This is a genomic window from Actinomyces timonensis DSM 23838, from assembly GCF_000295095.1.
Taxonomy (GTDB): domain Bacteria; phylum Actinomycetota; class Actinomycetes; order Actinomycetales; family Actinomycetaceae; genus Actinomyces; species Actinomyces timonensis.
Genome location: NZ_JH806632.1, coordinates 1 through 55,867 on the forward strand (window position 1 = coordinate 1; position 55,867 = coordinate 55,867).

General features: G+C 72.2%; 51 protein-coding genes (1 of these 51 cut by a window edge). 11 read left to right on the forward strand and 40 right to left on the reverse strand.

What is annotated here, in order from left to right:
* Positions 1–496 precede the first annotated feature (496 nt).
* From tyrS to A1QA_RS0100030, 7 genes are all read right to left on the reverse strand, one after another.
* Complete coding sequence (gene tyrS, locus A1QA_RS0100005; RefSeq protein WP_017176881.1) at positions 497–1,759, reverse strand: tyrosine--tRNA ligase; 1,263 nt, start codon at positions 1,757–1,759, stop codon at positions 497–499.
* 160 nt (positions 1,760–1,919) lie between these two features.
* Positions 1,920–2,348: a type II toxin-antitoxin system VapC family toxin gene (locus A1QA_RS0100010; RefSeq protein WP_017176882.1), complete on the reverse strand. Its 429-nt coding sequence runs from the start codon at positions 2,346–2,348 to the stop codon at positions 1,920–1,922.
* Entirely contained in the window at positions 2,345–2,599 is a 255-nt protein-coding gene (locus tag A1QA_RS16785) for a type II toxin-antitoxin system Phd/YefM family antitoxin (RefSeq protein WP_082181087.1), read from the reverse strand. Before A1QA_RS16785 ends, A1QA_RS0100010 begins: the two co-directional genes overlap by 4 nt.
* Before the next feature lie 64 nt (positions 2,600–2,663).
* Positions 2,664–3,263, reverse strand: a complete 600-nt coding sequence (locus A1QA_RS0100015) for a class I SAM-dependent methyltransferase (protein WP_017176883.1) — start codon at positions 3,261–3,263, stop codon at positions 2,664–2,666.
* Positions 3,263–3,988: a DNA-3-methyladenine glycosylase gene (locus A1QA_RS0100020; protein WP_017176884.1), complete on the reverse strand. Its 726-nt coding sequence runs from the start codon at positions 3,986–3,988 to the stop codon at positions 3,263–3,265. Before A1QA_RS0100020 ends, A1QA_RS0100015 begins: the two co-directional genes overlap by 1 nt.
* A 1-nt stretch (position 3,989) precedes the next feature.
* Entirely contained in the window at positions 3,990–5,519 is a 1,530-nt protein-coding gene (gene argH / locus A1QA_RS0100025) for an argininosuccinate lyase (protein WP_017176885.1), read from the reverse strand.
* A gap of 18 nt (positions 5,520–5,537) precedes the next feature.
* Positions 5,538–6,884, reverse strand: a complete 1,347-nt coding sequence (locus A1QA_RS0100030; protein WP_017176886.1) for an O-antigen ligase family protein — start codon at positions 6,882–6,884, stop codon at positions 5,538–5,540.
* 489 nt (positions 6,885–7,373) lie between these two features.
* On the opposite strand from A1QA_RS0100030, the gene A1QA_RS15640 reads away from it, so the two are divergent.
* Entirely contained in the window at positions 7,374–7,835 is a 462-nt protein-coding gene (locus A1QA_RS15640; protein WP_154652173.1) for a hypothetical protein, read from the forward strand.
* A gap of 110 nt (positions 7,836–7,945) precedes the next feature.
* Here A1QA_RS15640 and A1QA_RS0100040 read toward each other — a convergent pair whose 3' ends face one another.
* The 9 genes from A1QA_RS0100040 to pheS all read right to left on the reverse strand — a co-directional run bounded on the left by A1QA_RS0100040 (position 7,946) and on the right by pheS (position 18,763).
* Positions 7,946–9,169, reverse strand: coding sequence for an argininosuccinate synthase (locus A1QA_RS0100040; protein WP_017176888.1), 1,224 nt, complete (start codon positions 9,167–9,169; stop codon positions 7,946–7,948).
* Positions 9,170–9,267: 98 nt separating this feature from the next.
* Entirely contained in the window at positions 9,268–9,858 is a 591-nt protein-coding gene (locus A1QA_RS0100045; protein ID WP_017176889.1) for an arginine repressor, read from the reverse strand.
* A gap of 4 nt (positions 9,859–9,862) precedes the next feature.
* Complete coding sequence (locus tag A1QA_RS0100050) at positions 9,863–11,131, reverse strand: acetylornithine transaminase (protein WP_017176890.1); 1,269 nt, start codon at positions 11,129–11,131, stop codon at positions 9,863–9,865.
* The gene (argB, locus tag A1QA_RS0100055) at positions 11,128–12,060 is read right to left on the reverse strand and encodes an acetylglutamate kinase (protein WP_017176891.1); all 933 of its coding nucleotides are present in this window, start codon (positions 12,058–12,060) and stop codon (positions 11,128–11,130) included. Before argB ends, A1QA_RS0100050 begins: the two co-directional genes overlap by 4 nt.
* Before the next feature lie 8 nt (positions 12,061–12,068).
* Positions 12,069–13,238 carry a bifunctional glutamate N-acetyltransferase/amino-acid acetyltransferase ArgJ gene (argJ, locus tag A1QA_RS0100060; protein WP_017176892.1) on the reverse strand — a complete coding sequence of 390 codons (1,170 nt, stop codon included), beginning with the start codon at positions 13,236–13,238 and terminating at the stop codon, positions 12,069–12,071.
* Complete coding sequence (gene argC / locus A1QA_RS0100065; RefSeq protein WP_017176893.1) at positions 13,235–14,344, reverse strand: N-acetyl-gamma-glutamyl-phosphate reductase; 1,110 nt, start codon at positions 14,342–14,344, stop codon at positions 13,235–13,237. Before argC ends, argJ begins: the two co-directional genes overlap by 4 nt.
* 96 nt (positions 14,345–14,440) lie before the next feature.
* Positions 14,441–14,935 carry a flavodoxin domain-containing protein gene (locus A1QA_RS0100070; RefSeq protein WP_017176894.1) on the reverse strand — a complete coding sequence of 165 codons (495 nt, stop codon included), beginning with the start codon at positions 14,933–14,935 and terminating at the stop codon, positions 14,441–14,443.
* A gap of 65 nt (positions 14,936–15,000) precedes the next feature.
* Positions 15,001–17,667 (reverse strand): phenylalanine--tRNA ligase subunit beta, encoded by a 2,667-nt coding sequence (gene pheT / locus A1QA_RS0100075; RefSeq protein ID WP_017176895.1) that lies wholly within the window; start codon positions 17,665–17,667, stop codon positions 15,001–15,003.
* 1 nt (position 17,668) lies between these two features.
* On the reverse strand, positions 17,669–18,763 hold the full coding sequence (gene pheS / locus A1QA_RS0100080) for a phenylalanine--tRNA ligase subunit alpha (RefSeq protein WP_017176896.1): 1,095 nt from the start codon (positions 18,761–18,763) through the stop codon (positions 17,669–17,671).
* Positions 18,764–18,986: 223 nt separating this feature from the next.
* Between pheS and A1QA_RS0100085 the strand changes: the two genes are divergently transcribed.
* The 4 genes from A1QA_RS0100085 (at position 18,987) to A1QA_RS0100100 (ending at position 23,368) form a co-directional block, all read left to right on the forward strand.
* Positions 18,987–19,910, forward strand: a complete 924-nt coding sequence (locus tag A1QA_RS0100085; protein ID WP_017176897.1) for an alpha/beta fold hydrolase — start codon at positions 18,987–18,989, stop codon at positions 19,908–19,910.
* Positions 19,911–19,983: 73 nt separating this feature from the next.
* Positions 19,984–20,838, forward strand: a complete 855-nt coding sequence (locus A1QA_RS0100090) for a MerR family transcriptional regulator (protein ID WP_017176898.1) — start codon at positions 19,984–19,986, stop codon at positions 20,836–20,838.
* Entirely contained in the window at positions 20,835–21,752 is a 918-nt protein-coding gene (locus tag A1QA_RS0100095) for an ABC transporter ATP-binding protein (protein WP_017176899.1), read from the forward strand. Before A1QA_RS0100090 ends, A1QA_RS0100095 begins: the two co-directional genes overlap by 4 nt.
* The gene (locus A1QA_RS0100100) at positions 21,752–23,368 is read left to right on the forward strand and encodes a hypothetical protein (protein ID WP_017176900.1); all 1,617 of its coding nucleotides are present in this window, start codon (positions 21,752–21,754) and stop codon (positions 23,366–23,368) included. Before A1QA_RS0100095 ends, A1QA_RS0100100 begins: the two co-directional genes overlap by 1 nt.
* A gap of 15 nt (positions 23,369–23,383) precedes the next feature.
* Here A1QA_RS0100100 and A1QA_RS0100105 read toward each other — a convergent pair whose 3' ends face one another.
* From A1QA_RS0100105 to A1QA_RS0100155, 11 genes are all read right to left on the reverse strand, one after another.
* Entirely contained in the window at positions 23,384–24,253 is an 870-nt protein-coding gene (locus tag A1QA_RS0100105; RefSeq protein ID WP_017176901.1) for an amino acid ABC transporter permease, read from the reverse strand.
* Positions 24,250–24,906, reverse strand: a complete 657-nt coding sequence (locus A1QA_RS0100110; RefSeq protein WP_017176902.1) for an amino acid ABC transporter permease — start codon at positions 24,904–24,906, stop codon at positions 24,250–24,252. Before A1QA_RS0100110 ends, A1QA_RS0100105 begins: the two co-directional genes overlap by 4 nt.
* A 96-nt stretch (positions 24,907–25,002) precedes the next feature.
* Positions 25,003–25,998: a glutamate ABC transporter substrate-binding protein gene (locus A1QA_RS0100115; RefSeq protein ID WP_017176903.1), complete on the reverse strand. Its 996-nt coding sequence runs from the start codon at positions 25,996–25,998 to the stop codon at positions 25,003–25,005.
* A 65-nt stretch (positions 25,999–26,063) separates the two neighbouring features.
* Entirely contained in the window at positions 26,064–26,789 is a 726-nt protein-coding gene (locus tag A1QA_RS0100120; protein WP_026048547.1) for an amino acid ABC transporter ATP-binding protein, read from the reverse strand.
* A 248-nt stretch (positions 26,790–27,037) separates the two neighbouring features.
* Positions 27,038–27,889 (reverse strand): TrmH family RNA methyltransferase, encoded by an 852-nt coding sequence (locus tag A1QA_RS0100125; protein WP_017176905.1) that lies wholly within the window; start codon positions 27,887–27,889, stop codon positions 27,038–27,040.
* A 102-nt stretch (positions 27,890–27,991) separates the two neighbouring features.
* Positions 27,992–28,372 carry a 50S ribosomal protein L20 gene (gene rplT, locus A1QA_RS0100130; RefSeq protein ID WP_017176906.1) on the reverse strand — a complete coding sequence of 127 codons (381 nt, stop codon included), beginning with the start codon at positions 28,370–28,372 and terminating at the stop codon, positions 27,992–27,994.
* Positions 28,373–28,400: 28 nt separating this feature from the next.
* On the reverse strand, positions 28,401–28,595 hold the full coding sequence (gene rpmI / locus A1QA_RS0100135; protein WP_017176907.1) for a 50S ribosomal protein L35: 195 nt from the start codon (positions 28,593–28,595) through the stop codon (positions 28,401–28,403).
* Between the two features lie 90 nt (positions 28,596–28,685).
* A complete protein-coding gene (gene infC / locus A1QA_RS12820) occupies positions 28,686–29,522 on the reverse strand; it encodes a translation initiation factor IF-3 (RefSeq protein WP_154652174.1) in 837 nt (278 codons plus the stop codon).
* A gap of 298 nt (positions 29,523–29,820) precedes the next feature.
* Complete coding sequence (locus A1QA_RS0100145) at positions 29,821–31,482, reverse strand: DUF6297 family protein (RefSeq protein WP_017176909.1); 1,662 nt, start codon at positions 31,480–31,482, stop codon at positions 29,821–29,823.
* Positions 31,479–32,240: an ABC transporter ATP-binding protein gene (locus A1QA_RS0100150; protein WP_017176910.1), complete on the reverse strand. Its 762-nt coding sequence runs from the start codon at positions 32,238–32,240 to the stop codon at positions 31,479–31,481. The genes A1QA_RS0100145 and A1QA_RS0100150 overlap by 4 nt, the downstream gene beginning before the upstream one ends.
* Before the next feature lie 78 nt (positions 32,241–32,318).
* The gene (locus A1QA_RS0100155) at positions 32,319–33,143 is read right to left on the reverse strand and encodes an SseB family protein (protein ID WP_017176911.1); all 825 of its coding nucleotides are present in this window, start codon (positions 33,141–33,143) and stop codon (positions 32,319–32,321) included.
* A 468-nt stretch (positions 33,144–33,611) separates the two neighbouring features.
* Here A1QA_RS0100155 and A1QA_RS15645 point away from each other — a divergent pair, with 468 nt between their 5' ends.
* Together A1QA_RS15645 and A1QA_RS0100165 are read left to right on the forward strand one after the other, a co-directional pair.
* Positions 33,612–34,211, forward strand: coding sequence for a DUF6318 family protein (locus A1QA_RS15645; protein WP_154652175.1), 600 nt, complete (start codon positions 33,612–33,614; stop codon positions 34,209–34,211).
* Between the two features lie 287 nt (positions 34,212–34,498).
* Positions 34,499–35,056 (forward strand): hypothetical protein, encoded by a 558-nt coding sequence (locus A1QA_RS0100165; RefSeq protein WP_017176913.1) that lies wholly within the window; start codon positions 34,499–34,501, stop codon positions 35,054–35,056.
* Positions 35,057–35,223: 167 nt separating this feature from the next.
* Here the strand turns inward: A1QA_RS0100165 and priA are convergent, their stop codons facing one another.
* Both priA and hisH read right to left on the reverse strand, forming a co-directional pair.
* The gene (gene priA / locus A1QA_RS0100170) at positions 35,224–35,946 is read right to left on the reverse strand and encodes a bifunctional 1-(5-phosphoribosyl)-5-((5-phosphoribosylamino)methylideneamino)imidazole-4-carboxamide isomerase/phosphoribosylanthranilate isomerase PriA (protein ID WP_017176914.1); all 723 of its coding nucleotides are present in this window, start codon (positions 35,944–35,946) and stop codon (positions 35,224–35,226) included.
* A gap of 74 nt (positions 35,947–36,020) precedes the next feature.
* Positions 36,021–36,659 (reverse strand): imidazole glycerol phosphate synthase subunit HisH, encoded by a 639-nt coding sequence (hisH, locus tag A1QA_RS0100175; RefSeq protein WP_017176915.1) that lies wholly within the window; start codon positions 36,657–36,659, stop codon positions 36,021–36,023.
* A 201-nt stretch (positions 36,660–36,860) separates the two neighbouring features.
* Here hisH and A1QA_RS14795 point away from each other — a divergent pair, with 201 nt between their 5' ends.
* The 3 genes from A1QA_RS14795 to A1QA_RS0100185 are packed head-to-tail and all read left to right on the forward strand — an operon-like array spanning position 36,861 to position 39,562.
* A complete protein-coding gene (locus tag A1QA_RS14795; RefSeq protein ID WP_244266038.1) occupies positions 36,861–38,354 on the forward strand; it encodes a serine/threonine-protein kinase in 1,494 nt (497 codons plus the stop codon).
* Positions 38,246–38,545 carry a septum formation family protein gene (locus A1QA_RS16370; RefSeq protein ID WP_244266039.1) on the forward strand — a complete coding sequence of 100 codons (300 nt, stop codon included), beginning with the start codon at positions 38,246–38,248 and terminating at the stop codon, positions 38,543–38,545. Before A1QA_RS14795 ends, A1QA_RS16370 begins: the two co-directional genes overlap by 109 nt.
* Positions 38,546–38,605: 60 nt before the next feature.
* Positions 38,606–39,562 (forward strand): polysaccharide deacetylase family protein, encoded by a 957-nt coding sequence (locus tag A1QA_RS0100185; protein ID WP_017176916.1) that lies wholly within the window; start codon positions 38,606–38,608, stop codon positions 39,560–39,562.
* Between the two features lie 85 nt (positions 39,563–39,647).
* Here the strand turns inward: A1QA_RS0100185 and A1QA_RS0100190 are convergent, their stop codons facing one another.
* From A1QA_RS0100190 to A1QA_RS16650, 6 genes are all read right to left on the reverse strand, one after another.
* The gene (locus tag A1QA_RS0100190) at positions 39,648–40,370 is read right to left on the reverse strand and encodes a hypothetical protein (RefSeq protein ID WP_017176917.1); all 723 of its coding nucleotides are present in this window, start codon (positions 40,368–40,370) and stop codon (positions 39,648–39,650) included.
* Positions 40,370–40,999: an imidazoleglycerol-phosphate dehydratase HisB gene (hisB, locus tag A1QA_RS0100195; RefSeq protein ID WP_017176918.1), complete on the reverse strand. Its 630-nt coding sequence runs from the start codon at positions 40,997–40,999 to the stop codon at positions 40,370–40,372. The genes A1QA_RS0100190 and hisB overlap by 1 nt, the downstream gene beginning before the upstream one ends.
* Positions 40,996–42,150, reverse strand: a complete 1,155-nt coding sequence (locus tag A1QA_RS0100200; protein ID WP_017176919.1) for a histidinol-phosphate transaminase — start codon at positions 42,148–42,150, stop codon at positions 40,996–40,998. The genes hisB and A1QA_RS0100200 overlap by 4 nt, the downstream gene beginning before the upstream one ends.
* Before the next feature lie 52 nt (positions 42,151–42,202).
* Positions 42,203–44,080, reverse strand: a complete 1,878-nt coding sequence (locus A1QA_RS0100205) for a cation:proton antiporter (protein ID WP_017176920.1) — start codon at positions 44,078–44,080, stop codon at positions 42,203–42,205.
* A 165-nt stretch (positions 44,081–44,245) separates the two neighbouring features.
* Positions 44,246–45,448, reverse strand: a complete 1,203-nt coding sequence (locus A1QA_RS0100210) for a cobalamin-independent methionine synthase II family protein (protein ID WP_017176921.1) — start codon at positions 45,446–45,448, stop codon at positions 44,246–44,248.
* Between the two features lie 439 nt (positions 45,449–45,887).
* The gene (locus tag A1QA_RS16650; RefSeq protein ID WP_017176922.1) at positions 45,888–46,775 is read right to left on the reverse strand and encodes a MarR family winged helix-turn-helix transcriptional regulator; all 888 of its coding nucleotides are present in this window, start codon (positions 46,773–46,775) and stop codon (positions 45,888–45,890) included.
* 241 nt (positions 46,776–47,016) lie between these two features.
* On the opposite strand from A1QA_RS16650, the gene A1QA_RS0100220 reads away from it, so the two are divergent.
* Positions 47,017–49,365, forward strand: coding sequence for a RecQ family ATP-dependent DNA helicase (locus tag A1QA_RS0100220; RefSeq protein WP_026048551.1), 2,349 nt, complete (start codon positions 47,017–47,019; stop codon positions 49,363–49,365).
* A gap of 58 nt (positions 49,366–49,423) precedes the next feature.
* Here the strand turns inward: A1QA_RS0100220 and A1QA_RS12835 are convergent, their stop codons facing one another.
* From A1QA_RS12835 to A1QA_RS0100245, 5 genes are all read right to left on the reverse strand, one after another.
* Positions 49,424–51,028 (reverse strand): hypothetical protein, encoded by a 1,605-nt coding sequence (locus A1QA_RS12835; RefSeq protein WP_017176924.1) that lies wholly within the window; start codon positions 51,026–51,028, stop codon positions 49,424–49,426.
* The gene (locus tag A1QA_RS0100230; RefSeq protein WP_017176925.1) at positions 51,025–52,968 is read right to left on the reverse strand and encodes a DUF2334 domain-containing protein; all 1,944 of its coding nucleotides are present in this window, start codon (positions 52,966–52,968) and stop codon (positions 51,025–51,027) included. The genes A1QA_RS12835 and A1QA_RS0100230 overlap by 4 nt, the downstream gene beginning before the upstream one ends.
* Before the next feature lie 67 nt (positions 52,969–53,035).
* Entirely contained in the window at positions 53,036–54,238 is a 1,203-nt protein-coding gene (wecB, locus tag A1QA_RS0100235; protein WP_017176926.1) for a non-hydrolyzing UDP-N-acetylglucosamine 2-epimerase, read from the reverse strand.
* A gap of 20 nt (positions 54,239–54,258) precedes the next feature.
* A complete protein-coding gene (locus A1QA_RS0100240) occupies positions 54,259–54,993 on the reverse strand; it encodes a hypothetical protein (protein WP_017176927.1) in 735 nt (244 codons plus the stop codon).
* Positions 54,990–55,867, reverse strand: partial view of a glycosyltransferase family 2 protein gene (locus A1QA_RS0100245; RefSeq protein WP_017176928.1) — the 3' portion only. 685 nt of this gene lie beyond the right edge of the window; the window shows 878 of its 1,563 coding nt (coding positions 686–1,563); its start codon lies off the right edge, out of view; the stop codon is at positions 54,990–54,992. Before A1QA_RS0100245 ends, A1QA_RS0100240 begins: the two co-directional genes overlap by 4 nt.

Genomic DNA, 55,867 nt, shown 5'->3' on the forward strand with positions numbered 1-55,867 from the left:
CACCAAACAAGCAGCAGCCCAGGCCAAACAAAAACACCACACAACCAACACCAACCCAACCCCACCAGCCAAAACCAGCAGAACCAGACCAGCACCAATCATGCGGCAACCCACAACACCCAACCAGGACAAAACCCAATCAAGCATCATGAGCCAAAACAATGACATAAACAAGCATGACACACTATCGAGTTCTCAAACAACACACCCACCCCAGGAAACAACCCACAAAAGCGAATCACAACCACCGAGAGGCGCAGAGGAAACAGTACAGAATGGAGCGCCTCGGATCAAACCAGAAACCGGTGATCCCGATCTCGCGCCCCCTGTTCAGTTCCAGCCGGTCGGCCCCAGGATGACCCCAGTGCCGCGCTTGGCCGAGGAGTAGATTACGTAGCAGTCGTCGTGCCGTCAAATATCAAGTCGGTGACGGTGCCCACATGGACACCGCCACCGACTTCTCGCAGGTCAGAGAGCTACGCGCTAGCGTGCCACCTCACTTGCTGCGCGCCACGGAGAGCGTCCTGCGGCCCTTGCGCACGAGGACCACTCCCCCGGCGAGCAGGTCCGACTCAGTCACCACGGCCTCCTCATCGGTCACCTTGGCGTTGTTGAGGTAGGCCCCGCCCGCGGCGATGGTGCGGCGAGCGGCTCCACGCCCCTTCTCCAGTCCCGCGCCGACGAGCAGGTCGACGATCGTCGACTCCCCCACGACGAGCTCCGCACTCGGCAGGTCCGCCGTGGCGGCCGCCATGGTGGCCTCGTCGATCCCGGTCAGGTCGCCGCGGCCCCAGAGCGCCGCCGTCGCCACCTCGGCCTGCGCGAGGGCCGCCTCGCCATGGACCCAGCGCGTGACCTCGCGGGCGAGGGCCCGCTGGGCCTCGCGCGCCTTGGGATTCTCCGCGACGGCGGTCGCGAGGCGCTCGATCTCGGCGCGGTCGAGGAAGGTGAACACCTTGAGGAAGCGCACGACGTCGTCGTCATCGACCTGGAGCCAGAACTGGTAGAAGGCGTAGGGGCTGAGCATCTCGGGGTTGAGCCAGATGGCGCCCCCCTCGGTCTTGCCGAACTTCGTGCCGTCGGACTTGGTGATGAGCGGGTTCGTCATGATGTGGACGGAGGCGCCCTCGACCTTGTGGATGAGGTCCATGCCTCCCACGAGGTTGCCCCACTGGTCGTTCCCACCGACCTCGAGGGTGCAGCCGTAGCGGCGGAAGAGCTCGAGGTAGTCGTTGGCCTGGAGGATCTGGTAACTGAACTCTGTGTAGGAGATGCCCTCCTCGCTGGCCAGGCGGCGGGCGACGATGTCCTTGGAGAGCATGGTGCCCATTCGGAAGTACTTGCCGAGGTCGCGCAGCAGGCCGATGGCGGTCAGCTCACCGGTCCAGTCGAGGTTGTTGACGATGCGCGCGGAGTTGTCCCCCTCGAAGTCGAGGAGGTTCTCGAGCTGGGCCTGCAGGGAGCGCGCCCATCCGGCGACGACCTCGGGAGTGTTGAGCGTCCGCTCCCCCTTGTCACGTGGGTCGCCCACGAGTCCGGTGGCTCCGCCGACGAGCGCGAGCGGGTGGTGCCCGGCCATCTGGAGGTGGCGCATGACCTTGACGGCGACGAGGTGGCCGTGGTGGAGGGACGGGGCGGTGGGGTCGAAGCCGCAATAGAAGGTGAGCTGGCCGTCGGTGAGCGCCGCGCGGAGCGCGTCGATGTCGGTGTGCTGGGCGATGAGCCCACGCCACTGCAGCTCGTCCAGGATGTCGGTCACGGTCCTGTTGCCTTCCATGGGTTTGAGCCGGCCTCGAGTGGGGCGACGGCGCCGGGCGCGCGCCTCGGCGGCGCTAGTCTGCCACGACGTCGGCGCGGCCCCGCTCCGCCGTCCGTCCGAGACCGCCTCAGAGCATCTCAGGCGCGCGGATCGCGCGCGCTCAGGGCGCTGGAGCAGGAGGGAGGCCGTCCGGCGTCGAGTGCGCACCCGGCGACAGCACGCGGACACCCATATGGTGTGCCGAGTCGATCAGGCGTTTGTCGTAGGTGACGAGATGGGTGGCGCCGCAGCGGATCGCGGACGCCAGGTGCAGGGCATCCAATGAGCGCAGGTTGGCCCCTCCCACGAGCCCGGCCTCCGTGTAAAGAGAGCGGGGCATGTCATTGAGCGAGACCCCCTCCAGGAACTCGGTGACAGCTCCTTGAGAGAGGTAGGGGCTTCGCGAGGCGGCCCGGCGCAGCTCAGTCTCGAGCAGAAGGGCGCTGACGAGATCAGCGCTCTCGGCATCGATCAGTCCCGCGAGTGTTGCTGACTCAGATTCCTCGACGAGGAGCTTGAGGGCTGCCGAGGTATCGAGGTACCACGTCATCGGTCGTCCCGGATCGCTGCGAGGAGTTCCTCCGTGCTCTCCTCAAGGCGAACTCGCCCGAGATCGGAGAACCTGAGGCGACGCGTCGCGGGCTTGACGCATCTGAGGTCGCCATCGGTGGGCACCGGGGACAGTCGCGCGACTGGGACTCCTCGCCGAGTCACCGTCATCTCCTCACCGGCCTCCACGCGGCGTAGGACAGCGGAACTGTCATTCCGAAGCTCCCGCTGGCTGATCTGCGCAGTTCTCACGAGTTAATCGTAGCATCATGTAGCATCTTGCCGACGAGGTCAGGCAGGCGAGACGCCCGACGCCTCAGCAGTCCCAGATAAGGGTGTACCGGTAGTAGAAGCGGCGCCGGATGCGGGCGCCCGGGAGGAGCCGCCCAGCCGCCTCCCGGATCTCGTCGAGGGAGTCGCGGGGCCGGGTGGTGGGCACGCCGATGTCGGGGGTCTCGCGGTGCCAGGCGCTCGCGAAGCGGATCGGCACGGCGCTCAGCCCTGAGAGGATCCAGTCCTTGGCGCTCTTGTTGGCGGCCAGCCCGACGACGATGAGCCGGCCGCCCGGCGCCACGAGCCCCGCGAGGCGCTTCAGCCCTGCCTCCAGCGGGAGATGGTGGAGGGCGGCCACGCAGGTGACCGTCTGGAAGGTCCCCAGGCACCGGGTGGAGGTCACGTCCATGATGCTGGCGCTGAACACCATCGCGTTCGCGGTCCTGGACAACCGGGCACGCGCGCGCTCCACCGTGGCGGCATGGGACTCAACGCCCACGACCTCATCGCAGACTCCCGCGAGGCGCTCGAGGAGCAGTCCATCCCCACAGCCGACGTCGAGCACCCGGCCGCCCCTGGTGGCGGCGTCGGCGACGATCTCGTCGTGGAAGGCGGTGTTGTGGTTCCAGTACTGCTCGGGCATCAGGTTCCTCCTGAGGCGGCTCGCCGGCTCTTGGAGCGCCGGGGAGCGGCCGCTTTGTAGGGCGAGACCGTGGGCTCGCCGTCGATCCAGAAACGCCAGGGATAGTCCTCGCCGCCACCGGGGCCCGCGACTCCCGTGCGCGGGCCCGTGCGGACGCTCTCAGGGGCGGGGACGGCTTCGGGGGTGGCCAGGGCGAGGCTGACGCGCGAGCCGGGAGCGCCCAGCGCGGTGCCGTCGTCGAGGCGGGTGAGCCCCAGGGCGGCGCACAGGCGCGCGGGTCCCCGCGCGAGGTCGCGGTCGTGGCGCGCCTTGGGCCGGCGGGCGCGCGCGAGGTCCAGGCCCTCGAGCACCTCGCCGGCGCGCAGCAGGACGGCCCGTGAGTTCCCCTCGGGCCCGGTGACCACGTTGAGGCAGTGGTGCATGCCGTAGGTGAAGTAGACGTAGATGATGCCGCCCGCGCGGAACATCGAGGCGTTGCGGGCGGTGGGGCCCCGGTAGGCGTGGGAGCCGGGGTCCTTCTCGCCCCGGTAGGCCTCCACCTCCGTGATCCGCACGGCGACGGTGCCCTCGGCGTCGGTGGCGGAGAAGACCGCGCCGAGCAGGCGCGGCGCCGCGTCCAAGGAGTCGAGTGCCAGCACCCTGGCGGTCTGCGCGGGCAGGGCGCTGTCCCGCCCGCGGTCCTCGGGCGCGACGGGCTCGACGGCCCGGGTTGGCGCGGCGGGCATGTCAGTCCCCCTGCTCCCCCGGCGCCGCGCCTTCAGGGCCGTCGAGGAGCGAGCCCTCCCAGGAGAAGACCCGCAGCTCGGCCGAGCGCTCGATGGCCCGGGCGAGCTGCTCGACGACGCGCACGGGCGCGGTGCCCCCGTGGCCGGAGCGCGCCGCGACGCTGCCCCGGGCGGACAGGACCTCCCGCACGCCGGGGGCCAGGCGGGGGTCGATGGCCGCGAAGTCCTCGTCGGACAGGTCCCACAGCTCGATGCCGCGCTTCTCGCACTCGCGCACGCAGGCCCCTGAGATCTCGTGGGCGTCGCGGAACGGGACCCCGTTCTTGACCAGCCACTCGGCCACGTCGGTGGCCAGGGAGAAGCCCTGGGGGGCGAGCTCGGCCATCCGCGCGGTGTCCAGGCGCATGGTGGCGACCATCCCGGACACGGCCGGCAGGAGCACCGCGAGGGTGTCGACGGCGTCGAAGACGGGCTCCTTGTCCTCCTGCAGATCGCGGTCGTAGGCGAGCGGGAGCGCCTTGAGGGTGGCGAGCAGGCCGGCCAGGTCGCCGATGAGGCGGCCGGCCTTGCCACGGGCGAGCTCGGCGACGTCCGGGTTCTTCTTCTGCGGCATGATCGACGATCCCGTGGAGTAGGAGTCGTCGAGGGTGACGAAGCCGAACTCCTTGGTGTTCCAGATGATGATCTCCTCGCTCAGGCGGGAGATGTCCACGGCGGTCATCGCCAGGATGAAGCTCAGCTCGGCGACGACGTCGCGGGCGGACGTGCCGTCGATGGAGTTCTCCACGGCGGCGTCGAAGCCGAGGTCCGCGGCGACGGCGTCGGGATCGAGGCCGAGGGTGTTGCCCGCCAGGGCACCGGAGCCGTAGGGGCTCACAGCGGCGCGGGAGTCCCAGTCCTCCAGGCGCTCGGCGTCGCGCATGAGGGGCCAGGCGTGAGCGAGGAGGTGGTGGGCCACGAGCACCGGCTGGGCGTGCTGCATATGGGTGCGCCCCGGCATGATCGCCTCGCCCGCGCCCGCCGCCTGGTCGATGAGCGCGTCGACGACGTCGAGGACGAGGCCCGCGATGTGGCGCGCCTGGTCGCGCAGGTACATGCGGATGAGGGTGGCGATCTGGTCGTTGCGGGAGCGGCCCGCGCGCAGGCGCCCCCCGAGCTCGGCGCCGGCGCGCTCCATGAGGCCGCGCTCCAGGGCGGTGTGGACGTCCTCGTCGGCGGGCGTGGGGCCGAAGGCCCCGGAGACGACGTCATCCTCTAGGCGGTCCAGGGCGGCGATCATGCCGGTCAGCTGCGCGTCGTCGAGAAGGCCGGCTCCTGCCAGCGCGCGGGCGTGGGCTCGCGAGCCCGCGATGTCGTAGCGGGCCAGGCGCCAGTCGAAGTGGGTGGACACGCTCAGGGCGGCCAGGGCCTGGGCGGGGCCGCCGGTGAAGCGCCCGCCCCACAGGCTGATGCCGCCCTGGCTCTCCGGTGAGGTCCCGGAGGGGGCGGCATCTGCGGCGGCGTCGGAAGTGCGGTCGGGCTGAGGCGTCATGGGCCCATCATGACGCATTCACTCCCGGGGGTCCTCTTTGATATCGGTCTGGGTGGGCCTCTCAGCCGTTTTGACCATGAGCCGGTGCAGCCCCAGCCAGGTGCCGATGGCGCAGGCGACCATCCAGTTCCCCTCGGACAGGAGCCGCGACTCCGTGAGCGCCTGGATCGCCAGCGCCGTGGACACCAGGAGCGGCAGCAGCACCGACGGCGCTGAGTCGAGGTAGAGCAGGGCGAGCCGCCCGGTGCGCACGAGAAGAAGGAGCACGACGGTCACAATGAGGACGAATCCGACGATGCCCGTCTGGAAGAGCGCCTCGAGGTAGGCGTTGTGCGCGCTCATGGTGGGGGTGCCGTCGGGGCGGACCACGAGATTCTGGAAGACCGGGAGCCAGGGCTGCCAGTACATGACCCACCCCCACCCCAGGATGGAGTGCTGCTGCCACAGGTCGATGACGCGCTCCCAGATGATCGCCCGCCCCGACATGTCCGGGCTGCGGTTGAGGAGCATAGCGAGGTCGTGGCGGAAGAGGAGCGCCACCAGCCCGAGCAGCAGGCAGGCGCCAGCCGTGCGCAGGATCGCCTGGTAGCGCTGGTCTCGGGGCACGTGCCGCAGCCACCACAGGACCACGGCGAGCACCGCGCAGATGACCGCCGCCACGGTCACTGTGGCGGACCGGGTCAGGATGAGCGTGAGGACTGAGAGAGAGGACCACACGACGAGGTGGGACCGGCTGATCTGCCGGTCCCGCCATCGCACGACCACGCAGATGAGGGCGAGCAGGGCGATGAAGGCGAGCGGATTGCGGTTGCCGACGATCCCCTGGATCGGCCCGCCCCGGAGGAGGCGGTCCTCGCTCCAGAAGTAGGAGATGGGCACACTCTCCCAGCCGCGCATGTAGAGGGGGACGAGGGGATGCTTGAGAACGAGGGCCACATAGGCCTCGAGGGCCAGGCTCAGCGCGATGGTGGCCTCGAGGGAGCGGCCCAGGGCGACGGTGAGCTGGCGCAGGGACAGGGCGCAGGCCAGGAGAATGCCCGCCGCGGTGGTGGCCACCATGAGGGCTGAGGCGAGAAGGGTCTCATCGGGGAACTGGGTCCAGGCGATACTGGCCACGCACCACAGGCAGTAGGCGCATGTCGCGGGGGGCAGCGCCCTCCACACGATCCGATGGCCCTCGAGGCGGAAGGCCACGTACAGGGCGATCCCGCTGATCGCGGCGATGATGCCGAAGGGCATCCAGCCGACGACGTTGCGGATCCCCTGCCCGGAGAAAGTCAGGAAGAAGGCCCACACGGCGAGGCCGGGGATGACCGAGCGCCCATGGGCGCGCCCCGCGGGGGCATCGATCTCCTCACGCTGCATTGTTCTTCCGTGTCTGTTGGTCCTGCTCCGAGCGCTCCAGCGGGCGATGCCAGACGACGGAGCACCTCAGATGTTAGCCCCACAGCGCCCCTCGGCGCCGCCCGCCCAGCGACGTGGTGATGACGATGCCGGGCCCTGCCGTCTCCTGGCTTGGTTGTTCGTTATGCCACCCTCCTTGAGAGGCTGGACGAATAGCCGACAATGGAGGAGACTATGATTATGAGCAACGACGCCATGACCAGCAGGAATCATTGTCCGCGCACCGCCTCATCAAAGCTTCGCACTGGCACCCGTGTGATCGGCGCGCTTGTCCTTCTCCTCACGCCCGGCGTCGCCGTCACGGCCTGTGGGGACTCCTCCTCAGGCGGGGCGGCGGAGTCGCCCAGCGCGTCCGCTCCCGCGCCGTCGGACGCGGGGGGCGCGTCCGCCGCGGAGCCGAGCGGAGGCGCCTCGATGGCCGCGCCGACAGGCCCCGGTCCGGGAAGCGCTATGCCGACAAGTTCCGACGCGGCGTTCCCCGCGCCGGACGGGGCGACGAGCCCGCATTATTTCATTTCAGCGGACGGGAACGTCGCCTGCACCTTCTCCCAGATCCATTCCCCGCAGGGAAGCTATCTCTGCCAGGTCGCCCCGGGAGTGACAGCCTCGTGGTCGCCTGAGACACCGCTTCCAGCCCCCACGGGCGACGGCGCATGCGACCCCAAATGGCAACCGATCTTCTACGCCGAGTCCGACGGCGCTGGCATGCAGTGCCACGGCGGCGATCAGGCGATCAACGCCACCACCATCGGATCCGGCGAGTCCGTGGTGAACGGCAACAGCGCCTGCACGGTCCACGACGGCGCGGTCACCTGCTGGGACACAGTGACCGGCAATTCCTTCGCGCTGTCCCCCATGGGCTACCAGTTCGGCAACCAGGGAGCGATCTCACCCGACGCCTTCACCTGGTGATCGCCGGCGCCTTGCCCGCATGTGGTGGTGGGGCCGCCCAGAGATCCCCCTGAGCGGCCCCACCACCATGACTGCCCGCCGTGCTGGCGGAGAGCGTCCGCGCTCGGGTCTTAGAAGCCGGTGCCCTCGCCGAGGCGCTCGGCCCTGGCGGCGGCGAGCTTGGGCTGCATGCCATAGATCTCGATGAACCCGCGTGAGGACGACTGGTCGAAGGTGTCGCCCGTGTCGTAGGTCGCCAGGTTGAAGTCGTAGAGGCCGGTCTCGCTGCGGCGGCCGTTGACAGTGGCGCGCCCGCCGTGGAGGACCATGCGGATATCGCCGCTGACATAGTGCTGGGTCTCCTCGATGAAGGCGTCGAGGGAGCGCTTGAGCGGCGAGTACCACTGCGCCTCGTAGACGAGCTCGCCCCAGGTCTGCTCGATCTGGCGCTTGTAGCGGCGCTGGAGGCGCTCGAGGGTCACCGCCTCCAGGGCCCGGTGGGCCTCGATGAGGATGACGGCGCCGGGCGCCTCGTAGATCTCCCGCGACTTGATGCCCACGAGCCGGTCCTCGACCATGTCGATGCGGCCGATCCCCTGGGCCCCTCCCCTGCGGTTGAGCTCCTGGACGGCCTGGAGCGGGGTGACGGCGGCGCCGTCGATCGCCACGGGCAGGCCCTCATTGAAGGTGATGATGACCTCGTCGGGCAGGGGCGGGTAGGTGGGGTCATCGGTGTAGGTGTAGATGTCCTTCGTCGGAGCGTTCCACAGGTCCTCCAGGAAGCCGGTCTCGATGGCGCGCCCCCACACGTTCTGGTCGATGGAGAAGGGGTTGTGCTTCGTGGTCTCGATGGGGAGGCTGTGCTTCTCCGCGTAGTCGATGGCGACGTCGCGCGTCAGGGCGAGGTCGCGCACCGGGGACAGGCAGTCCATGTCCGGGGCCATGGAGGTGATGGCGACCTCGAAGCGGACCTGGTCGTTGCCCTTGCCCGTGCAGCCGTGGGCCACCGTCGAGGCGCCGAACTCGCGGGCGGCGCGAACGAGGTGCTTGGCGATGACCGGCCGGGAGAGCGCCGAGACGAGCGGGTAGGTTCCCTCGTAGAGCGCGTTGGCCTTGAGCGCGGGCATGCAGTACTCGGTGGCGAACTCGTCGCGGGCGTCGGCGACGTAGGCCTCGACGGCGCCGCAGTCGAGCGCGCGCTGGCGGATGACATCGAGATCCTCGCCTCCCTGCCCGACGTCGACCGAGACGGTGACCACCTCTCGGCCGGTCTGCTCTCCGATCCAGCCGATGGCGACGGAGGTATCCAGCCCGCCGGAGTAGGCCAGGACGACGCGATCAGTGTTCTTCTTCATGAGGGATCTCCATGGGAGGGGTTGTGCCGGTGGACCGGCCTGTCGGTTGATGGGGCGCGCGGGGCGGGGCGCCGTGGGCGGTCGGGTTGGGGCGGCTCTCAGCGCCGTCCCGCTGGATCGGCCAGGGCCAGGAGGTGGGTGGCCACTCGGGCGGCGGTCTCCTCTGAGCGGGAGATGACCAGGACGGTGTCGTCGCCGGCGATGCAGCCGAGGACCCCGGGGAGCATCGCGTCGTCGACGGCGCTGGCCAGCAGCTGGGCCGATGCCGCGGGGGTGCGCAGGACGAGCTGCCCGCCGGACCACTCGGCCGTGACGAGGAGGTCGGCGCACCAGCGGGTCAGGCGGGGCGTCGTGTACGGGGCCAGGTCGTTCTCGTCCGCGCCCTCGGCCACCGCCTGCGCCGCCCGGAGCTGGCCGGGGGCGCCGGCCTCGGGGACGGAGTAGACGAGGGCGCCGTCGCATGCGCGGATCTTCGTGGCGCGCAGCTCGACGAGGTCACGGGACAGGGTGGCCTGGGTGGTGCTCACGCCGCGCTCGGCCAGGGCCTCGCGCAGCTCGGCCTGGGAGCGGATCTGGGAGTGGCCCAGGACCTGGCGAATGAGGGCGTGCCTGGCGGCCTTCGTCGCTGGCGCCGCGGGGGCGGCTTGGGGCGACTCAGCGCTGGCCGCGGCCGGGCCCGGGGCGGTCATGCGCTCAGTCATGGTGGCCCGTGATCGCCGCGCCCTCGGGGGCGCCCGCCAGGCGCGCGGCGAGGAGGGCCGCGAGCGCGGCGGTGAAGGCATCGGCGTCCTCATCGGACAGGATGAGGGGCGGCGCGAGGCGCAGGGTGTCCGGGCGGGGGGCGTTGACGATGAACCCGGCCTGGGCGAGGTCCTCGGCGACGGCGGAGGCGGGCCCGACCGCGGGGTCGAGGGCGACACCGATGAGCAGCCCCAGTCCGCGCGTGGCGGTGACGCCGGGAACCTGGGCGAGCTCGGATGCCCAGCGCTCGCCGAGACTGCCCGTGCGCTCCAGGAGGCCCTCGGAGCGCAGGGTGGCGATGACGGCCAGGGCGGCGCTGGCAGCCACCGGGTTGCCGCCGAAGGTCGTTCCGTGCTGGCCCGGGCCGAGGAGCTCGGCGGCCTGACCGGTGGCGACCACGGCGCCGATGGGCATCCCGCCGCCCAGTCCCTTGGCCAGGGTGACGACGTCGGGGACGATGCCCGGCGCCAGGAGGTGGTGGGCCATCCAGGCGCCCGCGCGGCCCATGCCGGTCTGGACCTCGTCGATGATGAGCAGGGCGCCGGCGTCGCGGGTCATGGCGCGGGCGGCCTCGAGGTAGCCGTCGGGCAGGGGGCGCACGCCGGCCTCGCCCTGGATGGGCTCGACGATGAGGGCGGCGACGTCCGGCCCCATGGCGTCCCGCAGGGCGGTCACGTCCCCGGCGGGCACGAACTCGATGCCCCCGGGCAGGGGCTCGAAGGGCTCGCGGTAGGCGGCCTTGTGGGTCATGGCGAGCGCGCCCATGGTGCGCCCGTGGAAGGCCTGCTCCAGGGCGAGGACCCGGGGGCGGGAGGCGCCGCCGTGGCGGCGGGCGATCTTGAGGGCTCCCTCGTTGGCCTCGGTTCCGGAGTTGGCCAGGAAGACGCGGGAGGCGCCGGGCTCGGCGCCCGGGAGGGTCAGCGCGATGAGCTCCTCGGCCAGGCGGACCTGGGCGGGGGTGGTGAAGAAGTTGGAGACGTGGCCCAGCGTGGCCAGCTGGGTGCTCACGGCCTCGACGATCGCGGGGTGGGCGTGGCCGAGGCAGTTGACGGCGATGCCCGCGAGCAGGTCGAGGTACTCGGTGCCGTCGGCGTCCCAGACCCGCGCGCCACTGCCCCGCACGAGCACGCGCGAGGGCGTGCCGAAGGTGTTCATGATGGCGCCGGCGTAGCGGTCGCGCCACTGCGCGTTGCCGCCGGGGGTGGTGGTCGCGTCGGTCATAGCCGCTTCCCTCCGTCGAGTGGTGGCACGGGGCTGTCCCCCGGGTGGATGACGGTGCCCACGCCCTCGTCGGTGACGATCTCCAGGAGCATCGAGTGGGCCTGGCGCCCGTCGATGACGTGGGCCTGGCCCACTCCCCCGCGCACGGCCCTCAGGCAGGCCTCCATCTTGGGGATCATGCCGCTGGCGAGGGTGGGGAGCATCTCCTCCAGGGCGTGGGCGGAGATGAAGGGGACGAGGGAGGAGCGGTCCGGCCAGGCGGAGTAGAGCCCCTCGACGTCGGTGAGCATGACCAGGGAGCGGGCCTGCAGCGCGATGGCGATGGCGGCGGCGGCGGTGTCCGCGTTGACGTTGAGGACGGTCGCCGAGTCGGTCACCAGCGGCGCGACGGAGGAGATGACGGGGATACGGCCCTGGTCGAGCAGGTCGATGATGGGCTGGGGGCTGACCTCGACGACGTCGCCGACGAGGCCCACGTCCACACTCGTGCCGTCGACGGTGGCCGCGCGCTGACTGGCGCGCAGGAGGCCGCCGTCCTCCCCGGAGATGCCCACGGCGGCCGTGCCGTCAAGGTTGAGCAGGGAGACGAGCTCTCGCTGGACGGAGCCGGTGAGGACCATGCGGACCACGTCCATGACCTCCGGCGTGGTCACGCGCAGGCCGCCGCGGAACTCGGACTCGATGCCGAGGCGCCCGAGCATCTCGTTGATCTGGGGGCCGCCTCCGTGGACGACGACGGGGCGCACCCCGACCTGGTGGAGGAAGAGGATGTCCTGGGCGAAGGCCCGCTTGAGGCCGTCGTCGATCATGGCGTTGCCGCCGTACTTGATGACCATGGTGGCGCCCTTGTAGCTGCGCAGCCATGGCACGGCCTCGAGGAGGACCTCTGCTTTGATCTGGGGGCTGATCTGGGATATCTCGATGCTCATCGTGGTGCTCAGGTGGTGTAGTCGGCGTTGATGGTGACGTAGCCGTGGGTGAGGTCGTTGGTCCAGACGGTCGCCTGGGCCCGGCCCGCCCCCAGGTCGATGTCGATCCTCGTCTCCCTGGGGCTCATGTCGACGGTGTCGCGGGGCTCGCCCAGGCCGCCGTGGCGGAAGACGGTGACGCCGTTGATGGTCACGTCCACCTCGTCGGGGTCGAAGGGGCAGGTGGCCTCGGGGACGGTCCCGAGCTGGGACAGGACGCGCCCCCAGTTGGGGTCCTCGCCGGCGACCGCGCATTTGAGCAGGTTGGAGGCGGAGACTGTGCGGGCGGCGGCCTCGGCTGCCTCCTCGCTGACGGCGCCGGTGACGGTGATGGCGATGTCGTGGGTGGCGCCCTCGGCGTCGGCGACGAGCCTGCGGCCGAGCCCGCCCAGAACCTCCTCGACCGCGTCGGCGAGCTCGGCGTCCGTGGGGGTGATGCCAGAGGCGCCCGAGGCGAGGAGGACGACGGTGTCGTTCGTGGACATGCAGCCGTCGGAGTTGATGCGGTTGACGGTGCGCGCGGTGGCCGCGGCGAGCGCGGCCTGGGCGGCGCCGGGCTCCACGACGGCGTCCGTGGTCAGCACGCAGAGCATGGTGGCCAGGCCCGGGGCGAGCATGCCCACGCCCTTGATCATGCCGCCGACGGTCCATCCCTCGCGGACGGCCGCGTCCTCCTTGGGGGCGGTGTCCGTGGTCATGATGGCGACGGCGGCCTCGTGGCCGGCCTCGGGGGTGGCGGCCAGGGCCTGAGAGGCGGCGGTGGCGCCGGGGAGCAGGACGCCCATGTCGATGGGCTCGCCGATGACGCCGGTGGAGCACACGAGGACGTCCGCGCTCTCGCAGTCGAGGAGCCCGGCCACATGCGCGGCGGTGGTGGCGGCGTCGGCGGCGCCGCGCTCCCCGGTGCAGGCGTTGGCGGAGCCGGAGTTGAGGATGACGGCGCGCGCCGTGGGGGCGGCGGCCAGGGCCTGGCGGGACCAGGTGACGGGAGCGGCGACCACCCGGTTGGTGGTGAACACGCCAGCGGCGACTGCCAGCGGGCCGTCGTTGACGACGAGGGCGAGGTCGGGATTGCCCGAGGCCTTGAGCCCGGCCTTGACGCCGGCGGCGCGGAATCCCTGTGCGGCGGTGACGCTCACGGCGCTACTCCTTGCATGATGACACCCGTGGTCTCGGTCAGGCCCAGGGCGAGGTTGAGGGACTGGATGGCGGCGGAGGCGGTGCCCTTTCCGAGGTTGTCGATGGCGCACATCATCGTCGCCACACCGGCGGTGGTGTCGACGGCGACCTGGACGTGGGCCAGGCCCGAGCCGGCGACGGAGCCGGTGGTGGGCCACACGTCCTCGGGCAGCAAGCGGATGACGGCCTCGCCGTCGCCATTGCGGCCATAGGCCGCCTCCCAGGTCCCGCGCAGAAGGGCCTGGGGGTCGTCGGCGCCTTGCGCGGCGGAGGTCAGGGGCGCGATGACGGTGGCGAGGATCCCCCGGCTCATGGGCACGAGCACCGGGGTGAAGGACAGGCGGGTGGCCCCCGCGGGCACGCCAGCCACCTGGAGGTTCTGGATGATCTCCGGGACGTGCCGGTGCGTGCCCCCCACGGCGTAGGCCTGGGCTGAGCCGAGGGCCTCCGCGGCGGTGAGGTGGGGCTTGAGGGACTTGCCCGCGCCGGAGTAGCCGACCGCGAGGACGGCGGTGAGGGAGGAGGTGTCGATGAGGCCGGCCGCCGCGCCGGGCTGGGCGGCGAGGGTGACGGCGGTGACATTGCAGCCGGGGACGGCGATGCGCGTGGCCTCGCTCAGCGCGGCGCGCTGGGCGGAGGCGCTGGTCTCCCCGGCGTGGAGGAGCTCGGGCATGCCGTAGGTCCAGGGCTCGGCGAAATCCCCGCCGTAGTACCGCTCCCAGGCCGCTGCCGAGGTGAGGCGGTGGTCGGCCCCGCAGTCGACGAGGATCGGGGAGCGCCCCGAGGCGCTGGCCGCTTCCTCGATGGCGGTGGTGACCTGCCCGGAGGCCCCATGTGGGAGGGCGAGGACGACGATGTCGTGCTCGGCCAGGCGCTCGGCCCGCGTGGGCTCCACCTCCCGCCCCGCCAGCTCGGGCAGGTGGGGGTGGTGCTGGCCGAGGAGCGTGCCCGCTGAGGAGCTGGCTGTCACGGCCCCGATCTCGATCTCAGGATGCGCGGCGAGGAGCCTGAGGACTTCACCGCCTGCGTATCCGGTCGCCCCTGCGACCGCTGCTGTCCACGTCATACGTGAACCATACATGCGATTGCATAGAAATGCACACAGCGCTCTCCCCGGGTCTCGCGGGGCAGGACCGCCAGCGGGACCGGCAGTGGGGCTGGCTCAGCCCTGGTCGCGCAGGGCGGAGGCGATGGAGTCCGCGAAGGCGCGCACGGCTTCCCAGTCGCGGAAGTCGCCCTCGGAGGCGCCCCCCATCCGGGCGATGGTGCGCTCGCGGAGGTTGAGCTGGGTGGGGTCGAAGCGCCCGGAGAAGGTCACGTGCTCGCGCGCGTTGAGGGACAGGAGCACCGGGCCGATGCGGTGCGGGTCGCTCACCTCCCCCTTGTCCAGCCCGGACAGGCCCACGGAGAAGGCCCACACGGGGTGGGTGGCCAACTCGTCGCGGAAGCGGCGCGTGAAGTCGGTGGCCTGCTCGGTCCAGCGCGTCATGTAGATCGCGCTGCCCAGGACGAAGGCATCGTAGCCCTCGACACTGGTGACCTCCTCCGGGCGCGCCTCATCGACGTCGAGGCCCGCCTCGCGCAGGAGCTGGGCGATGACACCGGCGATCGAGTCGGTGGCGCCGTGACGGGAGGAGGATGTCAGGAGGATCGTCATGACGGAAAGTCAACCATGAAGCGGGGGCCTCGCGCTGGGACTCCGGGCCGTGAATTCGCGAGCGCTCAGGCGCGCAGCTCGGCTCCGAGAGCCTTGGCGGCGCGCTTGACGATCCGCTTGCGGATGCCGGCGGTGTCCTCGGCCGTCAGTGTGCGGTCGGCGGCGCGCAGGCGCAGGGAGAAGGCGAGCGACTTGCGGCCCTCGCCGAGCTGCTCGCCGCGGAAGACGTCGAAGAGGCGGACCTCCTCGGCCAGGTCCTTCGCGGTGGCGCGGATGAGGGCCTCGACCTGGGCGGCGGTGACGGACTCGTCGACGACGAGCGCGATGTCCTCCTTGGCGGCGGGGAAGGTCGAGACGGCGCCCACCTGGAGCACGCCGCGCTCCTGGGCGGCGTCGAGGAGGGCATCGAGGTCGATCTCCACGGCGCAGGAGCGCTCGGGCAGGCCCAGCGCGCGCGCCACGCGGGGGTGGAGCTCTCCGGCATGGGCGACGACGGCGCCGGGGGTGATCTCCTTGCCGGCACGGGTTCCGGGCAGGCGCAGCTCGGCGACGCGCCCGGGGTGCCAGGGGGCGATGGAGGCGGCGGGCGCGCTGGCCTCCACGCCGGCGCCCACGGCGCGGGCGACGGTGCGGACGACCTCGATGGCGTCGGCCCAGTCCCAGGAGTGGGCGGCGCTGAGCACGCCGGCGCGCTCACGGTCGCCGGCCAGGACGGCCCCGATGTGGACCGGCTGGGCGGGGATGCCGGCCTCGAGGGCGGCGAGCTCGGAGTCGGTGGGGCGGCGGTCGACGCCGATGATCGGCGCGGGCACGGTCCCCGCGGGGCGGGTGACGGCGCCGATCTCGAAGACGGCGACGTCGGGCAGGCCGCGGGAGATGTTGCGGCGGGCGGTGTCGACGAGGGTGTCGAGGATGGAGGTGCGCAGGGCCGGCGCGTCCTCGGCCAGGGGGTTGGCCAGACGGGCGGCCTGGCGCCTGGGGTCGTCGTCGGGGATCTCGAGGCGGTCGTGGGCGTCGCCGATGAAGGGGTAGGACAGCACCTGGGTGAGGCCGGCGTGCGCCAGGGCGGCGACGGCGTCGCGCCGTGCCTTCTGGCGGGGGGTGAGGCCCAGCCCGGCGGGGGCGGTGGGCACGATCGTGGGGATCGCGTCGTAGCCGTCGAGGCGGGCGACCTCCTCGGCGAAGTGGGCGGCGCCCACGAGGTCGGGGCGCCAGGTGGGCGGGGTGACGGCGAGGAGCTCGCGGCCGGCCTCATCCGTCCCGGCGGGGGCGACGGCGCAGCCGATCATCTCGAGCAGCTCGGTCACGCGAGCGGTGCCGTAGGGCACGCCCGTGAGGCGCTCGGCGGCATCGGCCCGGATGACGATGGGCTCGGGAGCGTGGGTGCGGTCGACGTCGGTGGCCACGGGCTCGGCGGTGCCGCCTCCGTACTCGACGAGCAGGTCGACGGCCCTCTGCGCGGCGACGGCGGCCAGGGCGGTGTCCACGCCGCGCTCGTTGCGCTTGGCGGACTCGCTGGGCAGCTTGTGGCGGCGGGAGGAGCGGGCGATGGACACGGCGTCGAAGTGGGCGGCCTCGATGAGGACGTTGCGGGTCGAGGCGTCGATCTCGGTGTCGGCGCCGCCGAAGACACCGGCCAGGACGAGGGGGCGCGCTCCCTGGCCACCGGCGGAGTCGGAGATGACGAGGTCCTCGGGGTCGAGGTCGCGGGTGACCTCATCGAGGAAGGTGAGGGACTCCCCCGCCCTGGCGCGGCGCACGACGATCGGGGCGACGAGCTTGTCGGCGTCGAAGGCGTGGAGGGGCTGGCCCAGGTCGAGCATGACGTAGTTGGTGACGTCGACGGCCAGGCTGATGGGTCTCATCCCGGCGGCGGTGAGGCGGTCGGCCATCCACTTCGGGGACGGCGCGGTCGGGTCGATGCCGGCCACGAGGCGCGCCACGTAGCGGTCGCATCCGGGGCGGCCGTGGATGGGAGTGGGGTCCTCGGCGATGATGACGGGGAAGCCCTCGCCAGCGCTCGTGGAGGCGTCGGCCACGCCCGCCGGGTACAGGCCGGGATTGGCGCCGTCAGCGGGGTCGGTGAAGCGGGCGCCAGTCGAGTGCGAGTACTCGCGGGCGACCCCGCGCATGGAGAAGCAGTAGCCGCGGTCCGGGGTGATGTTGATCTCCAGGACCTCCTCCCCCAGGCCGAGCAGGGGCAGGGCGTCGGTCCCGGGGGCGGGGAGCTCCTCGCCGTCGTGACCGGCCTGGGCGAGCCACTGGTCCAGGACGATGATGCCGTCGTGGTCCTCGCCGATGCCGAGCTCGCGGGCCGAGCAGATCATGCCGTCGGAAAGGTGGCCGTAGGTCTTGCGGGCGGCGATGGCGAAGTCGCCGGGCAGGACGGCGCCGGGCAGGGAGACGACGACGCTGTCCCCGGCCTCGAAGTTGTGGGCGCCGCAGACGATGCCGCGGCTGGGCAGGTCGGAGGGCTCCTTGCCGGTCCCGGGGGCGTTGTTGTGCTCGGGGCCCACGTCGACGCGGCAGTAGTTGATGACCTTGCCGTTGGACTGCTCCTTGGCCTCGCGGGTGAGGACCTTGCCGACGACGAGCGGGCCGGTGATGGCGGGCGGGACGATCCGCTCCTCCTCCAGACCGACGCGCACGAGGTCGGAGGCGAGCTGCTCAGCGGTGGTGGAGGTGGGGACGTCGACGTGCTCGCGCAGCCACTCCAGGGGGACGTACGGCATGTCAGTGACCCTTTCCGGTGGTTCCGAACTGCTGGGAGAAGCGGATGTCCCCCTCGACGATGTCATGCATGTCGGCGATGCCGTGGCGCAGCATGAGGGTGCGCTCCAGGCCCATGCCGAAGGCGAAGCCCGTGTAGACCTCGGGGTCGATCCCGCAGGCGGTGAGCACATTGGGGTTGACCATGCCGCAGCCGCCCCATTCGATCCAGCCGGGGCCGCCCTTCTTCTGCGGGAACCACAGGTCCATCTCGGCGCTGGGCTCGGTGAAGGGGAAGAAGGAGGGACGCAGGCGGGTGCGGGCCTCGGGGCCGAACATGGCGCGGGCGAAGTGGTCGAGGGTGCCCTTGAGGTGGGCCATGGTCAGGCCCTTGTCCACGGCGATGCCCTCGACCTGGTGGAAGACGGGGGTGTGGGTGGCGTCGAGCTCGTCGGAGCGGAAGACCTTGCCGGGGCAGGCCACGTAGATGGGGGGCTCGGAGGCGAGCATGACGTGGGCCTGCACGGGCGAGGTGTGGGTGCGCATGACGAGGTTCGCGGGCTCGCCGGGCGCGGCACCGACTGAGGCGCCGTCGATGTAGAAGGTGTCCTGCATCTGGCGGGCCGGGTGGTCGGCGTCGAAGTTGAGGGCGTCGAAGTCGAACCACTCGTGCTCGACCTCCGGGCCCTCGGCAATGGCCCAGCCCATGGCGGCGAAGAAGTCGGAGACCTCGTCCATGAGGACGTCCAGGGGGTGGCGGGCCCCGGCGGCGACGCGGTCGGTGGGGACGGTGACGTCGACGGTCTCGGTGGCGAGCATGTCCGCCTCGGCGGCGGCCTCGAGCTGGGCGGTCCGCTCGGCGAGGGCAGCGTTCAGGCGGCCCCGGGCGGCGCCGAGCAGCTTGCCCGCGGTGGGCTTATCCTCCTTGGGAAGGGCGCCGATGCCGCGGTTCGCGGCCACGAGCGCGGAGGAGTCCCCGGTGTAGGCCAGTCTCGCCTCCTTGAGGGCGGGCAGGGAGTCCGCGGCGGCGATGGCCGCCAGGCCCTGCTCGACGACGGCGTTGATGCCGTCGGCGTCGAGGGGGGACAGTGCGCCGGTCGCGGCGGCTGCTTCGGTCATGTGCGGGCGCCTTCCTGAAAAAGGTCCAGTTGCGGTGCGGCTCCGCCGGGACGTCCGGGATCGCGCGGGAGCGCGCCCGACGGTGTGGCCGCTGGTGCTGGGCCCAGGGTAGTGCCCCGGCCCGACAGGGACGAATCCGTTCTCAGCCCGGGCGCCCGACCGGGCGCGATGGGCCCCGCCATCCTCCGTGATCGGAAACGCTATGGCCGGTAGGCTCTCGCACATGCTCATGCCTATCGCTGGGGCAGTCCCGCATGCCCCCTTCGGACCCGAGCCCCTCGACGAGGACCTGCGGATACTCGCCATCCCCGCGCCGGCGGGAGAGCTCACCGCGACCCTCGCCCAGGTCTCCCCCGCCGACGGCGGCCCCGAGCCCGTGCGCGTGCTGTTCATCCCCGGCTTCACCGGCTCCAAGGAGGACTTCTCCTCGTTCCTGCCGATGGTCCAGGACGCCGGCTACACCGCGCTGGCGTACTCCCAGCGGGGGCAGGCGGATTCGGCGGCCCCCAAGCGCACCCGCGAGTACCGCATCGAGAACTACGTGGAGGACGCGCTCGCCGTCGCCCGCGCCTATGGGGCGGAGGATGTGCCGGTCCACCTCGTGGGGCACAGCTTCGGAGGCATCATCGCCCGGGCGACGGCGATCGCCGACCCGACCCCGTTCCGCACCCTCACGATCTTCTCCTCGGGCCCCAAGCCCGGCCCGCGCATGTGGCTGATGAACGGGATGCGCCTGCTCTACGGGCCCTTGGGCGCCAGGATCGCGCACCGACTCATCCACCCCAAGATGCCCAAGGAGCCCCAGGGGAACTCGCATCTGGAGGTCCTGCGCCTGCGCGCCCTGGCGACCCCCATGGCGGGCCTGAGGGGGATCGCGAAGATCGTCTCCCGCTTCCCCGACATGACCGAGCAGTTGCGCGCCACGGGCCTGCCGCTCAACGTCGTCGTCGGAGCGAATGACACGATGTGGCCGGTCCAGTGGTACGAGCCCTGGGCCAGGCGGCTCGGCGCCTCCTTCACACTCATCCCCGACGCCGCCCACTCCGCCCAGTTGGAGAATCCCTCCGCGCTGCTGGAGGCGCTCACGGCCTTCTGGGCCGCCAACGACGAGGCCGGATCCCAGCAGGGTGACACGGCGGGAGCGTGAGCCCGTAGGCTCGTGATCGGGCTCCATGTCAATGACTTGACGGTGACGCTGCGTCACCTGTTGAGATGGCGCCATGCGAATCAAGGAGGTCGCGGAAGCGGCGGGCACCACCCCGCGGGCGATCCGCCACTACCACCATCTCGGGCTCCTGCCCGTCCCGCCCACGGTCAGGGGCAGGCGCGAGTACGGCGTCGAGCACCTGGCCCGGGTTATGCGCATCCGCTGGCTCGCCGACGGCGGCCTTGGGCTTGGGAGGATCGCCGAGCTCATCGAGGCCGATGCCTCCGGCGATGACCGCGAGCGCGTGCTGGCCGATCTGCGGGCGACGCGCGCGGGCATCCTCGCCGAGCAGCGTGGCCTGCGCCAGAAGGCAGCGCGCGTCGAGCGGCTCATCGCTCAGGTGGAGACCGGCGGCCCCCTCTCCCCCATGCCGACCACGCTGGAGCGGTTCTACGACGCCGTCCAGGAGCGCGTCACCGCCGCCGGAGGCCAGAGCGCCGCGCTCGTGGCCGAGCGGCAACTGGTGCAGGTCATGGGCGCGGCTGGGCTCATCCCCGCATCGGCGGAGGCCTTCGTCGCGGCGCTGGACGAGGCCGATCTTGATCTGGCGGCTCAGCAGGTCGCCGATTTCTCCGCCCTTGGCTCCCTGCCTGACGCCGAGCGCGCCAGCGCGGCCACCGAGCTCGCGGAGCGCACGTGGTCCCTCCTCTGCCGGCATCGGGATGAGGTTCTCGGCGTCGCAGCCGACCTTCCCACGGGCAGGACGGGGCGGGCCCTGTGGGCGCTGCTGTCCCGGCTCGCCCAGCAGTCCTACTCGGATCCCGCCCAACGGGTGTTCACATCCCACCTCGTCCGGCTCATTCACTCCGATCCACAGATCGCGGCCCTCATCCGCCGCTCGACCGGCGAGGAGATGATCTCGCTATGACCAGCCCCGACTCCCCTGTCATCGAGGCCCATGGGCTCGTCAAGCGCTTCGGGCGAACACTGGCGCTTGATGGCCTCGACCTGGAGGTGGGCGAGGGTCAGATCCACGGGTTCCTCGGCCCGAACGGCGCGGGCAAGTCGACGACGATCCGTGTCCTTCTGGGCCTGTACCGGTCCGAGCGCGGCCAGGCGCGCGTCCTGGGACGGGATCCGTGGCGGGAGGCTCCCGCGATCAACCAGCAGGTCTCCTATGTGGCGGGCGACGTCGCCCTGTGGCCCTCGCTCACCGGCGGGCAGGTGCTCGACGCGCTGGCGGCGCTGCGGGGCCGGCGCGATCGGGCCAGGGAGGCCGAGCTCATCGAGCGCTTCGACCTCGATCCCTCCAAGAGGGTGCGCGCCTATTCGAAGGGCAATCGGCAGAAGGTGGCGCTCGTGGCCGCCCTGGCCGCGCCCACGCGCCTGCTCATCCTCGATGAGCCCACCACGGGCCTGGACCCGCTCATGGAGCAGGTCTTCGCCGAGGAGATCACCCGGGCCGCCTCCGAGGGGCGCACTGTGCTGCTCTCCAGCCACATCCTCGCCGAGGTCCAACGACTGTGCGGCGCGGTGACGATCGTGAAGGCCGGGCGGGTCGTCGAGCAGGGCGATCTAGCGGCGCTCCGGCGCTTGGCCCTGACCCATGTCGAGGTCGTCGGCGAGAACGGGGCCCTCGCCGAGATCCGTGATGCGCTCACCCGTGAGGGCGCGGACTGCGTCATCACCGGGAGCCGCCTCATCGCGCAGGTGGGCAGGGATCGGCTCCCGAGCGCGCTCACGGCGGTGGGCTCCCACGGCGTCGACGACGTCGTGTGCCAGCCGGCCAGCCTGGAGGACCTGTTCCTGCGCCACTACCAGGACGCGGGAGGAGACCAGTGATGCGCGGGGAGAAGCGCGCGCGGCGGGGCGCGTTGCAGGGCCTCGCCCCTGCCCTGGCGCTGCTGGCGCGCAGGTACTGGTGGCGGGGAGCGGCGTGGGCTGTGCCCCTGTGGGGGCTCGTCGCGGCGACCGCCCCCTCCTACCGGGACACCTACCCGTCGATCGCCTCACGGTCCTCACTCATCGAGGCCATGCGCGCCACCCCTGGCACGCGCCTGCTCTACGGGATCCTGCCGAGACCAGGGCGCCTGGGCCAGCTCCTGGCGTGGGAGACGGGCACCTACCTCCTCGTGTGCACGGCGCTCATGGCGATCCTGCTGACCTGCCAGATGATGCGCGGCGATGAGGAGCGCGGGCTGGCGGAACTGGCCCGGGCGACCGGCTGCGGGGGCGCCGTGCCCTTCCTCGCCCCCTGGATGGCGGTGTGGGGGGCCGTGGCGCTCCTGGGCGGCGGTGTCGGCGCGATCCTCATGGCGGAGGCGGGGAGCATCGATGAGCTGACGGCGCGCGGCGGATGGGCGATGGCTGCCTGCGCCATCGGGGTGGGATGGGCCTTCTCCGCGGGCGCGGCCCTGGCATGCCAGGCGGCGCGCGGTCATCGGCAGGCGAGGTCCCTGTCCCTGGCGTGGCTGGGCGGCTGCTTCGGGCTCAGGGTCGCCGCCGACGAGTGGGGCTGGGCGTGGCTGCGCTGGGTGACGCCCCTGGGATGGCGGGATCTGGTGCAGCCGTACACGCAGGACGATGGCACCGTCGTCGCCTTCCTGCTCATCATGTGCCTGGCCCTCATGATGGCGGCGGTTGGTCTCCACGCGCGCCGGGAGCACCTGGGCGGGTTCCTCCCCTCGACTGAGTCCACCGAGCGCCGGTGGGCGCCTCGTGGCCCGCTCGCCCTCGCCTGGCGCCTGGGGCGCCGCGGCCTCGGCGGCTGGGCGGTGGCGGTGGCCTGCGCGTCAGCGCTGTTCGGCTCGATGGCGGGAGGGATCACGGACCTGCTCAGGCCCGGCTCGCCCACCGCCGCGCTGGTGGACCGGATGAGCACGGGCTCCCCCGTCGAGCAGTTCCTCGGGCTGCTCACGGTGATCGTCGTCCTCCTGGTGTCCGTGGGGTCGATCCATGAGGCCTTGAGGCTGCCGGGCAGCGAGCACGCGGGGATCCTCGAGCTCGAGGCGTCGGTGGGAGCGGGGCGCTCGCGACTCTTCCTCGTTCAGGCCGCGGTCGCGGCCGGCCATGCGGCGATCCTTCTCCTCGTCTCGGCGGGGGTCCTCGCGGCCGTGGTGTCCACGCGGATCACCGAGGAGCGCGCGGTGGGCCGGGCGCTCTGGTTCACGCTGTCCCAGGGGCCGGGGGTGCTCGCGGGAATCGGTATCGCCATGGCGCTGGCGGGGCTGTCGGCGAGGCTGGCCCCGTGGGTGTGGGCGGTGGTCGCGTGGAGCGGCTTCGCCCAGTTCTTCGGCGGGCTCGTGGATCTGCCGGGCTGGGCGCGGGACCTGAGCATCCTCGGTCACCATCTCGACGTCGTCGGGGACGTGGAGTGGGAGCCGCTGGCGATCCAGGCGGCTCTTGCCACGGGCGGGATGCTCGTCGGGCTGCTCGCCGTGCGCCGTCGGGACCTGTGAACCGGGCTGGCCGCCTCAGCGGCTGCGGGCCTCGATGCGGCGGGCGGCGGCGGACAGCGCCCAGTTGATGACCACGTAGATGAGGGCGACGATGACGTAGGCGGGCAGGTAGACGTCGAAGCCCGCGGCGTTGGTGAGCACCTTGGTGGCGTACATGAGCTCCCCGTAGGCGACGACGTAGCCGAGCGAGGTGTCCTTGAGGATCGTCACCATCTGGGTGATGAGGGTGGGCAGCATGAGCCGCAGGGCCTGGGGGGCGAGGATGAGGCGCATCGTCTGGCCCGCGCTGAGCCCCAGGGCGGCCGCCGCCTCGGACTGCCCGGCGTCCAGGGAGCGCACGCCGGAGCGGAAGACCTCGGCCGTCGTCGCCGACGTGCACATGATGATGGGGACCACGAGCATCCACATCGACGGCAGGGTGAGGCCCCAGTTGGGCACGGCCAGGAGGAAGAAGTAGACGAGCAGGAGCATGGGGATGGCGCGCATGGCGTCGATCCACAGTCCGACGGCGCCGCGAAGGGGCGCGGATCGGGCCATCCGCGCCCATCCCAGCGCGATGCCGATGGGGAAGGACAGGACGGCGGCGATGCCGGCGGCCCGGAGGGTGTCGAGGACGGCCGTGCCGAGGTAGTCCACGATCGACTGGCCCAGGAAGTAGCGCCATTTGGCGTAGTCGAGCTGGCCACTGGTGGACAGCTGGTGGAGCCCCATGGCGACGGCGGCGATGACGAGCGCGGTCACCGCCAGTGAGGCGATCATGATCCGGGCGCGGCCCCTCGGGCCGGGGGCGTCGAAGAGGAGGGGGGTCTCGCCCGCGGCGCGCCCCCTCCGGGTTGAGGGGGCCTTGCCCGGGGCGCTGGCGGTGATGGCCGTGGGCGCGCTCATGCGGCCACTCCCCTCGTGGCCTCGAGCCGGCGCTCCAGGGCGTGCCCGAGGCGCGTGGCCGCGAAGGCCAGGGCGAGGTAGATGAGCCCGGACAGGAGGAAGCACAGGACGGCCTCGGCGTACTGGAGATTGAGCTGCTGGGTGACGCTGGTCAGCTCCCTCACGCCGATGGCCGCCGTGAGGGAGGACCCGATGAGGCAGGAGATGAAGATATTGACCAGGGGCTGGATGACTCTGGCGAGCGCCTGGGGCAGGACCACCTGGCCGATGATCGTCCCGAAGCGCATTCCCAGGGCGCGGGCCGCCTCGATCTGACCGCGCGGGACGGAGTTGATGCCGCTGCGCACGGCCTCGCAGACGAAGCCCGATCCGGAGAAGACGATGGCGAGCACCGCCGCCCAGAACAGGCTGATGGGCACGCCCGCGCGCGGCGCCGCGAAGGCGGCGAGGATCATAAGGCACAGGGTGGGGATGTTGCAGGCCACCGTCACCCAGGCGGCGCCGAGGGCGCGCAGTGGCGGGATCGGGCCGACCCGGAAGACGGCCATGATCGTGCCGACGACGAGCGCCCCCGCGTAGGCGAGGAGGGCGAGGATGAGGGTGGTCCTCAGTCCCTCGCCGATCATGCCGAGGTTGTCGAGGATGACGTGCATGGCGGTTCTCCTTTCCCTGCCCCGCTGCTGCCGCGCGCGGGGGCGCCGGTGTGGCGGTGCCCGCCTGGGGCGGTGGCTGGCTGCGCCGTCGACGTGTCAGGCGGCGGGCGCGGAGGCCTGCGCGCCGGGGACCGAGCCGATCGCCGGGGGCTGGGGGACGTCGCCGCCGATGATGGAGCCGATGGTCTCCTGCCAGATCCTGGCCCAGGTGCCGTCGGACTCGATCGCGGCGAGGAAGCCGTTGACGAAGACCGCCGCGTCGGAGTCCTTGGGCAGGCCGAGGCCGTAGGGGTCCTCGGTGAAGGGGGTGCCGACGATCGTGATGTCTGTGTTGTTCTCGGCGGCGGCGAGCAGGAGCGACTCGTCGACGACGTAGGCGTCGACCTGCTTGGTCTGCAGGGCGGACAGGCAGGCGGAGTTGTCGTCGAAGGGGGTCGGCTTGGCGTCCGGGCAGGCCTTGGCGAGGGCCGCCTGGGAGGAGGAGCCGGACTGGACGGCGACGGTCTTGCCGGCCAGATCGGTGACGGAGGCGATGTCCGTGCGGTCCTTGAGGACGGCCACGGACTGGCCGGAGGAGTAGTAGGGGCCGGCGAAGGCGATCTTCTGGGCGCGCTCCTCGGTGATCGTGTAGGTGGCGATGACGACGTCGACCGTGCTGTTGGTCAGCAGCGTCTCACGGGTGTCGGAGGTGGCCTGGGTGATCTCCACCAGGGAGGCGGCGTCGTCGCCCCCGATGATGTAGCGGGCGAGCGCCTGGCCGATGGCGGCGTCGAATCCGGTGACCTTGTGGGTGGTGGGGTCCTCGATGGAGAAGACCTGGGCGGTCTTGGAGCCGCCGATCCGGAGCTTCCCCGCCTTCTTGATGGCGGAGGCCCAGGTGGAGGCGGCGACGGCGTCCTCGGCGGCGAGGGGGCCGGAGTTGATGAGCGCGGTGTAGGCGGCGTCGGCGGTGGAGGAGGCCACGGCCTTGCCGTCGGCGCCGGTGTCGGAGCAGGCCGCGAGGGCCAGGGCGACGCCGAGTCCGCCCGCGGAGGTGAGCAGGGCGCGGCGCGAGAGCGCGGGGGCGGATCCGGAGGGGGCGGCGTGGGTCATGGGAGAGCCTTTCGTCGGTGGCTGGTCAGCGGTGCGGAGGCGGTCGGGCCGGGCGGGAGGGGCAGTCAGTGGGACAGGATCGTGGCGAGGAAGTCGCGGGCGCGGTCGGTGCGCGGGGAGGTGAAGAACTCCTCCGGGCTGGCCTGCTCGACGATGCGCCCGGAGTCCATGAAGACGACGCGGTCCGCCACGGAGCGGGCGAAGCCCATCTCGTGGGTGACGACGAGCATCGTCATTCCGGAGGTGGCCAGATCGCGGATGACGTCGAGGACCTCGGTGATCATCTCGGGGTCGAGGGCGGAGGTGGGCTCGTCGAAGAGCATGGCGAGGGGATCCATGGCCAGGGCTCGGGCGATGGCGACGCGCTGGGCCTGCCCGCCGGAGAGCTGGGAGGGGCGCTTGGCGGCCTGGTCGGCCAGGCCCACGCGGGCCAGGAGCTCGCGGGCGCGGGCCTCGGCGTCGGCTCGGCTCATCCGGCGCACCTTGATGGGGGCGAGCGTGATGTTGTCCAGGACGGTGCGGTGCCCGAAGAGGTTGAAGGACTGGAAGACCATGCCGACCTCGGCGCGCAGGCGGGCCAGATCCTTGCCCTCCTCGGGGAGGAGCTCGCCGTTGATCTCGATGGTGCCCTCGTCGATGGTCTCGAGGCGGTTGATGGTGCGGCACAGGGTGGACTTGCCCGAGCCGGAGGCCCCGACGACGGCGACGACCTCACCACGGCGGATGTCGAGGGAGACGTTGTCGAGGGCGGTGAAGTCGCCGAAGCGCTTGGTGATGCCGCTGATGCGGATGAGGGGGCTGCCGGAGGCGGCGTCTCCGGGGGCGCCGGAGACGCTGGAGGGCTCGGCGCCGGTGTCCGTGGGTGCTGTCACGCTGACCTCGTTCTCGGGGCGGTGCGGAGGCTGCGGGCGGTGCGCCCGCGAGCAGGACAAACGCAACCCTCCCCCGGAACATTCCCGCGATTGCCCCGCGTCCAAGGAGCGGGACAGACCAGGACGGCGCGGCGGTCGCCGTCGAGCGCTGCGAGGAGGGGAGGCGGCTAGGACCGCTGCGCGCGGGCGGAGGCGTAGAGGCAGAGGGCCGCGGCGGAGGCGACGTTGAGGGACTCGGCCCGCCCGAGGATCGGGATGGCGACGACGGCGTCGGCGCGGCTCAGCGCCTCGGGGGCGAGCCCGTGGGCCTCGTTGCCGAGCAGCCAGGCACTCGGGGCGGACAGCAGCCCACCGGAACCCGCTGGCCCCTCGGCCTCGAAGAGGTCGGTGTCCCCGCGCCCGTCGGCGGCCAGGATCGTCAGGCCCGCCGCCCGCGCGGCCTCCACTGTCTCCTCCAGGCCCACGCCGGTGATGACCGGAAGGTGGAAGAGGCTCCCCGCTGTCGAGCGCACCACCTTGGGGGCCGTGGCCTCGACGCTCCCGCACAGGAGGATGACGGCGTCGGCGCCGGCGGCGTCGGCGGCGCGGATGATCGTGCCCGCATTGCCCGGGTCCTGGGCCTCAGTGAGCACTGCGACGAGCCGCGCGCCCTCCAGCGCGGCAGCCAGGGCCTGGGGCCCGCTGCTCTCCCCCATCGCGACGACGGCGAGCACGCCCTGGGCGTCGGCGGACATCGCGGCCATGACCTCCGGGGTCACGAGGTGCCGGTAGAGGCCAGAGGCCTTGGCCTCGGCCCAGATCTCCGGGTGGCGGCTGGCGGCGGCCTCGGTCATGTACACGTCGAGGACGTGCTCGGCGGCGTGCCGCACGGCCTCGCGCACCCCTTGGGGGCCCTCGACGAGGAAGCGCCCGTGCTTGAAGCGGGCCTGCCTGCGCGCGAGCCCGGCCACGCGCGCGACCCTCGTGGCTGCTGGGTTGGCGAGGATCTGAGGGGCGTCATGGTGGCTCGCAGGGGTCATGCCCACCAGCCTACGGGAGGGCGGTTCCAGCCCCTGTAGCGGACGACGGCGCCGCCGCCCTCGCTGGGAGGGTGGCGGCGCCGTCGGCGGGATCGCGGGGAGTCAGGCCTTGGGGGCGTTGACGTCCTTGGGGAGCGCCTTGCGGGCGGTCTCGACGAGCGCCTTGAACGCGGCGGGCTCGTTGACGGCCAGCTCGGCGAGCATGCGGCGGTCGACCTCGACACCGGCCAGGCCGAGGCCCTGGATGAACCGGTTGTAGGTCATGCCCTCGGCGCGGGCGCCGGCGTTGATGCGCTGGATCCACAGGCGGCGGAAGTCGCCCTTGCGCGCGCGGCGGTCACGGAAGGCGTAGACGCCGGAGTGCGTGACCTGCTCCTTGGCCTTGCGGTAGAGGCGGGAGCGCTGGCCGCGGTAGCCCGAGGCCTTCTCGAGAACAGAACGACGCTTCTTGTGGGCGTTGACAGCCCTCTTCACACGTGCCATGTGATGTCTCCTTCAGACGTTGGGCCGGTCAGCGACCGAGCAGCTTCTTGACCTGGCGAAGGTCGGAGGGGGCGACCGGCTGGTCCATGGACAGCTTGCGCTTGCGGCGCGAGGACTTGACCTCGAGCAGGTGGCGCTTGTTGGCCTGCTCACGCATGAGCTTGCCGCTGCCGGTGACCCGGAAGCGCTTCTTGGCACCGGAGTGCGTCTTGTTCTTCGGCATTGTCGGTTTCCTCTTGTCGGCCCGGTGGCCGGTTGGCCCCGGGCTGCGGACCCCACCGGCTGTGGCCGGGGGGTGGGTCAGGGTGAGGCCTCAGGCCTCGGTGGGCTTCGCCGGGGCCTTGGGCTTGGCTGCCTTCGGCTTGGCGGGCGCCTTGGGCTTCGCCGGGGCGGCCGGCTTGGCGCCAGTGGCCTTGGCGGGAGCGGCGGGCTTGGCGGCCGGCTTGGGCGCGGCCTTGGCCTCGGCCGCCTTGGCGGCGGGCTTCGCGGCCGGAGCGGCGGCCGGCTTCGCGGCGGGAGCCGCCTTGGGGGCCGAGGCTGCCTGGGCCGCGGTCTGGGCGGCCTTCGCGGCGTGCTTCTCGGCGCGCCGGGAGGCGCGGGCCTCCTCGCGACGGCGCCGCTGGTCCGACTTGACCTCCGCCTTCTTGCGGGTGGGGGCCAGCACCATGACCATCTGGCGGCCGTCCTGGCGCGGGTGGGACTCGATGGTGGCGAGCTCGCCGACCTCCTCGGCGACCTTCGCCAGCAGGCGCACACCGAGCTCGGGGCGGGACTGCTCACGGCCGCGGAAGCGGACGATGCACTTGACCTTATCCCCGCCCTCGAGGAATCGGCGCACGTGCCCCATCTTGGTGGCGTAGTCGTGCTCGTCGATCTTGGGGCGGAACTGGATCTCCTTGAGCTGCGTGTTCGCCTGGTTGCGCCGGGCGTCGCGCGCCTTCATGGCCGACTCGTACTTGAACTTGCCGTAGTCCATGAGCTTGCACACCGGGGGGCGCGCATCAGGGGCGACCTCGACGAGGTCGAGACCGGCCTCCTCGGCCAGTCGAAGGGCGTCCTCCACGCGGACAACGCCGACCTGCTCGCCGCTGGGGCCGACCAGGCGTACCTCGGGGACGCGGATCCGTTCGTTGATACGGGGCTCGCTGATGGCTGTTCCTCACTCCTTGTTCGGATTCCGTGGCAACGGGAAAGGCCCCCGCTGCGCATCGCAGGCGGAGGCCACATATGCTCGTTCGAGCACGCCGACGCCCAGGACGTGTGTCCAGGCGCCGACGCCGAGGGCGTGCCCTCGGCATGAACCCGGCCCCTTGGCGGGACCCAGGTGGGATTGCTCCGCTTGCGCGCCGGGGACGAGCCCCGGCCGGTCAATCGCTGAGGCTACCAGAGCGCGCGCCGCCATCCCAGGCCGCGAGGAGCATGAGCCCGCGGGATTCGCGTGGTCCTGCTCACGCGCCCCCTTTCTCCTCCTCCATCCCCCAGGCCACCACCACGCCGGTGAGGACCACCTGCAGCGCGAGGAGGATGAGCGCTGCCGGCGCTCCCACGAGGACGAGGATCATCGGCAGGCTGCCGATGAGCGCGGCGTCGGGGCCTGAGATGAGCATCTCGACGGCGCCCGGCGGCAGCGAGCCCACGGGTGAGGTGACCAGGCCGGCGGAGAAGTTGGGGGTGCGGCGGTAGCCCGACCTCAGCGCGGCTCCCGCCCATGCGAGCCCCGCCAAGAGCACGAGCACAGCTGCGGCGCCTGCAGAGCCCGAGGCCTCGATGACACTGCCGCCCGGCAGGACGCGCCTGACCGTCCTGGTCATGGCGCCCCATTGGGGCGCGGTGGCGGCGGCGGTCCACACCACCATGCCCGCTGCAGGAACCAGGAGGTGGCCCATGCGGACGACGGCGGGGCGCGCGGGCCACGAGGCGTCGAGACCGCCGTCGAACCATGCGCGACGGGCCGGCTCGGCCACAGCGAGAGTGGCGATCCACCCGCCGATCGCGTAGGCGGCCGCGCAGGCGATCCTCCCCGCACCGGGGACGAACTGGGGCACGAGCGCGAGGAGCAGTCCCGCGACCACCTGAATGAGGCGGTGTGGCTCACGGCCGAGGAGGATCGCGTCACCCTGGGCGATGGCCAGGGGCACTCGCGCCCAGCGCGGCAGGCGCGCGCCAAGACGGGCCACCGGCATGGATGCGCGACGGGTGGGCCGCCGCGGCGGAGCGGCGAGCACCCGGCCCAGGGCTCGCGTGTCCAGGGACAGCAGGGAGACATGCGCGCCGAGGGAACGGGCGACGGCGTCGAGGATGCGGGCGTCCTCGATCAAGGGCATGGTCCGGGACAAGCGCGTCCAGGAGGCGAGGAGGAGCGCCCAGCAGACGACGCCCAGGGCGGTCGCCACGCCGGCGGGCACGGCCCCGGGCAGTGGTGGCGCGAGTGCGGAGGCGAGAACGGCCAGACCAGCGGCAGCGAGGAGCCCGCCGCGCAGGAGCGCCGTGGAGTGACCGGAGATCTGGAGATGGATGAGGACGGCGATGAGGATCGCGCCGGCCCCCGATCCGAGGAGCACAGCGCCTGTGAGCAGGGCGGCGTCGGCACCGGCGAGGACCGCGAGGAGGCCTGCGGTGAGCGCGCCGGTCAGCGCTGCGATGGCGATCTCGGCGCGCGCGATCGGGGCGAGAAGCCCGGCACGCCCTCCTGGGCGCGGGAGCATCCAGGCGGCCTCGAAGGGGCGCAGGAAGAGCGGTCCGAGGCGGTGGAGGGGGCCGACGAGGAGGCTGAGCCCCAGCAGCGCCGCGGCGACGAGCATCCACCCGGGGCGGAGCGTGGACAACGATCCAATGGCGCTGCGGGAGGCTCCGCCGGAGGCCAGCGGCACGGCGCCGACGACGCGGGGCACGACGAGCGCGCCCAGGACGAGCGCGCCCAGGAGGGCGGAGTAGATGTCGCCGACGATCGCCCATATCCCCCGGCTGAGCGTGTGGCGGCGCACCCAGCGGCGCAGGGCCGCGCCGTCGGGAAAGAGACCAGGGTCGGGAGCGTCGAGTGCGGCGGCGTCGGGACTGATCGCGACGGGGGCGGCAGTGCTGGCAGCCTTAGCCGAGCGGATGGGCCTCATAGCGCGCCCTCGATGATCGCCTCGACGCCCTCCTCCACGCTGGCGGCGAGCCGGGTCTGGCGCCCGACCATGAGGACGGCAGTGGCGGCGGCGCGCACGAGCTCGGCGTCGTGGGAGACGAGGAGGACCGCCCCGCCGGCCTCGCGCTCGTCGATGAGCCGGTCGGCCAGGGCGAGGCGGGTGACGTGGTCGAGGCGCTGCTCGGGCTCGTCGAGGATGAGCAGGGAGCGGGGGCGGGCGAGGACGGCCGCGAGGGCGAGGCGGCGGCGCTGCCCACTGGAGAGCTCGTCCGGCAGGGAGTCGGCGACGACGTCGAGGTCGAACTCCTCGATAAGGGCCTCGACGACGGCGCCCGGGTCCGCCACGCCGTGCCCGTAGCAGACGAGGTGGAGGTGCTCGGCGACGGAGAGGGTCGGGAAGAAGGACTCCTCGCCGAGGTCCCTGGCCACGGCGGCGCGGAAGGCGGCGCTGCGCAGGTCCGGGCGGCGTCCCATGACCTCGATCTCGCCGCCCAGGGAGCGCAGGAGCCCGCAGCAGGTGCGCGCCAGGGTCGATTTTCCGGCCCCGTTGACGCCGACGAGCGCGAGGACGCCTCCGGCGCGAAGCTCGAAGGTGGCGGGGGCGCAGACGGGGTTCTCGCCGTAGCCGACTGACAGGTCCCGCGCGCGGATGAGGGGCTCGGCGTCGTCGTGGGGACAGGAAGGGATCTGGGCGGGGAGCGGCGGGCGCGAGGCCGGGGAATCAGCGTCCGAGGGCATGGCGCATTCGTAGCAGGCGGGGGTAAGGCGCGCCTCATTCCCGCGGATGAGATGGGCGGCGGATGAGCCGACGGCGCGTCAGGCGGGGATGGGGCAGAGCTCGATGGTGTCGATGAGCTCGCCCCAGGCGGGGTTGACCATGATGCGCTGGCAGCCGTCGAGGGCGGCGGCGACGGCGGGCATTCCGTGGCTGGCGTCGACGCGGATGAAGACCCGCAGCTCGGCGGTCTCGCCGGGCTCGAAGGCGACGCCGGTGACGCCGTCGACGGTCTGAAGCTGGGCGCGGACCTCGGCCTGAATCGCCTCGGAGGACCAGGAGGGGATCCAGTCCTCTCCCCCGGCGAGCGCGACGACGGCGGGGCGGGGCAGGCGCAGGTCGAGGGTGCCGGGGTCGAGGACCCAGAGCTGGTCGGTGTGCTCGCAGGCGACGGCGGCGGCGCGGTGGGGGTCGACGGGGACGGGGCGCACGTCTTCGCGCCAGGCGCTCATGGCGGCGGCGGAGGTGAAGACGGGCAGGGCGATATGGCCGTCGGGCAGGTCGACGGCGAGCGTGGCGGCGTCGCGGCTGGCGTCATTGGTGTGGACCGAGTGGGAGGCTGCGCTGCCGGTCAGGGCGTGGGCGGCGACGGGCACGATGACGCGCGTGGCGGTCAGGGCGGCGACGACGCCGCGTATGTACTCGTGACGGGGCAGGTCGGTGGCCTCGATAGCGGCGGCGACCTCGGGGAGCGCCTCGCCGGTGTCGCTGGCGAACGGGGTCGGGGCGGCGAGAAGCCGCTCCATCTTGGCGCGCGCGGCGAGCGCCGCGGTCAGTTGCGGATCATCCGGGGCGACGCCGTCAGTGCTGATGGCGTTTGCCCCTTCGGCGCTCGCTGAGTCATTCACGTCATTCACGTCGTTCACGCCCCGATCCTAAATCCGCCCCGCCCCTCTCGCCGAGACCGGGCGAACAGCACGGCGAAACCGGGCGAACAGCACGGCGAGACCGGTTCTGTATCCACAGGCTGGTGCTGGTCGGGGCGTGTTGGCGGGGTTATCCACAGATCCGCGATGGGGCCTGGCGCGCGGACGGCGTGGGGCTCTAAGGTGGGGGCCGACGGCGAGGCCGCCGTCACTGGGGCCGACCTGGGGCCTCGATTTCTTCCCCTGGTCCATATCCGCCCGTCCGCTTCCCGCTTGGAAGGCCCCAGACCCATGGCCCCCACGCCTCCCCACACCCCGTTCTACTCCTTCAGCGCGACAGTCTCTCGACGGCGCCCAAGCGTCGTCCCTCGGCCAGCAGGCCGGCGCCGACAACGCAACCGTCTCGCGGCGGTGGCGTCCGGGCGGTGGGCTCACCCGATTGCCCTCGTTCTGGCGGCCTGCTGGGCCGTGAGCCTGACACTGCTGACCGCCTGCGCCGACGGCGCGCCCCCGACCGAGGTCTCCGGGACCCTGCCCACGCGCTTCTTCTCCACCCCCAACGGCAGCGCGGACGCGACACCCACCGCCAGCGCGCTGCCGTCCCTCAGCCCGGAACTGGCGGCGCAGCGCGCCACCGCCCTGGCCGAGCCCAAGCCCATCAAACCTCCGGAGGCCAGCCAAAATTCAGAAGAAGGCGCTGTCAACGCCGCCTTCTACTTCCTTCAGCTCTACCGCTACGCCTTCATCACCGGCGACACCGCCGACTTGGCCGCCATGAGCGAGGAGGGATGCGTCTTCTGCAAATCCACCATCGACGATGCTGCAAAACTCCACGAAGGTGGAGGATGGGTTAACCCCTGGACCCAAGAGCTCGCCGATGTCGAATATATACCAGCAGGGCAGGGGAAGAAATACTGTGGTGTGCGGGCAAGAGTTAAATCCGGAGAATCCACTTCCATGGAAGGGGGCGGTAAGATCCAACAAGAGGATTATGAGGAGAAAACACTCCTGATCGCCCTGCGCTACGATAACGGAATCTGGGCAGTGGGAGGAGTGGCCGTCGAATGATTTGGAAACTTGTCGCCACCCTAGCTATTGCGGTCCCTCTTGGTGGACAATCGTTTTTTCCCGCCGGGAGCCAATCTCCAACTTTGGCGCACGGCCAGAAATCGTTTGACGGACGAGGTGACGGGCAAACATTCGAGATAGAGTCGATGATGACTGAGGAGGTCCCAGTCCAGACAGGCCAAACGTCAGGAAGCTCGGAGAATGCACCAGAAGGCGCTTCCAGCGCTGTCGCAGTATCAGCGGCATCACCTCAAGACAACCCAACCGGAGGACACTGGACATGCTGGGTGGAGGAGATCAGCGATCTCGACAAGAAGGGGCACTGCACCCTGCTGAACGACGACACGCCCACCTCCGACGCTCCCGCAGCCCCGGCCCCCGCGCCCATCACCCTGACCTCACACGACGTGGCCACCCTCATCGTCGACGGCTCCGGGATCACCCTTCAACCACCAGGGGCCACCGTCCTGCTCCACATGCCGCTGATCGCCTACACCAACCCCACCACCAGAACACTGACCACCAGCGTCGGCGGCACGAGTGTCGACGTCGAAGTCACCCCCGCCACCTACACCTGGAACTGGGGAGACAACACCACAACTACCACCACCGACCCCGGACACCCCTACCCGGACCAGACCGTCACCCACCTCTACGCCACCACAGCCGACAACGTCACCGTCACCCTGACCACCACCTGGACCGCGAGATTCAAACCCACAGGCGCCACCGACTGGCAGCCCGTCGACGGCTACGTCACCACCACCCAAACAGCCCCACCCTTCAACATCCGCCGACTCATCCCCTACCTGTCCGACGACGCCGAAGAACACCAAGGCCACTAACCCCCACCACACACCACACCGAACCCGCCACCGGTCTCGATCCTCATTTCGACCGGTCTCGCCACGAAAGCACACCCCGGTCACGCCCGCAGGCACAAGACCAGAATCTCGCCGTGCTGATCGCCCGGTCTCGATGGGGAGGGGGGGGAAGAAAGATATCGGTCGGTTCAGGCGGCGCGGGCGATCTCGAGGGCCTCTTCAAGAGTGAAATTGCCGTTGTAGAGGGCCTTGCCGACAATCGCGGAATCCACGCCGATCCCCACCAGTCCCGTGAGCGCGCGAATATCGTCGAGTGAGGAGATCCCGCCGGAGGCCACGACGGGCGCGCTGGTGCGCTCGCAGACCTGGCGCAGCAGGTCCGTGTTCGGCCCGGTGAGAGTGCCATCGCGGGTCACGTCGGTGACGACGTAGCGCGAGCATCCCGTCGCGTTGAGGCGCTCGAGGGCCTCCCAGAGGTCGCCGCCCTCCTCCGTCCAGCCGCGAGCGGCCAGCGTCGTCCCCCGCACATCGAGCCCCACGGCGATAGCGTTCCCGTGCTCGGCGATGGCCCGCGCCGTCCACTCCGGGTCCTTCAGGGCGGCGGTCCCCAGGTTGACCCGGGCGGCGCCGGCCGCGAGCGCGCGCTCCAAGGAGGCGTCGTCGCGGATGCCGCCGGACAGCTCCACCTTCACCCCAACCTCGCCGACGATCCGCGCCAGCAGCTCGGCGTTGGAGCCCCGTTCGAAGGCGGCGTCGAGGTCCACCAGGTGAATCCATTCCGCGCCGGCGCGGGCCCAGTCGAGGGCGGCGTCCACGGGGCTGCCGTAGTCGGTCTCCGATCCGGCCTCGCCCTGGAGCAGGCGGACCGCCTTGCCATTGGCGACGTCGACGGCGGGAAGGAGCGTGAGCATGGTGCCTCCTGGGCGGTCGTGGGATGCGGCGCGGCGGGCGCACGGTGGATCGGATCAGTCAGTGCGGGCGCGGGTCAGAGCGAGCCCAGCCAGTTGCGCAGGAGCTCGGCCCCGGCGTCGCCCGATTTCTCGGGGTGGAACTGGGTGGCGGACAGGGGGCCGTTCTCGACGGCGGCCAGGAAGTCCTCGCCGTGATGCGCCCACGTGGGCAGTGGCGGGCGCGTCGCGGAGGGCCCCATCCCCTGCCCCGGGTCCACCTTGGCAGCATAGGAGTGGACGAAGTAGAAGCGCTGGTCGGCGACGCCGTCGAACAGGACGCTGCCCGCGGGCGGGCGGACCTCGGACCAGCCCATATGCGGTACCACGGGGGCGTCGAGGCGGCTCACCTCCCCCTCCCACTGCGCCAGGCCGGGGATGGTGGAGCCGTGCTCCTGACTGGATTCGAACATGACCTGCATGCCCACGCAGATCCCCAGAACGGGGCGGCCACCTGCGAGGCGGCGCTCGATGAGCCGGGGCGCGTCGACGGCGCGCAGCATCTCCATGACGGCGCCGAAGGCCCCCACGCCGGGGACGAGGAGCCCGTCGGCGGATTCGACGGCGCCGGCGTCGGCGGTGAGATCGACCTCCGCTCCGACTCGCTCCAGGGCTCGCACGGCGGAGCGCACATTGCCGGAGCCGTAGTTGAGGACGACGACGCGGGGTGAGGGCATGGCGGGGAGTCTACCGGCGCCGTCGTGGGCGCCGCCCCAGGGTCCGGGGAGCGTCCGGGAGTGTCCAGGCACGCGAGTCCCCGGCCCTATCGCCTGTGCGCCCCGCGGCCTCCGCGGCCTCCTCGGCCCCGAGCACTCCAGTCTCCGAGCCGGCGGCCTGCGGGCATGCGCCCGACGGCGGGCTCAGGGCAGGATGCCTCCATGAGCATCCCCGAGCACTCCCCGCTGAGCGCGCCGACCTACGACTCCCAGTTCCCTGGCCAGCCGCCGGCGCCGCAGCCCCGGGCGTGGCCGGAGGTCCCCGGCGTGCGCATCGTCGGGATCGTCGGCCACGGAGGCTTCGCGACGGTCTACGAGGGCATCCAGCTGTCGATGAACCGTCCCGTCGCGGTCAAGGTCGACTCGCGCAGCCTCGACGACGAGCGCAACCGCCGCCGCTACATGCGCGAGGTGAGCGCCACCAGCCGCATCAGCTCGCACCCCCACGTCATCTCCCTCATCGACACCGGCGTCCTTGGCGACGGCCGCCCCTTCATCGTCATGGAGCTGTGCCCGGGCGGGAGCCTGGCGGACCTCGTGGAGCGGGGCCCCCTGCCCGCGCCCGACGCCGTGGCGCTCGTCGAGGCCGCCGCCTCCGCCCTGGGAGCGGGCCACGCGGCGGGGATCCTGCACCGCGACGTCAAGCCCGGCAATATCCTCCTCGACGCCTTCGGCGCGCCGCGCCTGACCGACTTCGGGATCGCCTCGGTGACCCGCGAGGGCCAGGACCCGACCGTCACCCTGGAGTGCCTCACCCCGGACTTCGCCGCGCCGGAGGCCTTCGCCATGGCCGCGCCGACGCCGCAGGGCGACGTGTGGTCCATGGGCGCCGTCCTCTTCACAATGCTCACCGGCCATTCCCCCAGGCGGCGCACCACGGGGCGCTCCCTCAGCCTCCCGGAGATCGTCGAGGGGCTCAAGGAGCCCGTCGACCTGAGCGATCCGCGCCTCCCATCGCTCCTGAGGCCGTTGCTCGCGCAGGCGCTCGATCCTGAGCCCGCCAAGCGGCACGCCGACGGCGCGGCCCTGGCGCGCGCCCTGGTCCAGGCGCGCGAGGCCCTGGGCGACGGTTCCCTGACGGTCGCGGGGCCCCGGGCGGCGCTCCTCCAGGCGCTCCGCCCCCAGGGGCCCGCCACCCCGCCGTCCCCGGCCTCGTCCCCCATGCCCGTCGGAGCGCAGCCGGTCCTCCCTCCGGGAGGCGCGCCGTCGGCGCCATCGGCCTCACCGTCATCACCGGGGCTGCCCTCGGGCTCCCCGTTCGCCGGGCAGCCTGCGCGCCCCCGTCGTGGGCGCCGCCTCGCCGCCGCGGCCGCGGTCCTCGCCGTGGGCGCGGGGCTCGGCGCGGGCGGGGGCGTGGCGTCGCCGCGGATCGGGGCTCCGAGGCGACGACGGCGCTCACGGGCTCCTCGTCGCAGCCGACCCCCGGCCCGGACCACACAGCCCAGGCAGACCAGACGGGCCAGGCGATCGCGCCCGCCCAGGGCAGCGCCACGGGCGCGGCGGCCTCGGGCGCCCCCGCGACCGCCGCCTCCACGCCGCCGCATCCCGTGGGCGCGTGCCTGGCCGGGATCACCTCGATCTCGGGCCAGTCGAGCGCGCGGGCCGTGGGCTGCTCGGAAACGCACTCGTGGAGGGTCTTCGCCGTCGGCACGCTGAGCTCCCAGGCCGCCTCCGGCTCGGATGACAGCCTCGTGGCCGACGCCGAGGTCCTCAGGACCTGCACGGCCGCGGCCGCCGAGGCCTCGGGCTACGGCGGCGCCGATGCCGAGCTCACCGTCCTCGGCCCCTCGGAGGCCGCGTGGCGGGCCGGCGAGCGCGGCTTCTCCTGCCTGGTGTCCACCGACTGACGCCACGCCGCCGGGGGCTCCACGCGCCACGCGGGCCTCCGGCTCTGGCATGCTCGTGCTGTGTCCCCACTGGTCGAGTCCCTGCGCCCCGCGCGCCCTCCGCGCCGATCATTGCTCGCGCTCGCCCTGGCCGCCTCCCTGGCGGGCTGCGGCGCGAGGAGGACGAGCGCGCTCTCACCAGACCCGACGGCGCCCTTCCCCGACTCCTCACCACCCGCTGCCTCCCCCACCCCGTCGGAGACGAACGCCCCGGTCAGCGCCCCGCCGGAGTCAGTGTCGCCCTCCCCCACTCCGAGCGCCACCGGCGCGCCCACGCGCGACGAGATCGCGGCCCGCTACTCCAGCGCCTCTCCCGCCTGGTTCGATCTGGAGGGCGAGGGCATCGTGTCGCGCACGCCGTCGTCCGGGGTGTGCCTGACCCTCGACGCCTGCGGAGGCGCCCACGGCTCCGGCGTCGACGAGGACCTTGTCTCCCTGCTGCTCGACCGCGGGATCCCTTTCACGGCCTTCCTCAACTCGCGGTGGGTCGAGGCCAACCCGGCGACCCTCGACCGCCTCCTGGCCAGCGGTATCGTGGAGATCGGCAACCATGGGACGGCGCATCTGCCCCTGTCCGTGACCGGGCAGTCCGCCTACGGGATCGCGGGAACCGCCGACGCCGGCCAGGTCTACGACGAGATCATGGGCTGCCAGGAGCTCCTGACCAGCCGCACGGGCACCGCGCCGCGCTTCTTCCGGCCGGGCACGGCCCACTGGGATGACGTGTCCGTGGCCATCGCCAGCGGCCTCGGCGTCGAGGCCGCCGGCTTCTCGATCAACGCCGATGCGGGGGCCACCTTCTCCGCCGCGCAGGTGTCCTCCGAGCTGCGGCGGGCCGGGGCGGGCGACGTCGTCATCTCGCATATGAACCAGCCCGCGGGCTCGACGGCGGAGGGTTACGCGCAGGCGATCCCGGCCCTCATGGAGGGCGGGACGGTGTTCCTCACGCTGGGCCAGGCGATCCCCGCGCCGGCCTGAGGAGCCCGCACGGGCCTGAGCTGCATTAGGCAGCGCCGGGAAGCACCGGCGCCCACGGGCCCGGCCGCAGCGGGGCAGCGGGTCTTCAGTCGATGCCGGGGCGGCGCAGGCCGCGCCCGATCCAGCGCATGGCGCGACCGGTCTTGACCTCGCTGGTGCGCACGGCGCCGGGGGCGTCCTCGGGCCGGGTGAGCCCGAGCAGGACATCCTCGACGACCTGGTCCATCTGGGACAGGATGAGGCCCGCGGAGGCCTCCTCGCCCGGTTTGCCACCGGCGAAGCGCCGTGCGGTGATCGTGCCGGACAGGCCCTCCTCGATGCCGATGTCGGTGGCGAGGTCCGCGGTGAGCAGCACGGATCCGCCGCGGCTGAGGCGGGACAGGGTGGCGGCGAGCTCGGCGGCCTCGGCGGGCTCGTTCTCGGAGCCGCCCAGGAGCTCGGCGATATCCCATTCGGCGTGGGCGGAGGCGAACTCCTTGACGGCGAAGGCGCCGGTTGAGGCGGGCACGACGAGGCAGTCGAGCCCGCTCATGGCGCAGAGGGAGGCGAGAGCCTCGGCGGTGGGCAGGGGTGTGAGGACGACGGCGATCTTGAGGGCGCGAGCGGTGGGGGCCTCGGCCGACGCGGCGCCGCCGTTCGCCGGGGCGGACCCGCCCGCGGCAGCCCCGCGCTCGGCAGCCTCGCTGACGGCGTCCTCGGTACCCTCAGCCGTTCTCAGGTCGAGGCCCTCCACGAGGGCGGCGAACTCGTCGTCGATGCGGTCGGCGTCGTCGGGGCGGGGGCCGCCCGGGGTGGTCTGGTCGTTCATCACAGGGCTCCCTTCGTGGAGGGGATGCCGTGGACCCGCGGGTCGGGCTCGACGGCGGTGCGCAGGGCGCGCGCGAGGGCCTTGAACTCGGCCTCGGCGATGTGGTGGGGGTCGCGCCCGGAGATGACGCGCACGTGCAGGCAGATGCCGGCGTGGTAGGCGATGGCCTCCAGGGCGTGGCGGACCATGGAGCCGGTGAAGTGCCCACCGATGAGGTGGTGGACGAAGGCCTCGGACTCGCCGTCGTGGACGAGGTAGGGGCGCCCGGAGATATCGACGACGGCGGTGGCCAGGGCCTCGTCGAGCGGCACGGAGGCGTCGCCGAAGCGGCGGATGCCGCTCTTGTCCCCGAGCGCGACGCGCAGGGCCTCGCCGATGCAGATGGCGGTGTCCTCCACGGTGTGGTGGACGTCGATGTGAGTGTCTCCCGTGGCGCGCACGGTGAGGTCGATGAGGGAGTGCTTGCCCAGGGCGGTGAGCATGTGGTCCCAGAAGGGGACGGTGGTGGAGATGTCGGTGGCGCCGGTGCCGTCGAGGTCGAGGTCGACGACGACGCTGGACTCGCTCGTGGTCCGCTCGATGCGGGCGGTGCGGGCAGTGCTGGCAGTGCTGGCGGCGGTGCTGCTCATGCGGGCTCCTGGGTGTCGCGGCCGGCGGCGCTGGCGGCGCGGGCCTTGGTCAGTGCGGCGCGGAAGGCCGCCATCTCCTCGGGAGTGCCCACGCTGGCGCGCAGGAACCCCTCGGGGCCGACGACGCGGATGAGCACGCCGTCGTCGAGAAGATCCTGCCAGATGGCGCGGCGATCGGCGAAGGGGCCGAAGAGGACGAAGTTGGCGTCGGACTCGTGGGCGGTCAGGCCCTGCTCGCGCAGCCAGGCGACGAGGGCGTCGCGCTCGGCGCGGAGCGACGCGACCTGCCCCATGAGCTCGTCGCGGTGGGCCAGGGCTGCCAGTGCGGCGGCCTGGGTGATGGCGGACAGGTGGTAGGGCAGGCGCACGACGCGCAGCATGTCCACCAGCTCGCGGGAGGCGGCGAGGTAGCCCAGGCGCAGCCCGGCGGCGCCGAAGGCCTTGCTCATCGTGCGGGACACGGCCAGGTGCGGGTTGGCCTCAAGGAGCTCCAGGGCACTGGGCACACCGGGGCGGCGGAACTCGGCGTAGGCCTCGTCGATGACGACGACGCAGTCCGTGGGCGAGCCGTCGGCGGCGGTCGGCCCGTTGCCGCGGGCGGCCTCCAGCAGGGCGCGCGCGTCGGCAAGCGGCAGGGCCGTGCCGGTGGGGTTGTTGGGGCTGGTGGCGATGAGGACGGCGGGGCGGCGCTCGGCGATGGCGGCAGCGGCGGCCTCGACGTCGATGCTGAAGTCGTCGCGGCGCGGGATCGTCACGTACTCGGTGAGGGTGTCGCGGGCGTACTCGGGGTACATGGAGTACGTGGGGGTGAAGGACAGGCAGGACCGGCCGGGACCGCCGAAGGCCTGGAGGAGGTGGAGCATGACCTCGTTGGAGCCGTTGGCGGCCCAGATCTGGCGGGGATCCAGCCGCACCCCGGACTCGACGGCGAGGTAGTCGGCCAGGGCCTCGCGCAGGGCCGGGAAGTCGCGGTCCGGGTAGCGGTTGAGACTGGACGCGGCACGGGCGACGGCGTCGGCGATGTCAGCGATGACCGCCGGGCTCGGCGCGTAGGGGTTCTCGTTGACGTTGAGGCGCGCGGGCACGTCCAGCTCCGGGGCGCCGTAGGGGGTCTCGCCCTCGAGCCCGGGGCGGATGGGAAGGCTGCTCACGGGCACTGAGTCTACGGCGACCCATGGCGGTCGACGATGCCCGCGAGACGCCCTAGGGCGCTGCCGCGAGGGAGGCCTGCGAGGTCTCGTTGATGGTCTCTCGGTAGACCAGGGTGATCTCCTCGTAGTCGAGGCGGGTCAGGGCGTACTCGATGAGCCCGGCGGAGTACAGGCCGAGCTCGCCGGCGTCGAGCAGGGCCTGGCGCTGGGCCCGGACCATGTCGAGGGCGAGGGCGCGCGTGCGGGCCTGCTCCTCGCGCCGCGCCGCCCACCTCTCCTCGTCGTCGGGCTCTGGCGCCTCCTCGCGCGCCGCGTGCGCCACGAGGGCGGAGGTCCCCTGGGCGGCCAGGGCCATGCTCTTGCGCCCATCGTCAGCGGTCAGGCGGTCCTCATCGCCATCCGGGATGACGTCCTTGGCCGCGGAGATGAGCAGCCCCATGAGCTCGCGGCGCTCGGCGTCGTCGGCCGGGCCCTCCATCCTCGGCCGAACAACCCTGACCACCCAGGGAAGGGTCAGGCCCTGGATGACGAGCGAGCCGGCGGCCACGAGGATGGCGATGAGCAGGAGGAAGGAGCGGTTGGGGGCCTCGGCGGGGAGGGTCTGGGCGGCGGCGAGCGTGACGGCGCCGCGCATTCCCGCCCAGACCATGATCGCGCCCTCGCGCGCGCCGAGCGGCAGCTGGCGGTAGTACGCCATGTCGGCGTCGACCCGCCGGATGCGGTCGAGGGCGTGGGTGGCGCGGGCCTGGAAGCGCGCGGGGCTCGTCTCGCGGCGGCGCCCCTTGGACAGTCCCTTGAGGCGCCGTCGCACGCCTCGGCGCTCGTGGTCCCAGGGGACGATCATGTCCTCGGGGATCTCGCCGCGGGCGATGGCGTGGCAGCGCTCCTCGAAGTCCTGGAGGGGCTCGCTCATCCCGTCCCATTTCTCGGCCCGGCGGGCCCCTCGCCGGCGCAGCCACCCGAGCATCGGCGCGACGACGGCGGCCCGCACGAGGACCGTCAGCGCGCCGGCGAGGAGGGCCAGCCAGAGCGCGGTGGTGATGGACGGACCCTCGGCGCGGACGTCCTCCACGATCCCGAACAGCTGCAGGCCCATGACCAAGAAGATGAAGCCCTCGAGGACGAGCTCGACGGTGTGCCAGGTCTCCGCCCCGGCGATGCGGTGGTCCGGCGGCAGGAGCCGGGGAGAGCGGTGACCGGTCACGAGTCCCGCGACGACGGCCGCCACGAGCCCGCTGCCGCCCATGTGCTCGGCGGGGATGGCGGCGAGGAACGGCACGGTGAAGGAGATGACCGTGTCGACGCTGGCGTCGGTGACGCGGGCGCGCAGGTGCAGGGTGAGCTCGCCGACGGCCCATCCGACGACGAGGGCGACGACGACGGCGAGCGCGAAACTGCCCAGGACCTCCCCCGCGCTCGTGCTCCCGGCCACGGCCGCCGAGATCGCGGAGGACAGGACCACGAGGGCGGTGGCGTCGTTGAGGAGCCCCTCGCCCTCCAGCACGGTGATGACGCGCTGGGTGACCCCCAGGCGCCGGGCGATGGAGATCGCCACCGCGTCCGTCGGGCTGAGGACCGCGCCCATGGCGATCGCCCAGGCCACGGGGAGGCTGGGCAGGACGAGGGTGAGCACGCCCCCGATGACGGCCGAGGACAGCGCGACCAGGACGACGGCGAGGATGGCGACAGGCGCGAGCTCCCTGCGGAAGTTGATGGTGGGGATCCCCACCGCGGTCGCGTACAGCAGCGGTGGGAGGACGCCCTCGAGGATGACCCCCGGCTCGATCTCGATCGCGGGCACCACCGGAAGGAAGCCGACGACGATGCCCATGGCCAGGAGCAGCAGCGCCGGCGCCACCCGGAGGCGGTCGCTGATCTGGCTGGCCCCGGCGATGGCCAAGAGCCCCGCGACGATGATGAGGAGGGTCATGGGAGCAAGCCTACGGTCTCGCCGTACGGCCCCCGCCCCGCCGCGCAAGGGCTGGCCAGCGACGGGATCGGGCCGTGATCGCGCCGTGCCCGGGACCAGTCGCGGCTGGTCCCGGGCACGGCCGGGAAGGCGGGGCGGGCGCGGTCCGCGAGCGCCCGACGCGGCTTAGAGCCGCTCGCTGGCCAGGCGCGCGCCTGCGGCCAGGGACTCGAGCTTCGCCCAGGCGATCTGCGAGTGGATGCGCCCGCCCAGCCCGCAGTCGGTGGAGGCGATGACCCTCTCGGGGCCCACGAGGCCCGCGAAGCGCTCGATGCGCTCGGCGACGAGCTCGGGGTGCTCGACGACGTTGGTGGCGTGGGAGACAACGCCGGGGATGATGACTTTGTCCTCGGGCAGCCGGGTGGTCTCCCAGAGGCGCCATTCGTGCTCGTGGCGGGCGTTGGCGGCCTCGAAGGTGTAGCCGCCGGCGCGTACGTCCAGGACGAGGTCCACGATGTCGGCGAAGGGGATGTCGGTGGTGTGCGGACCGTGCCAGGAGCCCCAGCACACGTGGAAGCGGACCTGCTCGGCGGGAATCCCCTCGAGGGCGCGGTTGACCGCGGCGATCCGCTTGGCGATGAAGTCCCGGTAGTCGGCGACGGAGGGCTCGGGGTTGATCTGATCCCAGGACTCAGCGATATCCGGGGCGTCGATCTGGACGGTCAGGCCGGCGTCGGTGATGATCCGGTACTCCTCGTGCATGGCGTCGGCGCAGGCGTCCAGCAGGGCGACGTCGTCGCTGTAGTACTCGTTCTTCACGCGGGCGGCCGACCCCGGGGACAGGGCGGCGATGAAGCCGTCGGCGGGGCCCAGTCCGTTGGCGGCCAGCCCCTGGGTCAGCAGGGCGACATCCGCGCTGACGGCCTGGGCTCCGATATAGGTCAAGGGCCCGGTGATCTTGGGGTTGCCGACGGCGGCGCGGCCGGTGAGGATGCCCGAGGTGGGGTCCTCGTAGGCCTCGTTGAAGCGCTGGCGGTCGCGGCGGTCTGGGAAGGACGTCAAGCGCGGGTTGCCGGGGGTGGAGCGGACGCGCTCGGGGTTGGCCCAGCGGTCCTCGTCGGTCATGGTCAGACCGCCCAGGCGGGAGAAGGAGTAGTTCCACCAGGCGCCGTAGTCGACGGCTCCTGAGGTGATGTGCCCGTACTCTCCCTCATTGAGGATGTCGAGGCCGATATCCCGCTGGCGCGCGATGACATAGGAGGCCGAGGACTCGAGGATGGAGTCGAACTCGGCATCATCGATGGTGCCGTCATGGCGGCGGGTATTGGCCTCGAGGAGCTCGGGGGTTCGCGGGAGCGAACCGACGTGGGTGGTGCGGATGTGTGTCATGGTGCGGTCCTCCGTGGTGCTGGCGGCAGCGCCGCCGTCGTGCGGGAATTGGTGGGACCGGAACCGCGCGCCTGGCGCGGCTTGGGGCCGAGGCGTCCGGGCGCCTCAGCGGCGCATGGCAGCCCCTGCGAGGCGCCGTGGCGCGCGCAGGGGGCACTCCGTCCTGGTGGGGGCGTGCGCCCCGTCCCATGGTGTCATCAGTGTCATCACTGGCCTTCCCTCACCTTCAGTGTTGGTGCCCCGAGGATAGTGGACGGCCCGGCCATCGCGTCCTTCCTGTTTCAGGAAGTGGGCAGCGACCGAGGAGAGGTGGTGAGGTCGATCCGCGGGCCAGTCCCCCGCACCATCGGGCGCTGGGGCGCCCTCAGGCGCTCCCGCCAGACCCGATGCCAGCCCCCGAGGATCGACCTCACCACCCCTCCCCTCAGGCGATATGACCTCAGTACGCGCGGCCGCGGCGGATGCAGTGGTGGTGGCGGCGCGGGCCGCCGGGCTCGCCGTGGGGGCCGTGGCCGTGGCAGTCGCCATGACCGTGACCACCGTGACCACGGTGGCCGCTCTGGCCATCGGGCCCGCCGCATCCGCCGCGGCCATGCCCGTGCCCGTGTCCACGGCCATGACGATGGCCGTGCTCGCCGGGCCCACCGGGCCCACCGTGGGGCCCGGGGAAGCCATGACCGAAACCGTGGCCGAAGCCGTGCTCGCGCATGCGCATGACGTCGGCGAAGCGCTCCTCGCCCAGGCGCTCGCGCATGGACTCCAGCTCCTCTTCGCTCACGCCCTGCTCGCCCAGGCGCTGGGAGAGCGGGGCGATGACCTTGTCGAGCAGCTCGGCGAGCCGGGCGGCCTCGTCCTCGTCGAGCACGGTGAAGGGGCTGGCCGCGCCCGCCTCGATGCTGGTCTCGCGGCCGGCGTCGGTGAGGTGGACGAGCATGACGCGACGGTCCTCGTGGCTGGGTGCGCGCTCGATGAGGCCCGCGCCCTGGAGCCTGCCGAGCAGCTCGTTGAGGGACTGCTGGCGAATGCCCAGGAGGAAGGCGAGGTCCTTGGTGGCGATGGGGCTCTGCATCTTCAGGGCGGCTAGGACGCGGCCCTGGCCTCGGCTCGGGTCCCCCAGGGGGCCGTGCTCGGCCCGGCGGGCGGCGCGGTCGCGCCCCATGAGCCAGACCAGGGCGCGGAACTTGCGGTGCAGCGCGGCATGAATGTCGCCGTCCTCGACGCCGTCGGCACTGCGGGCCTCGCCCGCGTCGGTGCCCTCGGGGGCCTCGGGATCTCCCAGGGGCTCCTCGAAGGGCTGGTTCTCAGAATCGTTCTGCGTGGGAGTCATGATGATCTCCTTCTTCCTCTAGGTGAGTCGTGGGCCCGGTCCGCCTCATATGGGCCGGGCGGGTGGACGCCGGGAGCGGCATCGTCCGTCGCGCTTCGGGCCATCGCCCACCGCATTTGACAGGTGCCTGTCGATCCCGACGACAAGAAATCTACAGGCACCTTCACAATCTTTCAACCGGTACCTGTATGTCGCGAGTCACATGGGCATTCATGTCAGTGCCCCGGGCTACCGTGGGCCCATGAGCGCCACAGCCTCGTCCGCAGAGTCATCCGCAGCATCGTCCGCACTGCCCTTGGAGCGGCCCACCGTCCTGCGCGAGCGCGCGGAGGAGATCCTGCGCGCGCTCGTCGGCAGCCAGTCCGCGCGGCTGCGCGCCGATCAGTGGCGGGCCATCGAGGCGCTGGTGGTCGGACGCCGTCGGGCCCTCGTGGTGGAGAGGACGGGATGGGGCAAGTCCGCCGTCTACTTCGTGGCCACCATGCTGCTGCGCGAGGGCTGGGGCGGGTGGCGCGAGTCAGACCCCCTCCCCTTGGCCCGCTCCGGCGAGGGGGCAGGCGGCGCCGGCCCCACGATCATCATCTCCCCGCTGCTGGCCCTCATGCGCGATCAGGTCGCCGCCGCCGAGCGCGCCGGCATCCGGGCCGTCACCATGAACTCGGCCAACTCCGCCCAGTGGGAGCAGATCGAGTCCGAGATCCGCTCCGGGCGCGCCGATGTCCTCCTGGTCTCGCCCGAGCGCCTCAACAACCCCGTCTTCCGGGACGAGGTCCTGCCGCACCTGGCGGCCAGCGCGGGCCTCGTCGTCATCGATGAGGCCCACTGCATCTCGGACTGGGGCCACGATTTCCGGCCGGACTACCGGCGCATCCGCACCCTGCTCGCAGGCCTGCCCACCCTCACCCCCGTCCTGGCGACGACGGCCACCGCCAACGAGCGCGTCACCACCGATGTGGCCGAGCAGCTGGCGGGGCGCGCGATGGGCGGGCCCTCCCCCGAGGTGCTCGTCCTGCGCGGGAGCCTCCAGCGGGATTCCCTCCACCTGGGCGTGGCGCGCCTGGAGGACGCTGCCACCCGGCTGGCCTGGCTCACGGCCTACCTCCAGCGCGCCCAGGGCTCCGGGATCGTCTACTGCCTCACCGTCTCCGCCGCGGGCGAGACCGCGCAGGCCCTGCGCGCCGCCGGACTGGAGGTGGCCACCTACACCGGCCAGACCGAGCCCGCCGAGCGCGAGCGCCTCGAGGCCGATCTCAAGGCCAACCGCGTCAAGGCGCTCGTGGCCACCAGCGCCCTGGGCATGGGCTTCGACAAGCCCGACCTCGGCTTCGTCATCCACATGGGCGCGCCGGCCTCCCCCGTGGCGTACTACCAGCAGGTGGGGCGCGCGGGGCGCGGCGTCGAGAGGGCGGAGGTGGTCCTGCTGCCCGGGGCGGAGGATCGCGCGATCTGGGACTGGTTCGGCTCCCAGGGCTTCCCACCGCCCGAGCGGGTCCGCGAGGTGCTCGACGCCCTGGAGGCGGCCGACGGCCCCCTGGCGACCGGCGCGCTGGAGACCGTGACGAGCCTGCGGCGCACCCGCCTGGAGTCGATGCTCAAGGTCCTCGACGTCGACGGCGCGGTGCGGCGGGTGCGGGGCGGCTGGCTCTCCACGGGCGAGCCCTGGGTCTACGACGCCGAGCGCTACGCCCGGGTGGAGGCGGCCAGGAAGGCCGAGCAGGAGGCGATGCTCGCCTATGAGCGCCTGCGCGCCCCGGCGTGCCGGATGGCTTTCCTGCGGGCCGCGCTCGACGATCCGGAGATGCCCGAGGGCTGGCGCTGCGGCGCCTGCGACCTGTGCGGGGGCCTCGACCTGCCCCAGGGGCCGGATGCGGAGCAGGTGGGGGCGGCCCTGGGGTCATTGGCGCGCATCGGGGTGGAGATCACGGCTCGGCGCCAGTGGCCGGTGGGCATGGATCGGCTGGGGCTCGGCGCGCTGCGGGGCAGGATCCCGCCCGAGCGGCGGGCGGGCACGGGCATCGCCGTCGGCAGGCTCGATGGACTGGGCATCTCGGCGGCGCTGCGCGCGCTCTTCGCCTCCGGTGAGGACGGGCTCGTCCCTCCTGCGCTGCGAGCCCCCGTCCTGGAGGCGGTGGACCGCCTGGCTGATCTCGCCTGGGCTGAGCGCGGGGCGGACGGCCCCGAGACGGGCACTGCGGGCCAGGGCGCGTCCAATGATGCCCAGGACGGCGCGGCGAGCGAGGGAGTCATCGACGCGGTCGTCATCATCGACTCCCGGCGCCATCCGCAGCTGGTTCGGCACCTGGGGGGCGCGGTCGCGCACCGCCTGGGCGCCGAGCGCCTCGGCGTCATCGCCGCGGGCGGGGAGCCGGGGCGCCATGACGTCAACTCCGCGACCCGCCTGGCGGCGGTGGCCCGCAGCCTCAGCCTGGACGGATGGGGGCCCGATGCCCTGGAGCGCCTCGATGGCGCCCGCATCGCCCTGGTCGACGACTCGACGGACTCCGGCTGGACCCTCACAGTGGCGGCCGATCTCCTGCGGCGCTCCGGCGCCGCGGCGGTCCACCCTTTCGTCCTCGCTCAGGAGTCCTGAGCCCCCTGGCGGGCAGGCCCGTCTGGCTCAGCGAGCATGTCCGATTCGGCGGGCCCCCTCAGGACCCAGAGGCGGCAGCGCCCTCCGAGGCCTGCTTGAGCGAGCGCCCCACCGGCCCGAGGCCACCGCTTCCCGCCGTCCCGGGGGCGCCCGCGCCGTCGGCCTCATCCCCAAGGAAGTACCACCAGAAAGGAGCCCCCCAGGCCTGGGGGCGCCCCAGGGCCGCGCCCGTCACCTGGGCGATGAGGGCGCTCCGGGCGGCGGCGGTGTCGTCGTGGGAGCCGAACCACCACGGCCCGCCGTCCAGGTCCTCCCCGCCGTAGCCGAGCTCGGTGACGGCCACGCGCTTATCCGGGAAGCGCGCGGCCAGGGCGCTCATGACCCGGTCCGCGGCAGTCCCCAGCGGGTGGGACTGCGGGTAGACGGAGATGCCGACGACGTCGACGAGGCCCATGAGCTCGCTGCCGGCCAGGGAGGCGGCCACGTTGAACAGGGCGCCGTCGGCCTCCGCCTGGCCGAGCTGGTAGTAGAGGGTGAGGACGGTGAGCGCGCCGGTGCGCTCCTTCACGGCCCGGGCCGCGCGCGTTGCCCGCCCCACGGGGTCCTCCCCCAGCCAGTCGCCCCCGATCTCGTTGCCGACCTCCCAGGAGTCCAGGCCCGGCAGGGCAGTCAGCACGGCGTCGACCCGCTCATCGAAGTCCGAGTCGCTCAGGGCGGCCATGCCCTCGGAGTCGCAGATCTGCCCCATGACGTGGATGCCGGCGCCTTGGAGGGCGTCGGCCGTCTGGCGCCAGGCGGCGAGGGCGGGCGCGCTCACATCGTCGAGGACGAGCCGCGCCGCGCCCTTTCCCCCGGAGCTGGTGGCGGCGACGACGGCGTCGCGCTGGCCCGCGCTGGGGGCCTCGGTGAGGGTCGCCCCGATGAGGGCGTCCGTTGGCGCCGCCGAGATGAGCGCGGTGTCGACGGCGATCTGGGCCGTCGAGGCGAGCTCGAGGAGGCGCGCCCCCTGCTCGTCGCCCGCGCCGGAGTCGATCACCGTCTGGGTCGTCTCGTGGGCGGCGCGCGCGGCCTCAAGGGCGCTGGCCGCGCTCCCGGCCCGGGCGCCCGCACCGCTCCGGTCCCCCAAAGCGGAGAGGAGTTCCGCCTGCCGGGCATGCAGGCCCCGGGCGGCCAGGGCGAGGACCTCAGCGCTGCCCTGGCGGGGCAGGTCGGCGATGAGCGCGGAGTAGCCCTGGGAGGTGGGCCATGACAGGCACAGGGCGCAGTCACGCCCCTGCGGCACATCGACGAGGATCGCCCCATCGGCCTCGTAGAGGGGCCCGATCGCGATGACCTCGAGGGTCGTGGCATCCAGGAGCGCGTCGTCGTAGCCGTCCTCGCCCCTGCCCGCGGACTGGATGGCCCGCACCCGCTCCAGGGTCAGCGGCTCGCCGTCGGGGCCGCGGAGGACGAGGGTGATGGGGACGGTCGCGCTGTCGTCGGGACCCTCGCAGGTCATGAGGGCGCCCACGGCGCCGCCCGCGAGAGCCAGGCCTCCTGCGGCGATGATGGCCCGACGGCGCGTGAGCCATCCCCGCCGCTCCGCCCCAGGAGCGCCGGGCGGGCCCGGGAGGCCGCTCGCGCCGTCGCCCGGGCCCGTCGGGGCGCTGCCGGCAGGCGTCATTGAAGGTCCTGGGCCGCCACGAAGGTGTAGCCCTGGCCTTTGATGCCCTCGACGATCGTCTTGAGCTCGTTCAGCGGGTAGTAGGAGTGGAAGAAGAAGCTCGCCGTGGCGTGCGTCCCCGCGAGGTTGAGGCTGGCGGAGTCGAGGATCTGCTGCGACAGACGCGGCGGGTGGTTGTTGATGTCCTTCGGCTCGTAGTTGCCCAGGTTCTCCGGCAGCACGTGGGTGCCGTAGGGGTCATTGACCGCGTAGGGGAAGAACTGGCCGATGTAGTCGTGCGGCCCGCCCGGCGTGCCGGTGAGGGTGCCCGCGTGCATGAGCTCGCGCTCGTAGCGGGTGGAGTAGACCTTGTTGATGCCCTCGTAGCCGCTGCGGGAGGCCGAGTAGTGGGGGGTCTCGAAGATCTGCGGGGTGGGCAGGCCGACCTTCTTGAAGATCTTGCGGCCGTCCTTCACCCGCTTCTTGGCCCACTTGGCGCTCGTGCCGGGCAGGTCTCCGCCGATCTGGACCCAGGAGTTGTCCTGGCAGGGCACGACGGGCGCGTCCGGGGAGTTCTCGGCGGAGCACCACGAGCGGATGAACTCGAAGTCGTCGCTGGACACGCCGTTGTAGGGGTTGTCCAGGTCGCCGAACTGGTGGGTGGTGCCGTGCTGGATGAGGGTGCCGCCCTTGGCGACGGCGTCCTTGAGGACGGCGACGAGCTCGGGGGTGTCCTGGAGGGTCATGGAGCGCGGGGCGCCGTTGTTGTCGACGCCCTTGGGGTCCTCGTACTTGGGGTAGACGGCCATCTGGAAGGGCACGTCCTGGGAGTATAGGTAATCGACCATCGCCTGGAGCTCGGCGGGGTCGGTGTCGGGGCCGACGTCCTCGATGCGCACGGCGGCCTGGCGGACCTGGGTCGCGCTGGGCTGGAGGGCGTCCAGGACGATGTCAGCGGCGGCGATGTAGCGGTCCTGCTCGCTCATGTAGGTCACGGGGACCTCGCCGATGAAGGTCAGGCCGGATGAGGCCACGGCCCACGGGAAGGAGGTCGTGCCGGACTGGGCGACGCTGGCGCACTGGGTGGCGGCGCCGTCGGCCGAGGAGCACAGGGCCCTGCCCAGCACCGTGACGGCGCCCGCGTTCGTGATGTGGGGGGCGGTGATGCCTCCCTTGTTCAGCTCGTTGCGGCTGAAGGTCTTGCCGTTGTAATCGATCTGGGTGACGCGGTCGGTGGCGTCGACGTACGAGGTCGCGGCGTCCCAGCCGTACCGGGCGGTGAAGGTGGCGCGGTCGGCGTCGGTTTTGACGAGCTCCCAGATGTTGAAGCCGGACCACAGGATGGGCACGTTGCCGGTGAGGACGTCGTCGATGAAGGCGCGCGGCAGGGGCTCGTCGTAGGTGGAGCCGGTGTAGATGACGTTGGTGTAGCGCCCGGCCAGGCCGGCCTGGTAGTCGGCCACCGGCAGGGCGGTCACGAGCCCGGAGTGGCTGGCCAGGTTGCCCATGGCCATGGCGTAGTACTCGCCGAGCTTGCTCCAGTCCCCGGTGGTGTCGTAGAGGACGAGGGTGGAGGCGGGCCCGGCGTCCTGGTTGGAGTAGGTGACGGCGCGGTTGGGGACCTCGGGCGGGTTGGCCCGCAGGTCGCGGATCTGGGGCGCGGCCTGCGCGGCGGGGGCGTCGGCAAGGTTGACCGCGGCAGCGTCACCGGCCAGGGGCAGGGCCTCGGCCTGGGCGGCGGCGGGAGCGGGGGGAGCCTCGAGCGGGGCGCCCGCCCAGCCGAGGTCGTCGGCGGGGCTGTCGGCCGCCACCGGGGCGAGGGCCGCGCCGCGCGCGGTCGGGTTGGCGCCGCTGGCGGCCTGGGCGGAGCCGACGAGGCCGAGCGAGGCGCTGAGCGCCACGAGGGCCGTCAGGACCGCCCGGCGACGGCGCGCGTGGGTCGTCGTTGTCATCTGGAGCATCTCCTTATCAGGGTGGGGATCGATCAGGGCGAGGGGGCAGAAAGAGCAGGGTGGGGGCGGGGCGGGCTCAGGCGTGGGCGGGCTCGAAGTCAGGAAGGGGCTCCCCTCTCCCGAACAGGGCGGCGGTGGCCGCCATGACTCTCTCGCAGGCCCGCCCGTCGCCGTAGGGGTTGGCCGCCTGGGCCATGGCCGCGTAGGCGGCGTCGTCGGTGAGCAGGGTGGTGACGGCGTCGACGATGCGCTCCTCGTCGGCTCCCACGAGCCTGGCCACGCCGTAGTCGATGGCCTCGGGGCGCTCGGTGCTCTCGCGCATGACGAGCACGGGCTTGGACAGCGCGGGGGCCTCCTCCTGGACGCCCCCGGAGTCGGTGAGCACGATGTGGGCCCTGTTCATGAGCGAGCAGAAGGCCCCGTACTCCAGGGGGTCGGTGACCACGACGTTGGGCAGTCCCTCGATCCGCGGCAGGAGGGCCTGGCGCACGATCGGGTTGCGGTGGGCGGGAAGGACCATGAGCGCGTCGGGGTGGGCGCGGGCCAGGCGGGCGATCGCCCGCCCGATCCCCTCCATGGGCTCGCCCCAGGACTCGCGCCGATGCGCGGTCACCAGCACGACCCTGCGGAAGGGGGCCTCGAGGGCCTCGCGCAGCGCCGGGTCCGCCGGGGGTGTCGGCCTTGTGACGGCCTCCAGCAGGGCGTCGATGACGGTGTTGCCCGTGACCCGTAGGGAGGCGGGGTCGACGTTCTCACGCAGGAGGTTGTCCCGGCTGGCCGCCGTCGGGCACAGGTGCAGGGAGGTGATCTGCCCGACGAGCTTGCGGTTGGCCTCCTCGGGGAAGGGCGAGGAGATCGTGCCGGTGCGCAGGCCGGCCTCGAGGTGGAGGACGGGGGTGGAGTGGTAGAAGGCGGCCAGTCCCGCCGCGAAGACCGAGGTGGTGTCGCCCTGGACGAGGACGGCGTCGCAGGGCCGCTCCTCCAGCGCCCTGCCCACGCCCTCGAGGCACCGGGTGGTGATCTGGGTGAGGGTCTGGCCCGGGGAGTGGATATCGAGGTCGATATCGGGGGTGATGCCGAAGAAGGCGTTGACCTGGTCGAGCATCTCGCGGTGCTGCCCGGTGACGACGACGACCGGGTCGAAGCGCTCATCGGCGCGCATCCGGTTGATGAGGGGGGCGACCTTGATGGCCTCGGGCCTCGTGCCGTAGACCAGCATGATCCTCAGGGGCGCGCCCTGCGTCCGCTGATCGGCGGGTGTCATGGGTTCGGTGGTCATCGGTGCTCCTCTGTGTCGTGTCAGGCGCGTGAGTAGGTGGTCGCGGCGAAGGTGACGATGGCGTCCTCCGTGTAGGCGCCCACCGGGCCGCTGCGGTAGGGGCTGTCCGAGTCCTCGATGACGCCGAGGTCCTGCCCGTCGGCCGTGACGGTGAAGGAGACGGCGTCGCCGGTGGTGTCGACGCGCACCTGCGCGAGGTGGGCGATGCCGACCTCGAAGGAGGGCTCATACGCGGAGGCGAGGAAGCGCTGGTTGCCGGGGTAGGCGGGGTCCTGCTTGGAGACCTCCCAGCCGTTGGGCTTGAGGGCGAGGGCGTAGAAGTGCTCGTTGTCCTGGAAGGACCACATGAGCCAGGCGACCTCCCATGGGTTGGGCGCCGTTCCCTCTCGCAGTTGCTTCTCCGTGGTCATCATGGAGGTGACGGTCTGCGTGGCCCTGTCGGCGATGGAAGCGGTCGTCGAGATGGCAAGGGCGGCGTGCGTGCGCTCGTCCTCGGTGGCCGGGCTGGGGGCCAGGCGCAAGGAGCCGCCCTGGCAGGTGGCGTCGCCGTAGCCGTCGAAGAGGACCTGCCAGTCATCACAGCCCGTCTCCTGGGTGGAGAAGTAGCGGTACCCGAGCGCGCCCCCTCCCCCGATGAGCGCCACGAGGGCGCCCCCGAGCACGAGCCGACGGCGCAGCAGCGCGGACCTCGCGCCATCGTCCGGCGGCTCCGCGGGCGCGGCGCCCCTCTGGGCGGACTGGTCCGGGGCCCTCATGCGGCCACCTCATGATGCTCACGGCGGGCGGGCGGGCGCGGGGATCGCCGCGACTCGGGCGGGACCGACAGGGGGGCGCTCGGCGACGGCGATCCGACCCGCACGAGCGGCGGCGGGATGCGGAAGCCCTGCGGGACAGCCGCCGCCTCCCTGACCCGCGCCGCCTCCGCGACCACCGCGGTCTTCTCCAGCGGCGCGATGGGCCCCATGGGCTCCGTGGACTTCATAGGCTCTGCTGGCTCCGCCGAGTCTGCCGACTCTGCTGGATCCTCCGGCTCCTCTGCCTCCCGCGCGGTCTTCGCCCACCCGGTGCGTCCCGCGATCTCGCGCAGCAGCGCCCGCCACCCGAAGAGCGCTGGGAGGAGCCCGTAGAGCACGAAGAGATGCGCGTAGGCGAGCGCCTTCAACGGGCCGAGCCCCTCGGAGCGCTCGATCCTCCAGTACAGGACGCCGAAGACGAGGCCCGGGCCGAAGGCGAGGAGGTAGGCGCCCAGCAGCCACCACCAGGTCTGGCTGTGCCCGAGGACCGCCTTGCACACGACGACGAGCACGGTGATCCCGAAGGAGGCCATGAGCAGCGAGGCCGCCAGGAGCACGTAGGGCGTGAGGATCTGCCACGTGCTGTCCGCCCTGGCCAGGCCGCGCTGCTCGCGAGCGGCGCGACCGAGCAGGTTGAGGGACTGGATGTTGCCCTGGAACCAGCGCGTGCGCTGGCGCAGGAGCCTCCTGAGGCTCGTGACGCCCTGCTGGTGGACCGCCGCGGTGGGGCGGAAGTCATTGACCCACCTGGTGCCGTTGAGACGGACGCCGAGGTCGAAGTCCTCAGTGAGCGACTTGGTCCAGGGCCGCTCCCCCAGCGCGGTCAGGGCATCGA

Bases quoted from the DNA above. Each gene is read 5' to 3' on its own strand.
- A1QA_RS0100010 (WP_017176882.1), bottom strand. From the start codon at position 2,348: ATGACGTGGTACCTCGATACCTCGGCAGCCCTCAAGCTCCTCGTCGAG.
- A1QA_RS0100015 (WP_017176883.1), bottom strand. From the start codon at position 3,263: ATGCCCGAGCAGTACTGGAACCACAACACCGCCTTCCACGACGAGATC.
- A1QA_RS0100020 (WP_017176884.1), bottom strand. From the start codon at position 3,988: ATGCCCGCCGCGCCAACCCGGGCCGTCGAGCCCGTCGCGCCCGAGGAC.
- argH (WP_017176885.1), bottom strand. From the start codon at position 5,519: ATGACGCCTCAGCCCGACCGCACTTCCGACGCCGCCGCAGATGCCGCC.
- A1QA_RS0100030 (WP_017176886.1), bottom strand. From the start codon at position 6,884: ATGCAGCGTGAGGAGATCGATGCCCCCGCGGGGCGCGCCCATGGGCGC.
- A1QA_RS15640 (WP_154652173.1), top strand. From the start codon at position 7,374: ATGCCGACAAGTTCCGACGCGGCGTTCCCCGCGCCGGACGGGGCGACG.
- A1QA_RS0100040 (WP_017176888.1), bottom strand. From the start codon at position 9,169: ATGAAGAAGAACACTGATCGCGTCGTCCTGGCCTACTCCGGCGGGCTG.
- A1QA_RS0100045 (WP_017176889.1), bottom strand. From the start codon at position 9,858: ATGACCGCCCCGGGCCCGGCCGCGGCCAGCGCTGAGTCGCCCCAAGCC.
- A1QA_RS0100050 (WP_017176890.1), bottom strand. From the start codon at position 11,131: ATGACCGACGCGACCACCACCCCCGGCGGCAACGCGCAGTGGCGCGAC.
- argB (WP_017176891.1), bottom strand. From the start codon at position 12,060: ATGAGCATCGAGATATCCCAGATCAGCCCCCAGATCAAAGCAGAGGTC.
- argC (WP_017176893.1), bottom strand. From the start codon at position 14,344: ATGACGTGGACAGCAGCGGTCGCAGGGGCGACCGGATACGCAGGCGGT.
- A1QA_RS0100070 (WP_017176894.1), bottom strand. From the start codon at position 14,935: ATGACGATCCTCCTGACATCCTCCTCCCGTCACGGCGCCACCGACTCG.
- pheT (WP_017176895.1), bottom strand. From the start codon at position 17,667: ATGCCGTACGTCCCCCTGGAGTGGCTGCGCGAGCACGTCGACGTCCCC.
- pheS (WP_017176896.1), bottom strand. From the start codon at position 18,763: ATGACCGAAGCAGCCGCCGCGACCGGCGCACTGTCCCCCCTCGACGCC.
- A1QA_RS0100085 (WP_017176897.1), top strand. From the start codon at position 18,987: ATGCTCATGCCTATCGCTGGGGCAGTCCCGCATGCCCCCTTCGGACCC.
- A1QA_RS0100090 (WP_017176898.1), top strand. From the start codon at position 19,984: ATGCGAATCAAGGAGGTCGCGGAAGCGGCGGGCACCACCCCGCGGGCG.
- A1QA_RS0100095 (WP_017176899.1), top strand. From the start codon at position 20,835: ATGACCAGCCCCGACTCCCCTGTCATCGAGGCCCATGGGCTCGTCAAG.
- A1QA_RS0100100 (WP_017176900.1), top strand. From the start codon at position 21,752: ATGCGCGGGGAGAAGCGCGCGCGGCGGGGCGCGTTGCAGGGCCTCGCC.
- A1QA_RS0100105 (WP_017176901.1), bottom strand. From the start codon at position 24,253: ATGAGCGCGCCCACGGCCATCACCGCCAGCGCCCCGGGCAAGGCCCCC.
- A1QA_RS0100110 (WP_017176902.1), bottom strand. From the start codon at position 24,906: ATGCACGTCATCCTCGACAACCTCGGCATGATCGGCGAGGGACTGAGG.
- A1QA_RS0100115 (WP_017176903.1), bottom strand. From the start codon at position 25,998: ATGACCCACGCCGCCCCCTCCGGATCCGCCCCCGCGCTCTCGCGCCGC.
- A1QA_RS0100125 (WP_017176905.1), bottom strand. From the start codon at position 27,889: ATGACCCCTGCGAGCCACCATGACGCCCCTCAGATCCTCGCCAACCCA.
- rplT (WP_017176906.1), bottom strand. From the start codon at position 28,372: ATGGCACGTGTGAAGAGGGCTGTCAACGCCCACAAGAAGCGTCGTTCT.
- rpmI (WP_017176907.1), bottom strand. From the start codon at position 28,595: ATGCCGAAGAACAAGACGCACTCCGGTGCCAAGAAGCGCTTCCGGGTC.
- A1QA_RS0100145 (WP_017176909.1), bottom strand. From the start codon at position 31,482: ATGAGGCCCATCCGCTCGGCTAAGGCTGCCAGCACTGCCGCCCCCGTC.
- A1QA_RS0100150 (WP_017176910.1), bottom strand. From the start codon at position 32,240: ATGCCCTCGGACGCTGATTCCCCGGCCTCGCGCCCGCCGCTCCCCGCC.
- priA (WP_017176914.1), bottom strand. From the start codon at position 35,946: ATGCTCACGCTCCTTCCCGCCGTCGACGTCGCCAATGGCAAGGCGGTC.
- hisH (WP_017176915.1), bottom strand. From the start codon at position 36,659: ATGCCCTCACCCCGCGTCGTCGTCCTCAACTACGGCTCCGGCAATGTG.
- A1QA_RS14795 (WP_244266038.1), top strand. From the start codon at position 36,861: ATGAGCATCCCCGAGCACTCCCCGCTGAGCGCGCCGACCTACGACTCC.
- A1QA_RS0100190 (WP_017176917.1), bottom strand. From the start codon at position 40,370: ATGAACGACCAGACCACCCCGGGCGGCCCCCGCCCCGACGACGCCGAC.
- hisB (WP_017176918.1), bottom strand. From the start codon at position 40,999: ATGAGCAGCACCGCCGCCAGCACTGCCAGCACTGCCCGCACCGCCCGC.
- A1QA_RS0100205 (WP_017176920.1), bottom strand. From the start codon at position 44,080: ATGACCCTCCTCATCATCGTCGCGGGGCTCTTGGCCATCGCCGGGGCC.
- A1QA_RS0100210 (WP_017176921.1), bottom strand. From the start codon at position 45,448: ATGACACACATCCGCACCACCCACGTCGGTTCGCTCCCGCGAACCCCC.
- A1QA_RS16650 (WP_017176922.1), bottom strand. From the start codon at position 46,775: ATGACTCCCACGCAGAACGATTCTGAGAACCAGCCCTTCGAGGAGCCC.
- A1QA_RS0100220 (WP_026048551.1), top strand. From the start codon at position 47,017: ATGAGCGCCACAGCCTCGTCCGCAGAGTCATCCGCAGCATCGTCCGCA.
- A1QA_RS12835 (WP_017176924.1), bottom strand. From the start codon at position 51,028: ATGACGCCTGCCGGCAGCGCCCCGACGGGCCCGGGCGACGGCGCGAGC.
- A1QA_RS0100230 (WP_017176925.1), bottom strand. From the start codon at position 52,968: ATGCTCCAGATGACAACGACGACCCACGCGCGCCGTCGCCGGGCGGTC.
- wecB (WP_017176926.1), bottom strand. From the start codon at position 54,238: ATGACCACCGAACCCATGACACCCGCCGATCAGCGGACGCAGGGCGCG.
- A1QA_RS0100240 (WP_017176927.1), bottom strand. From the start codon at position 54,993: ATGAGGGCCCCGGACCAGTCCGCCCAGAGGGGCGCCGCGCCCGCGGAG.